At 66.8% G+C, this 56,608-nt stretch carries 54 protein-coding genes, 4 tRNA genes and 3 pseudogenes; 14 read left to right on the plus strand and 47 right to left on the minus strand.

The window, feature by feature from the left end:
• Nucleotides 1-33: 33 nt before the first annotated feature.
• The 16 genes and pseudogenes from BM417_RS45370 to rplJ form a co-directional block, all read right to left on the minus strand.
• Nucleotides 34-1,253: pseudogene (locus tag BM417_RS45370) on the minus strand (IS110 family RNA-guided transposase).
• Between the two features lie 630 nt (nt 1,254-1,883).
• The gene (locus tag BM417_RS45375; protein ID WP_093606327.1) at nt 1,884-5,780 is read right to left on the minus strand and encodes a DNA-directed RNA polymerase subunit beta'; all 3,897 of its coding nucleotides are present in this window, start codon (nt 5,778-5,780) and stop codon (nt 1,884-1,886) included.
• Between the two features lie 100 nt (nt 5,781-5,880).
• A complete protein-coding gene (gene rpoB / locus BM417_RS45380) occupies nt 5,881-9,366 on the minus strand; it encodes a DNA-directed RNA polymerase subunit beta (RefSeq protein WP_093606328.1) in 3,486 nt (1,161 codons plus the stop codon).
• 1,053 nt (nt 9,367-10,419) lie between these two features.
• On the minus strand, nt 10,420-11,334 hold the full coding sequence (locus tag BM417_RS45385; protein WP_143139104.1) for a hypothetical protein: 915 nt from the start codon (nt 11,332-11,334) through the stop codon (nt 10,420-10,422).
• A gap of 30 nt (nt 11,335-11,364) precedes the next feature.
• Nucleotides 11,365-11,865 (minus strand): hypothetical protein, encoded by a 501-nt coding sequence (locus BM417_RS45390; RefSeq protein ID WP_093606330.1) that lies wholly within the window; start codon nt 11,863-11,865, stop codon nt 11,365-11,367.
• A complete protein-coding gene (locus BM417_RS45395; RefSeq protein ID WP_093606331.1) occupies nt 11,865-13,091 on the minus strand; it encodes an MCE family protein in 1,227 nt (408 codons plus the stop codon). The genes BM417_RS45390 and BM417_RS45395 overlap by 1 nt, the downstream gene beginning before the upstream one ends.
• Nucleotides 13,088-14,227 carry an MCE family protein gene (locus tag BM417_RS45400; RefSeq protein ID WP_093606332.1) on the minus strand — a complete coding sequence of 380 codons (1,140 nt, stop codon included), beginning with the start codon at nt 14,225-14,227 and terminating at the stop codon, nt 13,088-13,090. Before BM417_RS45400 ends, BM417_RS45395 begins: the two co-directional genes overlap by 4 nt.
• On the minus strand, nt 14,224-15,390 hold the full coding sequence (locus BM417_RS45405) for an MCE family protein (protein ID WP_093606333.1): 1,167 nt from the start codon (nt 15,388-15,390) through the stop codon (nt 14,224-14,226). Before BM417_RS45405 ends, BM417_RS45400 begins: the two co-directional genes overlap by 4 nt.
• Complete coding sequence (locus tag BM417_RS45410) at nt 15,387-16,388, minus strand: MCE family protein (protein WP_093606376.1); 1,002 nt, start codon at nt 16,386-16,388, stop codon at nt 15,387-15,389. The genes BM417_RS45405 and BM417_RS45410 overlap by 4 nt, the downstream gene beginning before the upstream one ends.
• Nucleotides 16,385-17,416: an MCE family protein gene (locus BM417_RS45415; protein ID WP_093606334.1), complete on the minus strand. Its 1,032-nt coding sequence runs from the start codon at nt 17,414-17,416 to the stop codon at nt 16,385-16,387. The genes BM417_RS45410 and BM417_RS45415 overlap by 4 nt, the downstream gene beginning before the upstream one ends.
• Nucleotides 17,413-18,729 carry an MCE family protein gene (locus tag BM417_RS45420; RefSeq protein ID WP_093606335.1) on the minus strand — a complete coding sequence of 439 codons (1,317 nt, stop codon included), beginning with the start codon at nt 18,727-18,729 and terminating at the stop codon, nt 17,413-17,415. The genes BM417_RS45415 and BM417_RS45420 overlap by 4 nt, the downstream gene beginning before the upstream one ends.
• Nucleotides 18,726-19,535 carry an MlaE family ABC transporter permease gene (locus BM417_RS45425; protein WP_093606336.1) on the minus strand — a complete coding sequence of 270 codons (810 nt, stop codon included), beginning with the start codon at nt 19,533-19,535 and terminating at the stop codon, nt 18,726-18,728. Before BM417_RS45425 ends, BM417_RS45420 begins: the two co-directional genes overlap by 4 nt.
• Nucleotides 19,535-20,320 carry an MlaE family ABC transporter permease gene (locus tag BM417_RS45430; RefSeq protein WP_093606337.1) on the minus strand — a complete coding sequence of 262 codons (786 nt, stop codon included), beginning with the start codon at nt 20,318-20,320 and terminating at the stop codon, nt 19,535-19,537. Before BM417_RS45430 ends, BM417_RS45425 begins: the two co-directional genes overlap by 1 nt.
• Nucleotides 20,317-21,384, minus strand: a complete 1,068-nt coding sequence (locus tag BM417_RS45435; RefSeq protein WP_093606338.1) for an ABC transporter ATP-binding protein — start codon at nt 21,382-21,384, stop codon at nt 20,317-20,319. The genes BM417_RS45430 and BM417_RS45435 overlap by 4 nt, the downstream gene beginning before the upstream one ends.
• A 665-nt stretch (nt 21,385-22,049) precedes the next feature.
• Nucleotides 22,050-22,436 (minus strand): 50S ribosomal protein L7/L12, encoded by a 387-nt coding sequence (gene rplL / locus BM417_RS45440; RefSeq protein ID WP_093606339.1) that lies wholly within the window; start codon nt 22,434-22,436, stop codon nt 22,050-22,052.
• Nucleotides 22,437-22,492: 56 nt separating this feature from the next.
• Nucleotides 22,493-23,047, minus strand: coding sequence for a 50S ribosomal protein L10 (rplJ, locus tag BM417_RS45445; RefSeq protein ID WP_093606340.1), 555 nt, complete (start codon nt 23,045-23,047; stop codon nt 22,493-22,495).
• Between the two features lie 244 nt (nt 23,048-23,291).
• On the opposite strand from rplJ, the gene BM417_RS45450 reads away from it, so the two are divergent.
• Both BM417_RS45450 and BM417_RS45455 read left to right on the plus strand, forming a co-directional pair.
• A complete protein-coding gene (locus tag BM417_RS45450; RefSeq protein WP_093606341.1) occupies nt 23,292-23,996 on the plus strand; it encodes a hypothetical protein in 705 nt (234 codons plus the stop codon).
• A 9-nt stretch (nt 23,997-24,005) separates the two neighbouring features.
• The gene (locus tag BM417_RS45455) at nt 24,006-24,776 is read left to right on the plus strand and encodes a methyltransferase domain-containing protein (RefSeq protein WP_093606342.1); all 771 of its coding nucleotides are present in this window, start codon (nt 24,006-24,008) and stop codon (nt 24,774-24,776) included.
• Here the strand turns inward: BM417_RS45455 and BM417_RS45460 are convergent.
• Nucleotides 24,756-25,625 carry an NAD(P)-dependent oxidoreductase gene (locus BM417_RS45460; RefSeq protein ID WP_093606343.1) on the minus strand — a complete coding sequence of 290 codons (870 nt, stop codon included), beginning with the start codon at nt 25,623-25,625 and terminating at the stop codon, nt 24,756-24,758. The genes BM417_RS45455 and BM417_RS45460 overlap by 21 nt on opposite strands.
• An 84-nt stretch (nt 25,626-25,709) precedes the next feature.
• On the opposite strand from BM417_RS45460, the gene BM417_RS45465 reads away from it, so the two are divergent.
• Nucleotides 25,710-26,681 (plus strand): GlxA family transcriptional regulator, encoded by a 972-nt coding sequence (locus BM417_RS45465; RefSeq protein WP_093606344.1) that lies wholly within the window; start codon nt 25,710-25,712, stop codon nt 26,679-26,681.
• Between the two features lie 63 nt (nt 26,682-26,744).
• Here the strand turns inward: BM417_RS45465 and rplA are convergent, their stop codons facing one another.
• The 12 genes from rplA to BM417_RS45525 form a co-directional block, all read right to left on the minus strand.
• Nucleotides 26,745-27,455 carry a 50S ribosomal protein L1 gene (rplA, locus tag BM417_RS45470; protein WP_093606345.1) on the minus strand — a complete coding sequence of 237 codons (711 nt, stop codon included), beginning with the start codon at nt 27,453-27,455 and terminating at the stop codon, nt 26,745-26,747.
• A gap of 79 nt (nt 27,456-27,534) precedes the next feature.
• Nucleotides 27,535-27,969 carry a 50S ribosomal protein L11 gene (gene rplK / locus BM417_RS45475; protein ID WP_030478269.1) on the minus strand — a complete coding sequence of 145 codons (435 nt, stop codon included), beginning with the start codon at nt 27,967-27,969 and terminating at the stop codon, nt 27,535-27,537.
• An 87-nt stretch (nt 27,970-28,056) separates the two neighbouring features.
• Nucleotides 28,057-28,878 (minus strand): transcription termination/antitermination protein NusG, encoded by an 822-nt coding sequence (gene nusG, locus BM417_RS45480; protein ID WP_093606346.1) that lies wholly within the window; start codon nt 28,876-28,878, stop codon nt 28,057-28,059.
• A 40-nt stretch (nt 28,879-28,918) separates the two neighbouring features.
• Nucleotides 28,919-29,332, minus strand: coding sequence for a preprotein translocase subunit SecE (gene secE / locus BM417_RS45485; protein WP_093606347.1), 414 nt, complete (start codon nt 29,330-29,332; stop codon nt 28,919-28,921).
• 37 nt (nt 29,333-29,369) lie between these two features.
• Nucleotides 29,370-29,442, minus strand: a tRNA-Trp gene (locus tag BM417_RS45490).
• A 236-nt stretch (nt 29,443-29,678) separates the two neighbouring features.
• Complete coding sequence (locus BM417_RS45495; RefSeq protein ID WP_093606348.1) at nt 29,679-30,086, minus strand: MaoC/PaaZ C-terminal domain-containing protein; 408 nt, start codon at nt 30,084-30,086, stop codon at nt 29,679-29,681.
• The gene (locus BM417_RS45500) at nt 30,083-30,532 is read right to left on the minus strand and encodes a MaoC family dehydratase N-terminal domain-containing protein (RefSeq protein WP_093606349.1); all 450 of its coding nucleotides are present in this window, start codon (nt 30,530-30,532) and stop codon (nt 30,083-30,085) included. Before BM417_RS45500 ends, BM417_RS45495 begins: the two co-directional genes overlap by 4 nt.
• A gap of 71 nt (nt 30,533-30,603) precedes the next feature.
• Nucleotides 30,604-30,768, minus strand: coding sequence for a 50S ribosomal protein L33 (gene rpmG, locus BM417_RS45505; RefSeq protein WP_015105301.1), 165 nt, complete (start codon nt 30,766-30,768; stop codon nt 30,604-30,606).
• 205 nt (nt 30,769-30,973) lie between these two features.
• A tRNA-Met gene (locus BM417_RS45510) sits at nt 30,974-31,046 on the minus strand.
• Nucleotides 31,047-31,089: 43 nt separating this feature from the next.
• A tRNA-Thr gene (locus BM417_RS45515) sits at nt 31,090-31,165 on the minus strand.
• Nucleotides 31,166-31,239: 74 nt separating this feature from the next.
• On the minus strand, nt 31,240-33,846 hold the full coding sequence (locus tag BM417_RS45520; RefSeq protein ID WP_093606350.1) for a putative bifunctional diguanylate cyclase/phosphodiesterase: 2,607 nt from the start codon (nt 33,844-33,846) through the stop codon (nt 31,240-31,242).
• 158 nt (nt 33,847-34,004) lie between these two features.
• Nucleotides 34,005-34,757, minus strand: a complete 753-nt coding sequence (locus BM417_RS45525) for a PhzF family phenazine biosynthesis protein (protein WP_093606351.1) — start codon at nt 34,755-34,757, stop codon at nt 34,005-34,007.
• Nucleotides 34,758-34,786: 29 nt separating this feature from the next.
• Here BM417_RS45525 and BM417_RS45530 point away from each other — a divergent pair, with 29 nt between their 5' ends.
• The gene (locus BM417_RS45530) at nt 34,787-35,605 is read left to right on the plus strand and encodes a GNAT family N-acetyltransferase (RefSeq protein WP_177320987.1); all 819 of its coding nucleotides are present in this window, start codon (nt 34,787-34,789) and stop codon (nt 35,603-35,605) included.
• 458 nt (nt 35,606-36,063) lie between these two features.
• Here BM417_RS45530 and BM417_RS45540 read toward each other — a convergent pair whose 3' ends face one another.
• The 3 genes from BM417_RS45540 to BM417_RS45550 form a co-directional block, all read right to left on the minus strand.
• Complete coding sequence (locus BM417_RS45540; protein ID WP_093606354.1) at nt 36,064-36,489, minus strand: carboxymuconolactone decarboxylase family protein; 426 nt, start codon at nt 36,487-36,489, stop codon at nt 36,064-36,066.
• Between the two features lie 77 nt (nt 36,490-36,566).
• Nucleotides 36,567-37,301 (minus strand): SDR family NAD(P)-dependent oxidoreductase, encoded by a 735-nt coding sequence (locus BM417_RS45545; RefSeq protein ID WP_093606355.1) that lies wholly within the window; start codon nt 37,299-37,301, stop codon nt 36,567-36,569.
• Complete coding sequence (locus BM417_RS45550) at nt 37,298-38,122, minus strand: NAD(P)-dependent oxidoreductase (RefSeq protein ID WP_245822861.1); 825 nt, start codon at nt 38,120-38,122, stop codon at nt 37,298-37,300. Before BM417_RS45550 ends, BM417_RS45545 begins: the two co-directional genes overlap by 4 nt.
• Before the next feature lie 83 nt (nt 38,123-38,205).
• Here BM417_RS45550 and BM417_RS45555 point away from each other — a divergent pair, with 83 nt between their 5' ends.
• Nucleotides 38,206-38,559, plus strand: a complete 354-nt coding sequence (locus tag BM417_RS45555) for a winged helix-turn-helix transcriptional regulator (protein ID WP_093606356.1) — start codon at nt 38,206-38,208, stop codon at nt 38,557-38,559.
• Here the strand turns inward: BM417_RS45555 and BM417_RS45560 are convergent.
• The 3 genes from BM417_RS45560 to BM417_RS45570 all read right to left on the minus strand — a co-directional run bounded on the left by BM417_RS45560 (nt 38,549) and on the right by BM417_RS45570 (nt 40,200).
• Nucleotides 38,549-39,367: a hypothetical protein gene (locus BM417_RS45560; RefSeq protein ID WP_093606357.1), complete on the minus strand. Its 819-nt coding sequence runs from the start codon at nt 39,365-39,367 to the stop codon at nt 38,549-38,551. The two genes, BM417_RS45555 and BM417_RS45560, sit on opposite strands and share 11 nt — an antisense overlap.
• Nucleotides 39,364-40,041: a protein phosphatase 2C domain-containing protein gene (locus BM417_RS45565; protein WP_143139105.1), complete on the minus strand. Its 678-nt coding sequence runs from the start codon at nt 40,039-40,041 to the stop codon at nt 39,364-39,366. The genes BM417_RS45560 and BM417_RS45565 overlap by 4 nt, the downstream gene beginning before the upstream one ends.
• Nucleotides 40,042-40,119: 78 nt before the next feature.
• Nucleotides 40,120-40,200, minus strand: a tRNA-Tyr gene (locus BM417_RS45570).
• Between the two features lie 119 nt (nt 40,201-40,319).
• On the opposite strand from BM417_RS45570, the gene BM417_RS45575 reads away from it, so the two are divergent.
• Both BM417_RS45575 and rfbA read left to right on the plus strand, forming a co-directional pair.
• Nucleotides 40,320-40,811: a YajQ family cyclic di-GMP-binding protein gene (locus BM417_RS45575; protein ID WP_093606359.1), complete on the plus strand. Its 492-nt coding sequence runs from the start codon at nt 40,320-40,322 to the stop codon at nt 40,809-40,811.
• On the plus strand, nt 40,808-41,680 hold the full coding sequence (rfbA, locus tag BM417_RS45580; protein WP_093606360.1) for a glucose-1-phosphate thymidylyltransferase RfbA: 873 nt from the start codon (nt 40,808-40,810) through the stop codon (nt 41,678-41,680). Before BM417_RS45575 ends, rfbA begins: the two co-directional genes overlap by 4 nt.
• Here rfbA and htpX read toward each other — a convergent pair.
• Genes htpX through BM417_RS45600 form a run of 4 tightly spaced genes read right to left on the minus strand, consistent with a single transcriptional unit; the run spans nt 41,677 to nt 43,945 of the window.
• Nucleotides 41,677-42,540 (minus strand): zinc metalloprotease HtpX, encoded by an 864-nt coding sequence (gene htpX, locus BM417_RS45585; RefSeq protein ID WP_093606361.1) that lies wholly within the window; start codon nt 42,538-42,540, stop codon nt 41,677-41,679. The genes rfbA and htpX overlap by 4 nt on opposite strands.
• Before the next feature lie 18 nt (nt 42,541-42,558).
• Complete coding sequence (locus BM417_RS45590) at nt 42,559-43,011, minus strand: 4Fe-4S binding protein (protein ID WP_093606362.1); 453 nt, start codon at nt 43,009-43,011, stop codon at nt 42,559-42,561.
• Entirely contained in the window at nt 43,008-43,538 is a 531-nt protein-coding gene (locus tag BM417_RS45595) for an NADH-quinone oxidoreductase subunit C (RefSeq protein WP_093606363.1), read from the minus strand. The genes BM417_RS45590 and BM417_RS45595 overlap by 4 nt, the downstream gene beginning before the upstream one ends.
• A complete protein-coding gene (locus tag BM417_RS45600; protein ID WP_218164782.1) occupies nt 43,535-43,945 on the minus strand; it encodes an NADH-quinone oxidoreductase subunit B in 411 nt (136 codons plus the stop codon). The genes BM417_RS45595 and BM417_RS45600 overlap by 4 nt, the downstream gene beginning before the upstream one ends.
• A 312-nt stretch (nt 43,946-44,257) precedes the next feature.
• Between BM417_RS45600 and BM417_RS45605 the strand changes: the two genes are divergently transcribed.
• Nucleotides 44,258-45,202: a LysR family transcriptional regulator gene (locus tag BM417_RS45605; RefSeq protein ID WP_322789062.1), complete on the plus strand. Its 945-nt coding sequence runs from the start codon at nt 44,258-44,260 to the stop codon at nt 45,200-45,202.
• A gap of 25 nt (nt 45,203-45,227) precedes the next feature.
• Here the strand turns inward: BM417_RS45605 and BM417_RS48365 are convergent, their stop codons facing one another.
• The 4 genes and pseudogenes from BM417_RS48365 to BM417_RS45620 all read right to left on the minus strand — a co-directional run bounded on the left by BM417_RS48365 (nt 45,228) and on the right by BM417_RS45620 (nt 48,031).
• Nucleotides 45,228-45,377 carry a hypothetical protein gene (locus BM417_RS48365; protein WP_177320988.1) on the minus strand — a complete coding sequence of 50 codons (150 nt, stop codon included), beginning with the start codon at nt 45,375-45,377 and terminating at the stop codon, nt 45,228-45,230.
• Nucleotides 45,378-45,525: 148 nt separating this feature from the next.
• Nucleotides 45,526-45,876 (minus strand): annotated as a pseudogene (locus BM417_RS45610) (transglycosylase SLT domain-containing protein); the annotation flags it as partial.
• A gap of 930 nt (nt 45,877-46,806) precedes the next feature.
• The gene (locus tag BM417_RS45615; RefSeq protein ID WP_093606366.1) at nt 46,807-47,184 is read right to left on the minus strand and encodes a beta/alpha barrel domain-containing protein; all 378 of its coding nucleotides are present in this window, start codon (nt 47,182-47,184) and stop codon (nt 46,807-46,809) included.
• Nucleotides 47,185-47,194: 10 nt separating this feature from the next.
• The gene (locus BM417_RS45620; RefSeq protein ID WP_093606367.1) at nt 47,195-48,031 is read right to left on the minus strand and encodes a phosphotransferase family protein; all 837 of its coding nucleotides are present in this window, start codon (nt 48,029-48,031) and stop codon (nt 47,195-47,197) included.
• Between the two features lie 842 nt (nt 48,032-48,873).
• Between BM417_RS45620 and BM417_RS45625 the strand changes: the two genes are divergently transcribed.
• The gene (locus BM417_RS45625) at nt 48,874-49,251 is read left to right on the plus strand and encodes a helix-turn-helix domain-containing protein (RefSeq protein WP_093606368.1); all 378 of its coding nucleotides are present in this window, start codon (nt 48,874-48,876) and stop codon (nt 49,249-49,251) included.
• Between the two features lie 192 nt (nt 49,252-49,443).
• Here BM417_RS45625 and BM417_RS45630 read toward each other — a convergent pair whose 3' ends face one another.
• Genes BM417_RS45630 through BM417_RS45640 form a run of 3 tightly spaced genes read right to left on the minus strand, consistent with a single transcriptional unit; the run spans nt 49,444 to nt 51,435 of the window.
• The gene (locus BM417_RS45630; RefSeq protein ID WP_093606369.1) at nt 49,444-50,301 is read right to left on the minus strand and encodes a hypothetical protein; all 858 of its coding nucleotides are present in this window, start codon (nt 50,299-50,301) and stop codon (nt 49,444-49,446) included.
• Nucleotides 50,298-50,606: a WXG100 family type VII secretion target gene (locus BM417_RS45635; protein ID WP_093606370.1), complete on the minus strand. Its 309-nt coding sequence runs from the start codon at nt 50,604-50,606 to the stop codon at nt 50,298-50,300. The genes BM417_RS45630 and BM417_RS45635 overlap by 4 nt, the downstream gene beginning before the upstream one ends.
• 1 nt (nt 50,607) lies before the next feature.
• The gene (locus BM417_RS45640) at nt 50,608-51,435 is read right to left on the minus strand and encodes a hypothetical protein (RefSeq protein WP_143139106.1); all 828 of its coding nucleotides are present in this window, start codon (nt 51,433-51,435) and stop codon (nt 50,608-50,610) included.
• 381 nt (nt 51,436-51,816) lie between these two features.
• Here BM417_RS45640 and BM417_RS45645 point away from each other — a divergent pair, with 381 nt between their 5' ends.
• The gene (locus BM417_RS45645; protein WP_093606372.1) at nt 51,817-52,017 is read left to right on the plus strand and encodes a hypothetical protein; all 201 of its coding nucleotides are present in this window, start codon (nt 51,817-51,819) and stop codon (nt 52,015-52,017) included.
• A 234-nt stretch (nt 52,018-52,251) separates the two neighbouring features.
• Here BM417_RS45645 and ddaH read toward each other — a convergent pair whose 3' ends face one another.
• The gene (gene ddaH / locus BM417_RS45650; RefSeq protein WP_177320989.1) at nt 52,252-53,064 is read right to left on the minus strand and encodes a dimethylargininase; all 813 of its coding nucleotides are present in this window, start codon (nt 53,062-53,064) and stop codon (nt 52,252-52,254) included.
• Nucleotides 53,065-53,211: 147 nt separating this feature from the next.
• Here ddaH and BM417_RS45655 point away from each other — a divergent pair, with 147 nt between their 5' ends.
• The 4 genes and pseudogenes from BM417_RS45655 to BM417_RS49710 form a co-directional block, all read left to right on the plus strand.
• On the plus strand, nt 53,212-53,652 hold the full coding sequence (locus BM417_RS45655) for an Lrp/AsnC family transcriptional regulator (RefSeq protein ID WP_035913697.1): 441 nt from the start codon (nt 53,212-53,214) through the stop codon (nt 53,650-53,652).
• A gap of 10 nt (nt 53,653-53,662) precedes the next feature.
• A complete protein-coding gene (locus tag BM417_RS45660; protein ID WP_093606374.1) occupies nt 53,663-54,403 on the plus strand; it encodes an enoyl-CoA hydratase in 741 nt (246 codons plus the stop codon).
• Between the two features lie 211 nt (nt 54,404-54,614).
• Nucleotides 54,615-56,453 carry a 2-oxoacid:acceptor oxidoreductase subunit alpha gene (locus BM417_RS45665; RefSeq protein ID WP_093606375.1) on the plus strand — a complete coding sequence of 613 codons (1,839 nt, stop codon included), beginning with the start codon at nt 54,615-54,617 and terminating at the stop codon, nt 56,451-56,453.
• Nucleotides 56,450-56,608, plus strand: a pseudogene (locus tag BM417_RS49710) (2-oxoacid:ferredoxin oxidoreductase subunit beta); the annotation flags it as partial. The gene BM417_RS45665 and the pseudogene BM417_RS49710, both read left to right, overlap by 4 nt.

Genomic DNA, 56,608 nt, shown 5'->3' on the forward strand with positions numbered 1-56,608 from the left:
GCGAAGCCGAAGACATCCCAGTTGCTGGGGCTGTCAAGCGGCTGCGGTGGTGTGGTGTGCCCAGGCGGTGGTCTCGTCGTAGGTGGTGCGGGTTTTGAGGCAGCCGTGCAGGATGCCGACGAGGCGGTTGGCGAGTTGGCGCAGGGCGGCGTTGTGGCTGCTGCCGCGGGCGCGTTGCTGCTGGTAGTAGGCGCGGGCGCCAGGGCTGACCCGCATGGCGACGAACGCCTGGGCGATCAGGGCGTCGAGGAGCCGGTCGTTGTGGACGTGCCGGGCCCGGACGGTGCGTCTGCGGCCGGAAGCGACGGTGAGCGGGCTGGTGCCGGCGTAGTTCTTGCGGGCTTTCGCGCTGACATAGCGGTCAGGGTCGTCCCCGAACTCGGCGAGCACCCGAGCACCCAGAACCGCGCCCATCCCAGGTTGGGACAGCACGATCTCAGCGTCCGGGTGCCGGCCAAAATGGGCCTCGACCTCGCCCTGCAGGCCGGTGATCTGCTCGGCCAACGCGGCCAGGATCGCGATCGTGGCACGAGTGGTGGCCGCGTAAGCGGCGGTCACCACCGGCGGCCGGCCCAGGTGCTCGGTGCGCAACGCGGCTTGGATCCCGGCGGCCCTGGTGTCGACGTCACGACGCCGGGCCCGCGCCAGCGCGCCGCGGATCTGGTTGAACGACAACCTCTTCGCGGTGTCCGGATCAGCCGCCCGGCCCAGCAGCTCCAGCGTGTCCGGCGCGTCCAGATCAGCAAAGGCTTCCAGCGCGGCCGGGAAGTACTCACGCAAAGAATGCCGCAGCCGCAGCGTGTGGCGGGTGTTGTCCCAGATCAATGTCTTGTGCACCCGCGCGACCACCTTGATGCCCTCGACCTCGGCCGAATCGCCCGCGACCGGCCTCAGCCGGTGGGCATCAGTGCGGACCATGTCGGCCAGCACATGCGCGTCCCCGCATCACTCTTCGCACCCGACACCACATGCCGGTCCCGGAAACGGGCCACCGACAACGGATTCACCGCGAACACCGTATATCCGGCCGCGACCAGCGCGGCCACCCACGGACCCCGATCCGTCTCGATCCCGACCCGCACCTCCACGTCCTCGACATCGGCATCACCCGAATGCTCGGCGATCAACGCGTGCAACCGGGCCATTCCCGCCACGCCTTCGGGCAACCGGGCCTTCACCAGACGACGCCCGCCGACATCCATCACCTCGACATCATGGTGATCCTCGGCCCAGTCATCACCGATCAGCAACAGCATCTCGCCCTCCCCGCTCGCACCTCACCAGCACCGGCAGCAGCAGCGGGAGAACCATCAGCGACCTAATGAACAGTGCTCACACCCCTGAGAATGGGCACGACATCCCAGCAGCGATCACGTTCTCCCGGCACCAGCGAGGGCACGATCTTCGGCAAGGACTCAACAGTCCAGGCGAGCAGAGTGCTCACCCACCAGCACTACCAGAAACGAGCCTGCCAGACGACCGGCCCACCACTCATTAGGCGAGCCGTCCTTACCAAACGGGCCGGGCGGTGGGGTCCCGTCACGAGTCGCACCACAGCTCTTGCTGCATGCAGGTAGGGGTGTCAACTCGACACGCTGTTCGTCGAGTTGACACCCCTACCTGCATGTGGCCCGCTCCTGGTGCGGCTCGTGACGGGACCCCACCGCCAACGCACCCCTCAAAGCAACGCGCAGCCGCCCAACCCAACAGGCGTGCCATCAACCCACCCGTGGCGCCCTCCCCCGATCAGATTGCCGGGGGTCTGGGGGCAGAGCCCCCAGGGGAAGCACGCAACGCAACAGGCCGCAAGCAAGCCAACGCACCAAACAAAACGGCCCCCAGAGCAAAAGCTCCAGGGGCCGTTCCGCACTACAAGCTACGAACTACCGGTAGTCACGACCGAAGTCGTAGTCATCCAGCGGCACCGCGGCACCAGTCCCAGTACCGAAGACGTCAGGCGTGTAGTACCCGTCGTCGTAAGAAGGAATCGCGTAAGCCGCAGCCCGCGCCTCCTCAGTCGGCTGAACCTGGATGTTGCGGTAGCGGTTGATACCGGTACCAGCCGGGATCAACTTACCGATGATCACGTTCTCCTTGAGACCGATCAGCTTGTCCGAACGCCCGTTGATGGCAGCGTCGGTAAGCACACGAGTGGTTTCCTGGAAGGAAGCCGCCGACAGCCACGAGTCCGTAGCCAAAGACGCCTTCGTGATACCCATCAGCACCGGACGACCAGCGGCCGGCTCGCCACCCTCGGCGACCACAGCGCGGTTACCCGACTCGAAGTCCGCACGCTCGACCAGCGAACCGGGCAGGAACTCGGTCGCACCGGAGTCGATGATCGTGACCCGGCGGAGCATCTGCCGGACGATGACCTCGATGTGCTTGTCGTGGATCGCCACACCCTGGGCGCGGTACACCTTCTGCACTTCCTGAACGAGGTGCAGCTGGGCCTCGCGCGGGCCCATGACACGCAGGACCTCGTGCGGGTCAGGAGTACCTTCCAGCAGCTGCTGGCCGACGGACACGTGGTCGCCGTCCTGCAGCGGGCCGGTGGCCGTGTTGGCGAGACGCTGACGCTTGGACAGCTTCTCGAACACGATCTCCTCGGAGCCGTCGTCCGGGATGAGCGTGATCTTCCAGAAGCGGTCGCCGTCCTCGATGCGGACGCGGCCGTCGACGTCGGCGATCGGCGCCTTGCCCTTCGGGACGCGGGCCTCGAAGAGCTCCTGGACACGGGGCAGACCGGTCGTGATGTCGTCACCGGCCACACCGCCCTGGTGGAACGTACGCATCGTCAGCTGCGTGCCGGGCTCACCGATCGACTGGGCGGCGACGATGCCGACGGCCTCGCCGACGTCGACCAGCTGGCCGGTGGCCATCGAGCGGCCGTAGCAGGACGCGCACACGCCGACCGCGGACTCACAGGTCAGCACGGAGCGGACCTTGACGCGGACCACGCCGGCCTCGACCAGCGACGCGAGCGCCGGGTCGCCGAGGTCGTCGCCGCGGTTCAGCACCAGGTTGCCCTGGGCGTCGGTGATGTCGTCCGCGACGGTGCGGGCGTAGACCGAGGTCTGCGCGAACTCGTGCAGGCCGACCTTGTCGCCCAGCTGCTCGCCGACGGTCATCTGCACACCACGGGTGGTGCCGCAGTCGACCTCGCGGATGATGACGTCCTGCGAGACGTCCACCAGACGACGGGTCAGGTAACCCGAGTCGGCGGTACGCAGCGCGGTGTCGGCCAGACCCTTACGGGCACCGTGCGTCGCGATGAAGTACTCGAGCACCGACAAGCCCTCGCGGAACGAGTTCTTGATCGGGCGCGGGATGTACTCACCCTTCGGGTTGGTGACGAGACCACGCATACCCGCGAGCGAACGGACCTGCGTCATGTTGCCGGCGGCGCCGGACTGCACGATGACGCGGATCGAGTTGTCCTCGGGGAAGTTGTCTTCCATGATCTCGTGGACCTGCTCGGTGGCCTTGGTCCACACCTTGACCAGCTCGGAGTTGCGCTCCTCGTGGGAGAGCTGACCGCGCTGGTAGCGCTTCTCGACGGCGTCCGCGAGGCGCTCGTGCTCCTCGAGGATGTCCTGCTTCGCAGCCGGCACGAGGACGTCCGAGATCGCGACCGTCACACCGGAGCGGGTGGCCCAGTGGAAACCGGCGTCCTTCAGCTTGTCCAGCGTCCGGGCGACGGTGACCATCGGGTACCGCTCGGCGAGGTCGTTGATGATCACGGCCTGCCGCTTCTTGGGCATGACCTCGTTGATGAAGGCGTAGTCCTGCGGCAGGATCTCGTTGAACAGCACGCGACCCAGCGTGGTCTCCGCGAGCCACGGCTGACCGGGCTCCCAGCCTTCGGGCTCCTGGCCCTTGGGCGGGTTCTTGTCGGAGACGCGGATCTTCACCATCGACTGCAGGCCCAGGACCTTGCGGTCGAACGCCATCAGGGCCTCGGCGGGCGACGAGTACGAGTGACCCTCGCCCAGGTCGCCGACCTTGTGCCGGGTCAGGTGGTACAGACCCGTCACCATGTCCAGACGCGGCATGGCCAGCGGCTTGCCGGACGCCGGGGACAGGATGTTGTTCGACGACAGCATCAGGACGCGGGCCTCGGCCTGCGCCTCGGCGGACAGCGGCAGGTGGACTGCCATCTGGTCACCGTCGAAGTCGGCGTTGAACGCTTCACAGACCAGCGGGTGCAGCTGGATGGCCTTGCCCTCGACCAGCTGGGGCTCGAAGGCCTGGATGCCGAGGCGGTGCAGCGTGGGTGCGCGGTTGAGCAGCACCGGGTGCTCGGTGATGACCTCTTCCAGCACGTCCCACACGGCCGGGCGCGCACGCTCGACCATCCGCTTGGCGGACTTGATGTTCTGCGCGTGGTTGAGGTCCACGAGCCGCTTCATCACGAACGGCTTGAAGAGCTCGAGCGCCATCTGCTTGGGCAGACCGCACTGGTGCAGCTTGAGCTGCGGGCCGACCACGATGACCGAACGGCCGGAGTAGTCGACGCGCTTGCCGAGCAGGTTCTGACGGAACCGGCCCTGCTTGCCCTTGAGCAGGTCGGACAGCGACTTCAGCGGGCGGTTACCGGGACCGGTGACCGGGCGGCCGCGGCGGCCGTTGTCGAACAGCGCGTCGACGGCCTCCTGCAGCATCCGCTTCTCGTTGTTGACGATGATCTCGGGCGCGCCGAGGTCGATCAGTCGCTTCAACCGGTTGTTGCGGTTGATGACGCGGCGGTACAGGTCGTTCAGGTCGGACGTCGCGAAACGGCCACCGTCGAGCTGCACCATCGGGCGCAGGTCCGGCGGGATGACCGGGACGCAGTCCAGGACCATGCCCTGCGGGTTGTTGCGGGTCGCCTGGAAGGCGGCAACGACCTTGAGGCGCTTGAGCGCACGCAGCTTCTTCTGGCCCTTACCGCTGCGGATGGTCTCGCGCAGGATCTCGGACTCGGCGTCGACGTCGTAGTCACCCAGGAGCTTCTGGATGGCCTCCGCGCCCATGGCACCGGTGAAGTAGTCGCCGTAGCGGTCGTACAGCTCGCGGTAGAGCAGCTCGTCCGCGATCAGCTGAGCGCGCTCGAGCTTGGTGAACGTGGACCAGATCTCGTCGAGGCGGTCCAGCTCGCGCTGGGCGCGGTCACGGAGCTGGCGCATCTCACGTTCGCCACCCTCCTTGACCTTGCGGCGCACGTCGGACTTGGCACCCTCGGCCTCGAGCTCGGCCAGGTCGGCCTCGAGCTTCTGGGCGCGGGCCTCCACGTCGGCGTCGCGACGGTTCTCGACGCGCTTGCGCTCGACCTGCATCTCGCTCTCGAGCGTCGGCAGGTCGTTGTGACGCAGCTCCGCGTTCACGCCCACGATGACGTAGGCGGCGAAGTAGATGATCTTCTCGAGGTCCTTGGGGGCCAGGTCGAGCAAGTAGCCCAACCGGCTGGGGACGCCCTTGAAGTACCAGATGTGCGTGACGGGAGCGGCGAGCTCGATGTGGCCCATGCGCTCACGACGCACCTTCGCACGGGTCACCTCGACGCCGCAGCGCTCACAGATGATGCCCTTGAAGCGAACGCGCTTGTACTTGCCGCAGTAGCACTCCCAGTCCCGGGTGGGACCGAAGATCTTCTCGCAGAACAAGCCGTCCTTCTCAGGCTTGAGCGTGCGGTAGTTGATGGTCTCGGGCTTCTTGACCTCGCCAAAAGACCACTGGCGGATGTCGTCCGCGGTCGCGAGACCGATGCGGAGCTCATCGAAGAAGTTGACGTCGAGCACGTCTACTCTCTTCCCCTTTTTAGATCGGTGGCAAAGGAGCTGGTCGGAGGGCTGGTGAAGGGGACGCGGGAGGCATCCCCTTCACCAGCCGGCGAGGTGACTAGTTGACGACGTCGTCCACGGAGGGCGACTCGGACCTCGACAGGTTGATGCCGAGGTTCGCGGCCGCGCGCTCCAGGTCTTCGTCGTCGCCGTCGCGCATCTCGATCGCGGCACCGTCCGAAGACAGGACCTCGACGTTGAGGCAGAGCGACTGCAGCTCCTTGAGCAGCACCTTGAAGGACTCCGGGATACCGGGTTCCGGGATGTTCTCGCCCTTGACGATGGCCTCGTAGACCTTCACGCGGCCGAGCACGTCGTCGGACTTGATGGTGAGAAGTTCCTGCAGGGTGTATGCGGCGCCGTACGCCTGCATCGCCCAGCACTCCATCTCACCGAAACGCTGACCACCGAACTGCGCCTTACCACCCAGCGGCTGCTGCGTGATCATCGAGTACGGGCCGGTCGAACGCGCGTGGATCTTGTCGTCCACCAGGTGCAGCAGCTTCAGGATGTACATGTAGCCGACCGACACGGGGAACGGGTACGGCTCGCCGGAGCGGCCGTCGAAGAGCTGTGCCTTCCCGTTCTCCTTGACCATGCGCTCGCCGTCGCGGTTCGGGATCGTCGAGCCGAGCAGGCCCGTGATCTCCTCTTCCTTCGCGCCGTCGAACACGGGGGTCGCGGTCTTGGTGCCGGGCTCGACATCCATCAGGTCCTCGGACAGGTTCTTCGCCCAGTCCGGGTCCCCGTTGATGCTCCAGCCCTGCTTGGCGATCCACCCGAGGTGGGTCTCCAGCACCTGGCCGATGTTCATACGCCGCGGCACACCGTGCGTGTTCAGGATGATGTCGACCGGCGTGCCGTCCTCGAGGAACGGCATGTCCTCCGCGGGGAGGATCTTGCCGATGACGCCCTTGTTGCCGTGGCGGCCGGCGAGCTTGTCGCCGTCCTGGATCTTGCGCTTCTGGGCCACGTAGACGCGGACGAGCTCGTTCACGCCCGGAGGCAGCTCGTCGTCGTCCTCACGCGAGAAGACGCGGATGCCGATGACCTTGCCGTACTCACCGTGCGGCACCTTGAGCGACGTGTCGCGAACCTCGCGCGCCTTCTCACCGAAGATCGCGCGGAGCAGGCGCTCCTCCGGCGTCAGCTCGGTCTCGCCCTTGGGCGTGACCTTGCCGACGAGGATGTCGCCCGGCTGGACCTCGGCACCGATGCGGATGATGCCGCGCTCGTCCAGGTCGGCCAGGACCTCTTCGGAGACGTTCGGGATGTCCCGGGTGATCTCCTCGGCGCCGAGCTTCGTGTCGCGGGCGTCGATCTCGTGCTCCTCGATGTGGATCGAGGTGAGAACGTCGTCCTGCACGAGGCGCTGCGACAGGATGATCGCGTCCTCGTAGTTGTGGCCTTCCCACGGCATGATCGCCACGAGCAGGTTCTTGCCGAGCGCCATTTCGGCGTTCTCGGTGCAAGGACCGTCGGCCAGGACCTGACCCGCCTCGATCCGGTCGCCCTCGTTGACGATGGGCTTCTGGTTGATGCAGGTGCCCTGGTTCGAGCGACGGAACTTGTGCAGCGCGTAGGTGTTGCGCGCACCGTCGTCGGCCATGACGGTGATGTAGTCGGCGGAGACCTCCTCGACCACACCCGTCTTCTTCGCGACGACGACGTCACCGGCGTCGACGGCGGCACGCAGCTCCATGCCGGTGCCGACGAGCGGCGACTCGGAGCGGAGCAGCGGCACGGCCTGACGCTGCATGTTCGCACCCATCAGGGCGCGGTTCGCGTCGTCGTGCTCGAGGAACGGGATCATGGCGGTCGCGGCCGACACCATCTGGCGCGGCGAGACGTCCATGTAGTCGACGTCGGTCGGGTCGATGAACTCGACCTCGCCGCCCTTCTTGCGGACCAGGACGCGGTCGTCGGTGAAGTTGCCGTCCTCGTCGGTCGGCGAGTTCGCCTGCGCCTTGACGAAGCGGTCTTCCTCGTCCGCGGTCAGGTAGTCGATCTGCTCGGTGACCCGGCCGTCGGTGACCTTGCGGTACGGCGTCTCGATGAAACCGAACGGGTTGACCCGCGCGTAGCTCGAGAGCGAACCGATCAGGCCGATGTTCGGGCCTTCCGGCGTCTCGATCGGGCACATGCGGCCGTAGTGCGACGGGTGGACGTCGCGGACCTCCATGCCGGCGCGCTCACGGGACAGACCACCGGGACCCAGCGCCGACAGGCGGCGCTTGTGGGTCAGACCCGCGAGCGGGTTGGTCTGGTCCATGAACTGCGACAGCTGCGAGGTGCCGAAGAACTCCTTGATCGCCGCCACGACGGGACGGATGTTGATCAGGGTCTGCGGCGTGATGGCCTCGACGTCCTGCGTGGTCATGCGCTCGCGGACGACGCGCTCCATGCGGGACAGACCGACGCGGATCTGGTTCTGGATCAGCTCGCCGACCGTGCGGAGGCGACGGTTGCCGAAGTGGTCGATGTCGTCGACCTCGACGGGCACGTCACCGCCGGCGGCGGCGTCCATCATCGTCTCGCCGGCGTGCAGGCGAACGAGGTACTCGATCGTCGTGACGATGTCGTCCTCGGTCAGGACACCGGTGTTGATCTCGGTGTCCAGGCCCAGCTTCTTGTTGACCTTGTACCGGCCAACCTTCGCCAGGTCGTAGCGCTTGTCCTTGAAGAACAGGTTCTCCAACAGAGCCTGCGCCGACTCCTTCGTCGGGGGCTCGCCCGGACGCAGCTTGCGGTAGATGTCGAGCAACGCCTCGTCGGTACCCGCGGTGTGGTCCTTCTCGAGCGTGGTCAGCAACGTCTCGCTGAACGCGAACCGCTCGCGAATCTGCTCCGTGCTCCAGCCCAGAGCCTTCAACAGCACCGTCACCGGCTGGCGACGCTTCCGGTCGATGCGGACACCGACGGTGTCGCGCTTGTCGACGTCGAACTCCAGCCAAGCACCCCGGGACGGGATGATCTTGACGCTGAAGACGTCCTTGTCGGTCGTCTTGTCGACCGCGGTGTCGTAGTACACACCGGGGGAACGCACGAGCTGAGAGACCACCACGCGCTCAGTGCCGTTGATGATGAACGTGCCCTTGTTCGTCATCATCGGGAAGTCACCCATGAACACCGTCTGGCTCTTGATCTCGCCAGTGGTGTGGTTGGTGAACTCCGCCGTGACGAACAACGGTGCCGCGTACGTCATGTCCTTGTCCTTGCACTCTTCGGTCGAGGCCTTGACCTCGTCGAAGCGCGGGTCGGAGAAGGACAGTGACATGGAGCCGGAGAAGTCCTCGATCGGCGAGATCTCGTTGAGGACCTCTTCGAGGCCGCCCGTCGGAGTCTCGTCGCCGGCGTCGACGCGGCGCTGGAACCACGCCTCATCGCCGGTGAGCCATTCAAAGGACTGGATCTGCAGGTCAAGCAGGTTGGGCGTCGAAAGCGGCTCGTGAATCTTCGCGAACGAGACCCGCTTCGGCGCTCCAGGGATCCCCGACGTGGAGTTGGTCGCAGCAGTGGCCTTGGTCGCGCGAGAGATCGCCAAGATGCGTCCTTCCAGGGACAGGTAGCTGGCTAGAGCGAACTAGCACGGCTGTCAAGGGTGCGGCGATGCCCGCATAATCCACGCTCTCGGCGAAGGGCAAGCGGAAAATGGGCAGCGCAAAGGGGCAGTCTAGCCACGCGCACGGCGACTGTCGAGAGGCACCTGGAAGGACCCTCCTCTTGCTCACCGACAGAGTGACCCTGCATGAGCGCGCAGTCAAGATGTTGCGGGCCGATCCACCCTCTGGATGGAGCGCTGTTTACTTGAAGTCACCCATTTGACCTGCACAAACACGTGTACGGCCGATTTGGTGGGAAGTTGGCGGCTTCAAGTGAACTTACAGAGCGCCACAGGATTTGCTGTGACTGAGATCACGCGTGTCGGGGCTGGCGGAGGGGGTCTCAGCGGTGCTTCTGGGGCTGATTCGACGACCTCACGGCGGAGTTGATCTTAGGGGACGGAGATCAGGTACCCGTCACCGGCCTGTCCCAAACGACTGGGCGCGGCAGGGGTGGCCAAGGGCTCGCTGCTGGCTGGCGGCGGTGGCTGGCTCGCTGGCGACTGGCTAGCTGGCGGTGGCTGGCTGGCTGGCGACTGGCTAGCTGGCGGTGGCTGGCTGGCTGGCTGGCGGCTGGCTGACTGGCGGCGGTGGCCTGGCTCGCTGGCGACTGGCGGCCAGTTGTCGGCTGGCGGGGAGGCTGCGGATGGCGGGGATGGGACGACGTACGGCATGAGGGACGACGCTGGCCTGTGCGGTACGGGGTGCGCGTGCGGTACGCACGATGTGTGGGGTGCGCGTGCGGTACGCACGACGTGTGGGGTGCGCGTGCGGGGTGAGGCGCGCACGCGCGAGGTGAGGCGTGTGCGCACGGTGCAGCCGAGCAGGCGACGGCCACGGTCACCTGGCCGGGCGATTCGCGGCCGAGTTGTCCACAGATCGCCGGACAGCCGGTTGACCTGGCGTTTTCGCGGTTACGCTCGTCGTATCGGCGGAGAGTCCCCCTGGGAGGGCGGGGGCCTGCCCTGGGCGCGCGAAACTTCGCGGCCGACCGGTCAGCAGCCCTGCATCTGGCGGTTCTGCTCCGCCGTCGCCCCGAACATCTCCATGTTGTCGATCTTCCAGCGGCCGCCTTCGTCGATCGCGCTCACGCGGAGCATGGCGGTGCCGCCGCCCGACTGGTTGTCGGTGGTGCGGGTGGTGACCTGGTCGGCGAAGACCAGGACGGTGGCCCGGCCGTCCTTGAGGGACGACACGGCCGAGGACACCACGCGGACCGTCACGACGAGCTTCTGCTGCGGTGCCACTTCCTTCACCGGGCCGAACACGGCGTTGTACTGGCACAGGGCCTTGCCGGTGAGCAGCTCCTTGGCGGCCTTCTCGGTGGACTCCACGTCGGCGAAGTTGTACGAGAACGACTTCTCCACGGCCTCGCGGATCTGGCCGTTCACCGCCGAGGTGGTGGCGGAGTCGACCAGGGCGGCGTCGTAGGACACCGACTGCGACTTCACCAGGAAGAACGTGCCCAGGCCGCCCAGCAGGAGTCCCACGAGCACCAGCGCCACCGGCAGCACCCAGGCGACCTTGCCGGTGGGCTTCGGGGCGTCCTCGACGGCGACCGGCTCGGCGGCGGCAGACTTCTCAGCGGCGACAGACTTCTCAGCGGCGACAGGCTTCTCAGCGGCGGCAGGCTTCTCAGCGGCGGCAGGCTTCTCAGCGGCGGCGGCCTTCTTCTTCGGAGCGGCCGGCGGCGTCCAGTCGAGGGCTTCCGGGGCCTTGAGGTCTGCCTCTTCGGCCACCGGCTCCGGCACGACCTCCGACGGCACGGCCTCCTGCGTCACGTCCTCGACCACCGGCTCCGCGGCCGGCTCGACCACGGGGTCGGCGGACGCGCGCCGGTTCAGGCCGGCCACCTTCGGGCGGCCTCCTGCGGGCGGGGTGGGGATCGGGCGGCGGCGGGATGGAGGCACGTGCACTCGTTCCAATCAGCTCTGGCGGAATCAGACGCCTGCCCGCAGCGGACCCAGCTGGCTGAGCTTCCAGCCGTCCTCGGTGCGGGTGAGCTTGGTCAGGTACCGGTTGATCTTGGTGACCTTCTGTCCCTCGGCGGGAGTCACGGTGCTCTCGACGACGGCGATCATCGAGGCGCTGCCGGCGCGGTCGTCCAGCTCGGTGATCGCGGCGTCCAGGACCTTCGACGTCGTCACCGACTTGGCGTCGACCAGCTGCTTCTTGCGCGAGTCCTTGTCCTTGTCGATCTCCGCGCGCAGGTCGCCGGTGGACGAGCTGAGCCAGCGCTGGAGGTCCTCGTCGACCTTCTTGTAGTCCAGGGTCAGGAAGTTCGTGATGCCGACCTGGCCGGACCGCAGGGCGTCGTCGCGCGTGGCGGCGTACGAGGACTCCGACGAACTGGCCGCGGAGTACCAGATGAAGCCGCTGAACACCGCGAACACGAACGCCACCACCGCGAAGACCGCGGCGACCACCGTGAAGACCCGCACTACTTCTTCTCCTCTGGCAGACCGAGCAGCTGGCCCAGTGACGTCAGCAACGGCACCTCCGGCGTGGTCTGGCCGGTCGGTTCCTGGCCCGGCTGCGTCGTCGCGTTGCCGACCGGCGTGGTCGGCGTTCCACCGTACGGCGCATTCTGCGAGCCTCGCACCGAGGTCGCCGACCCGCGCGCGAGAGCGCAGTACGCCTGCGTGTTCAGCGGTGCGGCCGAGGTGTCCCCACCGGGACGGATGTTCGTGCCCTCGTATCCGACCGTGCACGGCATCGGGTCGAACACGTTCAACGCGAGCCCGAAGTGCGCCGACCCGTCACCGGGAGCCACGGAGAACCCGCCACCGACGGCGATGGGGTACGTCACCGCGATCTGTTCCAAACCATCACGCCTGGTCACGAGGATGTTCGACGTCGTCAGCAGGTTCGCGAAGACCACCCCGAGGTTCGGCCCGCTCTCCTTGAGCAACGCCGACACCTGCTCCGACGCCGGCGGCACGGCCACGATCAACCGCCGCAGGTCGCCGTCGGAGGCCTTGAGCTGCTCGGCGAGCAACCGCAGGTCACCGCTGAACGACCGGATGGCGCCACCGGACGCGGCCTGCGTGGCCAGCACGATCCGCCCGTCCTTCAGCAGCTGCGTCGTCTGCGGCAGGTGCTCCTTCGCCGCCGCCGTGAACGCCGCGGTGTTGTCGATCAGCACCTGCAGGTCGCCACCGGTCCCGCTGAACGCCGTGTGCAGCTCGTCGACGACCGTCCGCAGGGAGTCCGTCGGCACCGACGACGCGAAAGCGTCCAAATTGGACAGCAGCCCGTCGACGGGCGGCGGCGTCTTGGTGGCCGAGCGCGGAATGACCGACCCCGCCTCCAGGTACGGCGCGCCGTCGCTCTTCGGCCGCAGGTCCACGTACTGCTCACCGACCGCCGACCGGTTCGCGACGACGGCCTCGGTCTCGGCGGGCACGCGCGGCGCGTCCGAGTCGAGTTCCAGGTCGACCTCGATGCCATCGGACGTCAGCCGCAACTGCCCGACCCGGCCGATCGTCACGCCGCGATAGGTCACCTCGGCGTTGGTGAAGATGCCGCCCGAGTCCGCGAGCTGCATCGTCACGACCGTGGACGCCGACTTGAACAGCCCGACGTAGGTCGCGCTGACGTACGAGATGCCCAGCAACGCGACCAGCACGAACGCGCCGATCTTGAGCTTGGTGCCCCGTGTGATCACTTGCGACCACCTCCCAGCAGCCCGCCGAGCAGGTCGCCCAGCCCGGACCCGGTGCCCTGCCCGAGGTTCGGCAGCGGGATGTTCGGCATCGGCAACGGCGTGCCCTGCGACGGGATCAGCGAGTCGATCGGCGACTGCCGCGACCGGCTGAGGTTGTCGAGCACGGTGCCGAGGTTCAGGTCGAGGTCGATGAACGCGTTGGTGTAGTCGCCCTTGATGCCGTCGACCGCCTCGTCCGGGAACGGGTAGGTCAGCAGCAGTTCCAGCGACTTCGGCAGGTTCTGCCCCGACTCGGCGAGCTTGGTCAGCGTCGGCTGCAACGCCTTCAGGCTCGCCACGATGTCGTCACGGCTCTTGTTGACCGTGTCCGTCGCGACGTCGGAGAGCTTGTCCAACGACTGCAACAGGGTCACGAGCTGCGTGCGCTGCTCCGCCAGCACCTTCAGACCGGGCTCCAGGTCCGTCAACGCCACCGCGATCTTCTCGCGCTGCTGCGCCAGCGTGCCTGCCAGCCTGTTCATCGAGTCGAGCGCGCGGACGATCTCCGCCTTGTGCTTGTCGAGCTCCCCGACGAACGTGTTGAGGTTGCCCAGCAACGAGCGGATCTCCTTCTCGTTGCCCTGCATCGCCGCGTTGAGCTCCTTGGTGATGTTCTGGAGCTGCGCGACACCACCGCCGTTGAGCAGCATCGACAACGCTCCGAAGACCTCTTCGACCTCGGGGTTCCGGTTGGTCCTGTCCAACGGGATCGTGGCGTTGTCGGCAAGCTTTCCGCTGGCGTCCTTCGGCTTCCCGAGCTCCACGAACTTCTCACCGAGCAACGCCGACTGGCGCAGCTTCGCGAACGCGTTGGCAGGCAGCTGCACGTCGCCGTTGACCAGCATGGTCACCTCGGCGGTCCAGCCGTCACCGGCCAGGTCGATCTTCTCGACCCGCCCGACCGGCACGTCGTTGACCTTCACGCCCGCCTGCGGCACCAGGTCCAGCACGTCCTTGAACTGCGCCTTGACCCGGTACGGGTGATCACCGACGTCGGCGCCACCGGGCAACGGCAGGTTGTAGACGCCGTCGAACCCGCCGGACCCACAGCCCGACACGAGCAACAACGCCGTCAGCCCTACGACCAGCTTCCTCACTGGGGCACCCCCGCGAGCGGCAGGGGCAACGGCAGCTTGCCCGCGTTCAGGTCGCTGATGATCTCGGCCGGCGGCTTCAGCGGAATCGCGCCGGTCAGGATCGGCTCCAGCTGCTTGCAGGTGTTCGTCAGCACCGGCGGCACGTTGTTCGGCGTCGCCTGCTGGATCAGCTTGCAGATCAGCACGATCGGCGGCTGGTTCAGCTCGTTGATGTTCGCGCGGGTGTCGAGCGTGCCGGACGCCGCGTTGTAGGAGTTCTGCAGGTTGCCCAGCGCCAGCGGGGCGACGTCGAGGGTCTCCGCCAGCGCGGCCCGCTGGTTCACCAGCACCTGCGTGATCGAGGCGAGCTTGTCCACATTGGACTTGAGCACCTCGCGGTTGTCCTTGATGAACCCCTGCACGAGTCCCAGCGCGGTCGCGAGCTCCGACAGCGCCGCTCCCAGATCCCCGCGTTCGTCCGCGAGCATCTTCGACACGTCCGCGAGCTGCTTGTTGAAGTCGCGCACCTGGCTGTCGTTGGCCGCCAGCATCGCGGTGAACTTCTGCAGGTTGTCGACCGTGGCGAAGAGGTCCTCTTTGGACCCCGACAGCGTGCGGGTGGCCTGACCGAGGTTCTTCAACGTGTCGTTGAGCGCCTGGCCGTTGCCTTCGAGGTTCGCGGCCGCCGAGTTCAGCAGGTCCGCCAGTGCTCCGTCGGCATTCGCGCCGTTCGGGCCCAGCGCGGTCGTGAGCTTGTCGAGCGACGAGTACAGCTCGTCCAGCTCGACCGGCGTCGCGGTGCGCTCGCGCGGGATCACGGCGTTGTCGGCCAGCGTCGGCCCGCCGGTGTAGGCGGGCGCGAGCTGCACGTACCGGTCGCTGACCACGCTCGGCGAGACGACGACGGCCTGCGCGTTCTCCGGCACCCGCACGTCGCGGTCGACGGTGAACACGACCTTCACGGTCTTGCCCTCGGGCGTGACCTCGTCGATCGTGCCGACCTTCACGCCCAGGATCCGCACGTCACCGCCGGGGTAGACGCCGACGGCCGCCGCGAAGTGCGCGGTGACCTTGCGCCCGTTCATCCCGTTGAAGACCCACCAGAGCCCGGCCGTGACGACCAGCGCGAGAACGCACGCGATCGCGATGAACCGGCCGACCTTCGAGTTCGCCACTTCAGTCATCGCTGCACCCCCGGAGGCAGGCAGCCTTCCTCGTTGAACCCGACGACGCCGAGGTTCACCGAAGGCGGCAGCAGACCGCAGATGTAGGTGTCGAACCAACGGCCGTTGCCCAGGGTGTTCGCGAACACCCGGTAGAACGGCGCCATCAGTGCGAGGCTGCGGTCGAGGTTCTCCTGGTTGCGCTCCAGGATCGTGGTGACCCGGCCGAGCTGCTCCAGCGCCGGCTTGAGCTGGTTCTGGTTGTCGTTCACCAGACCGCTGAGCTCACGGGCCAGGTCGCGCGTGCCGGTCAGCAGCGCGCTGATCGCCTCCCGGCGCTTGCGCAGCTCGCCGAGCAGCAGGTTGCCGTCCGACAGGAGCTTCTCGAACTCCGCGTTGCGGTCGGCGAGCGTCTTGGTCAGCTGCCTGGTGTTGTCCAGGAGCTTCGCGAGCTGCTCGTCGCGCGAGGAGATCGTCTTCGACAACGCGGACAGGCCGTCCAGCGCGCCCCGGACGTGCTCCGGCGAGTTCTTGAAGGTGTCGGACAGGACCGTGAAGCTGTCCGCGAGCTGCTTGGTGTCGATCTGCCCGACCGTCGTCGCGAGCCCGTTGAACGCCTCGTTCACGTCGTACGGCGCGAGCGTGCGTTCCTTCGGGATCGGGTTGCCGGGCGAGAGCGGCTGGGTGCCCTGCGGGTCCAGCGCCACGAACTTCTGGCCCAGCAACGTCTTGATGCGGATCATCGCGGTCGTCCGGTCGCCCACCCAGGCGTCCTTGACCTTGAACGTCACCCGCACCTTGTCGCCGTTGAGCTTGACCTTGGTGACCTTGCCGACCTTCACGCCGGCGACGCGGACCTCGTTGCCCGGCACCAGTCCCGCGGCCTCGCTGAAGTCCGCGGCGTAGCTCGTGCCACCGCCCACGATCGGCAGGTCGTCGGAGTAGAACGCGGCCAGCAGCAACAGGGCGATCAGTGTCAGGCTGATCGCGCCGGTCCGGATCGGGTTGGGAGTCTTCATCGGCGGCACCTCTGCTGTGTCACCGGCAACGCCGTGATCGGGATCGGGTTGTTGATGACCGGCGGCACGGCGACCTGGCCGCTGGCCTCGCACAGGTAGAAGTTGAACCACGACCCGTAGGTCGCGGTCCGCGTGATCGTCTCCAGCTTGTTGGGCAGGCGCTGCAACATGCGGTCGACGAGCACCTCGTTGTCGCCCAGCGTCTTCGAGACGATGCCGAGCTGCGCGATGTCGTTGCGCAACGGCTCGCGGCCCTGCTCCAGCAGCCCGGAGGTGGCCTGCGTCAGGTCGCCGAGCGCGGTGATCGCGTCACCGATCGGCTGGCGGTCCTGGGCGAGCCCGGACACCAGCGTCTGCAACGTGATCACGAGGTTGTTGAAGTCCTCGTCGCGCGAGTTCACGGTCTCCAGCGCGGTGTTGAGGTTGTCGACGACGTCGCCGATCACCTTGTCCTTGCTGGCCAAAGTGCTGGTCAGCGAGGCCGTGTGCTGGAGCAGGCTGTCGATGGTGCTGCCTTCTCCCTGCAACACCTGGATGATCTCGAACGACAGCTTGTTCACGTCGTCCGGCGACAGCGCCTGGAACAACGGCTTGAAGCCGTTGAACAGCACGGTCAGGTCCAGCGCGGCCTTGGTGCGCTCCAACGGGATCGTGCCGCCCTCGGCCAGCACGGCCTTGGTGTCACCGGTGCCGGACTCCAGCGCGATGTACCGCTGTCCCACCAGGTTGCGGTACTTGATCGTCGCGGTCACCGCCTCCGGCAGCTTGCGGTCGCCGTCGATCGAGAACGCCACCTCGGCGGTCTTGCGATCGACGACCTTGATCCCGTCGACCTGCCCGACGCGGACGCCGGCGATGCGGATGTCGTCGCCCTCGTTCAGCGCGGTGACGTCGGTGAACTGGGCCTTGTACTCGGTGGCACTGGCCAGGTTCACGTTGGCGATGGTGACCGCGAGCAGCGACGTGGCGAGGATCGTGACCACCGCGAAGGCGATCAGCTTGAGCAGCGGAGCGAGCACACCCTTCACTTGACGGTCACCTCCGTTCCGCGCACCAGTGGTCCGAGCAGCAGGCTCGACCAGCCGGGCATGTCCCGCGGGTCGACGCCGACGCGCGGTCCGAAGAGCGCCGCGATCAACCTGGCCTCCTCCGGCGAGTTGGCGAGCCGCAGCACGTCAGCGGACTGCGGCACCGTCACGTTGCCGGCGTTGGCCGGCGGCAGGATCCCGTCGTTCGCGACGCGGGCGGGCGGCGGCGAGCTCGACCCGTCCTGCACCGGGCCCTCCGGCGGGTACTGCGGGAACGGGTTCGGCCGCGGGATCAGGTCGTAGCAACGAGGTCCGCGCTTGTCCCGGTACTCGGGCTCGTCGAGGTTCGGCTTGTACTTGCCGCGGTTCTGCGTGATCTCCAGCGTGATGTGCAGACCGGGCTCGTTGGTGCCCTCACCGAACGCCTTGCTGATCACCGGCTCGAACTCCGCGAGCCCCTTGAGCAGGCACGGGTACTCGGGCGCGTACTTCGCGAGCAGCTCCAGCGTCGGACGGCCGGTGTCGGCGAGCGCGATGATGTTGTTCTTGTTGACCGTGACGAAGCTGGTGACGTCCTGCGACGTCGTGGTCAGCGACCCGTAGAGCGCCAGCAGGTTCTCCCGCTGGTCGACGACGGTCTTGGTCGTCGTGGTCATGTCGTTGAGCGCCTGCAACAGGTCCGGCGCGGCGTCCGCGTAGACGTTCGAGACGTCCGCGAGCCGGGAGATGTTCTCCTTCAACGCGGGCAGCTGCGGGTTGAGCTCGCCGAGGTAGGAGTCCAGCGACACCAGCGTCTCGCCGAGCGGCTTGCCGCGGCCGTCGAGCGCCTGCGACAACGCGGTCAGCGTGGTCGCGAGCTTCTCCGGCTGGATCGCCTGCAGCACCGGCATCAGGTTGTCCAGCACGCGTTCGAGCTCGATCGCGCTGCTCGTCCGGTCCTGCTCGATGACGGCGCCCTGCGTGATGGCCGCGCTCTTCTGCTGCGGCAGCACGAGATTCACGTACCGCTCACCGAACAACGTCTTGGGCAGCAGTCGCGCACTGACGTTGCCGGGGATCTGCTCGACCTTGTCCGGCAGCAGCGCCAGCTCCAGTTCGGCGCCGTCCCCGCTGGTGCGGACGGCCTTCACCGAGCCGACGATCAGCCCGCGCACCTTGACGTCGCTCGCGGTCTGCAGCTGGTTGCCGATGTGGTCGGTCTTGAGCGTGACCTTCACGTAGTCGCTGAAGGCGTCCTTGTAGAGCGCCACCGTGAGCGACAGGAACATGGCGATCGCGAGAAGAAAGGCGATGCCCAGCACGCGTTTCTTCATCCGGCGATCCTCACCGTCGTCGTCGCGCCCCAGATCGCGAGGCTCAGGAAGAAGTCGAGCAGCGCCGTCGTGACGATCGCGGTCCGCACCGCGCGCCCGACCGCCACACCGACACCGGCCGGACCACCGGAAGCGCGGTAGCCGTAGTAGCAGTGGGTCATGATGATCACGACCGCGAAGACCAGCACCTTGCCGAACGACCAGAGCACGTCGATCGGCGGTAGGAACAGGTTGAAGTAGTGGTCATAGGTACCCGCCGACTGCCCGTAGAACTCCACGGTGATCGTGCGAGCGGCCAGGTAACTCGTCAACAGCCCGATCACGTACAGCGGGATGATCGCGACGAACCCGGCGATGATCCGCGTCGTCACCAGGAACGGCAGGCTGGGGATGCCCATGACCTCGAGCGCGTCGATCTCCTCGGAGATCCGCATCGCACCCAACTGAGCCGTGAACCCAGACCCGACCGTGGCAGACAACGCCAACCCAGCGACCAACGGCGCAATCTCACGAGTGTTGAAGTACGCGGAAACGAACCCGGCAAAGGCCGACGTACCGATCTGGTTGAGCGCAGTGAACCCCTGCAACCCGACCACCGTGCCCGTGAACACGGACAGCCCGACCATGACGCCGATCGTGCCGCCGATGACCGCGAGCGCCCCCGACCCGAAGCTGACCTCGGCCAGCAGCCGCATCGTCTCCTTGGAGTACCGCTTCAACGCACGGGGCGTCCAGGCCAGCGCCTTGATGTAGAAGGACAGCTGGTCGCCGAACCCGTCCAGGGTGGACAGCACCTTGTTCGCCATCAGCTCCCCTTCGCGGGCACGACCTGCAGGTAGATCGTGGTGAGGACGAAGTTGACGAAGAACAGCAGCAGGAACGTGATGACCACGGCCTGGTTCACCGCGTCACCCACGCCCTTGGGCCCACCGGCGGGGTTGAGCCCCCGGTAGGCGGCGACGATGCCCGCGATGAACCCGAAGATCAGCGCCTTGAGCTCACTGATCCACAGGTCCGGCAGCTGCGCCAACGCGCTGAAGCTGGCGAGGTACGCGCCCGGCGTCCCGTCCTGCATGATCACGTTGAAGAAGTAGCCACCGAGCACGCCGACGACGCTGACCATGCCGTTGAGCAGCACGGACACCAACATCGCGGCAAGAACCCGAGGCACCACGAGCCGATGGATCGGCGACACACCGAGCACTTCCATCGCGTCGATCTCTTCCCGGATCTTCCGAGAACCAAGATCCGCACAGATGGCCGAGCCACCCGCTCCCGCGATCAGCAGCGCCGTCACGATCGGACTGGCCTGCTGGATGATCGCGAGCACGCTGGCCGCACCCGTGAACGACTGCGCGCCGATCTGCCGCGTCAGCGACCCGAGCTGCAACGCGATGACCGCGCCAAAGGGAATGGACACGAGCGCCGTGGGCAGCACCGTCACGCTGACGATGAACCAACTCTGCTGAATGAACTCGCGAAGCTGGAACGGCCGCCGGAACGTGGTCCGCACGACGTCGATCCCGAGCTGGCACAACTTCCCGGTCTCCCGCAGCGCACCGGCACCGGGGAACGAGGTCTGCGTGGTCACAGAACACCACCCTGCCGAGGCCACGGGCTGGGCGCGGGTGCCGCCGCCGGCGCACCGACGTGCACGCCGTACCGCACCTGCTCCTCGGTCGTGAGGCTCTCGATGATCCCCTGCTGAGCCTGGTAGGGCAGCTGATGGATGATCGACATGACCCGGTCCTTGCGCCGCCGGACAGCGTCCCGGAACGGCAGCCCGGGCGTCGGCTCGATCTGCGGGATGATCCCCCGGACGTCCTCCGAGGTAGACCCGTCCGAGTGCCCGGCGTCCGCGTGCGCCTGCTCGGCCGCCATCGTGGCCGTGTCCTTCTCCTCGGACATGCCGATGGGCCCGAGCCGCCGCCCGTTGAGGAACTGCTCGACAACGGGCTCGTCGCTGGTCAGCAACACTTCACGCGGCCCGAACATGACAAGCTCGCGCCGGAACAACATCCCCAGGTTGTCCGGCACGGTACGAGCAATGTTGATGTTGTGCGTGACGATCAGGATGGTCGCGTCGATCTGGGCGTTCAGGTCGATCAGCAACTGACTGAGGTACGCCGTGCGAACGGGATCAAGCCCGGAGTCGGGTTCGTCGCACAAAATGATCTCGGGGTCGAGCACCAGCGCACGGGCAAGACCAGCCCGCTTGCGCATACCGCCGGAGATCTCACCGGGCAGCTTCTTCTCCGCCCCGACGAGACCGACCATCTCCATCTTCTCGAGGACGATCCGCCGAACCTCGGCCTCCGTCTTGCGAGTGTGCTCCCGCAACGGAAACGCGATGTTGTCGTACAGGTTCATCGACCCGAACAACGCACCGTCCTGGAACAGCACGCCGAACATCTTCCGAATCTCGTACAACCGGTGCTCAGAACACCGAACCAGATCCGTCCCATTGATGACGATCTTGCCCTGCTCCGGCTTGAGCAGCCCCACCAGCGACTTCAGGAACACGCTCTTGCCGGTACCGGAAGGCCCGAGCATCACGCTGACCTCACCCGGCGGCAACGTGAGCGTGACGTCCTGCCAGATGGTCTGCTTGCCGAAGGACTTGGTCAGACCCTCGACGACCACCTCGACGCCCATCCGCACCTCCGCACACGCCCGAGGACGCCGCAGCGATCGGCGTCACACCTGGGCAACGAGTTCGTTCGCGGCAGGTTACTCACCAGTTGGCCTAATGGCGGTTGCGTTCAGATAACACCACACAGGGTGACCTCGCAAAACGGGCACAAGCCCGTAGACCACCGCCCGACAACCGGGAATTACGAGACCAATGTGACCCCAAACACACACACCGCCCGCACGCAAAGCCGAAGGCGAGCCGTCCTACCGAACGGGCCGGGCGGTGGGGTCCCGTCACGAGTCGCGCCATAGCTCTTGCTGCATGCAGGTAGGGGTGTCAACTCGACACGCTTTTCGTCGAGTTGACACCCCTACCTGCATGTGGCCCGCTCTTGGTGCGACTCGTGACGGGACCCCACCGCCAACGCAACCCTCTAAGCAACGCGCAGCCGCCCAAATCAACAGGCGTGCCATCAACCCGCAGGCGGCGCCACCCCCCGATCAGATTGCCGGGGGTCTGGGGGCAGAGCCCCCAGGGGAAAGCACGCAACCGCAAGGTCGCCGCCCCCAAGGCGACCACCCGCAAGGTCGCGGAAACACAAAAAACGGGCGTGCACCCCCGTTGAAAAGGTGCACGCCCGTTCAAGCACTACAAGGCAAAACGCCAGCCCCCGAGGGGGCAGGGATCACTTGACGGTGATCTTGGCGCCGGCAGCCTCGAGCTTCTCCTTGGCGGCGTCGGCGACGTCCTTGGCCACGCCCTCGAGGATCGCCTTCGGAGCGGACTCGACGAGCTCCTTGGCCTCCTTCAGGCCCAGGCCCGAGACGACCTCGCGGACGACCTTGATGACCTGGATCTTCTTGTCGCCGGCGGACTCGAGGACGACGTTGAAGTCCGTCTGCTCCTCGGCCTCTTCGGCAGCGGCGGCCGGGCCACCGACAGCGGCAACGGCGACGGGCGCCGCGGCGGTGACCTCGAAGGTCGTCTCGAACTGCTTCACGAACTCGGACAGCTCGAGGAGGGTCATCTCCTTGAACGCGTCGAGCAGCTCTTCGGTGCTGAGCTTCGCCATGATCGGCGGTCCTTTCTAATCTCCCGCGCGAAAGCGTCGGGCGTGTCTTTGGGTGATCAGCTTTCGGCGGGAGCGTCGGCTTCGGCGGCGGGAGCCGCGGCGGCCTTCTTCTCCTGCAGGGCAGCAGCCAGGCGAGCGACCTGGGAAGCCGGGGCGTTGAACAGACCCGCGGCCTTGGCCAGGTTGCCCTTCATCGCGCCCGCGAGCTTCGCGAGCAGCACCTCACGGGTTTCGAGGTCCGCGATAGCGGTGACCTCGTCGACCGAGAGCGGGCGGCCATCCATGTAGCCGCCCTTGATGATCAGGGCCTTGTTGTCCTTCGCGAAGTCGCGGATCGCCTTGGCGGCGTCGACGGGCTCGCCCTCGACGAACGCGATGGCGGTCGGACCGGACAGAAGAGCCTCGAGGCCCTCCACACCGGCGTCCGCAGCAGCGAGCTTGACGAGCGTGTTCTTCGCGACGGTGTACTTGGTGCCCGCGCCGAGAGCGCGACGCAGCGTGGTGAGCTGCGCCATGGAGAGGCCACGGTACTCAGTGACAACCGCTGCCGAGCTGGTGCGGAACGAATCCGCGAGCTCAGCGACCGCCGTAACCTTCGTGGGCTTCGCCATGATCGCCTCCTCTCTGGGCTGGGGTTAGACCGCCGATGAGAAGGCTCCGAAACAACAAAAACGCCCTCGCGCACAAGCAGCACGGGGCGTCACAAAGAGCTGGGCCTCGTCCTCCCTGCGCGGGCCGCCCGTGTTGCAACGGGGCCTTCGCTCTCCCGGAGGAGAACACCTGCGGTCTTCGGTAGAACCAGGGAAAACAGTACTCGACTGTGTACCGCCGTTCCAAATCGGCATGATGTGACCTGTGACCGACGAGCCCGGCAAGGACCTCGCGCCCCGCCAGCCGCAGCCGCCCACCCCACCAGTGGATCCGGAGCAACTGCGGCAGTTCCAGGAGTTCCAACGCTTCCAGGAGTTCCAGCGCTACCAGGAGGCGACGGGCCAGGCTCCTCAACCACCCAAGCGATCACACCACCGGCTGCGGTGGGTGCTGATCGTGCTGGGCAGCACCCTCTTCTGGCGTGTGTTCACCGCGGTCGCCGCCCTCGTGACGGTCATGTGGGTCTACAACCACTTCTTCGTCACGGACGACCCCGGCGACATCGCCAGCAACAGCGGCGGCGTGACGGGCGCGGCGCAGGGCCTGTCCGCGCCGGCCGGCCTCCAAGGCACCGTCGGCATGTTCTACAAGCACGTGTCGTTCGCCGACACGACCCGCGCCTGCACGCTCTTCCTGCGCGACGACACCCGGCAGAAGTTCGCGAACGCTTACGGCTCAAGCGATTGCGCCGCCGCGGTCAAGGACCTGAAGACCAAGGTCACCAGTGTCGACAAGTACCAGCAGGTGATGTTCCCGCCGGACATGCTCAAGACCCCGACCACCACCAAGGTCACCATCGACTCCTGCGCCCTGACCGTCGAGGGCGGCCCGCGCCTCGGCACGTTCGTCGTGGAGAAGATCAACGCGGGCTGGGTCATCACCGACTGGAACCCCAGCACCTGTGGTTGATTGGGGTGCATGGCAAACGCACTGGGGGTGCCCAGCCCCGACAAGGCCGAGTACATGGCGCACGCCGCCGAACTGGGCCGTGACTACAAGCACCAGCTCCTCACCTCGCTCGACCTGAGGCACGGCGACACGGTGCTCGACGTCGGCTGCGGCCCCGGCATGGACCTGCCGGTGATGGCCGACGCGGTCACGGCGTCCGGCCGTGTCATCGGCGTCGACGTGGACCCGGCGATGGCGGCGGCCGCGAGAAGCCTCCTCAACTACTACCCGCAGGTGGAGATCCGCCAGGGCGACGCCCACGCGCTCCCCGTGGACGACGGCACCGCCGACCGGGCCCGCATGGACCGCGCGTTGCAGCACGTCGAGAACCCGTCCGGCGTCCTCGCCGAGCTCCACCGGGCCCTGAAGCCGGGCGGCCTGCTGCGCATCGCCGAACCCGACTGGGACGCCCTGATCGTCGACGGCGACCTGGAGGTGAACAGGGCGTTCAACCGGTTCGTCTGCTCGACCATGGTCCGCAACGCGACCATCGGCCGCCGGCTCGGCCGTCTCGCGCGAGAAGCGGGTTTCGAGGTCGAGGACGTCCGCGCGGCGACGACGGTGCTGCGCGACTTCGCCAGGGCGGACTACATCCTCGCCCTCACCCGCAACACGGAACGGGCGATCCGTGCGGGCGCCATCGACCGTGCGGACGGTGAGCGCTGGCTGGCCGAACTGCGCGAAGGCGGTTTCCAGGCCTCGGTGACGATCTTCCTGCTGTCAGCCCGCAAACCGTTGTGACGCAACGCCCAGCGACTCGACGGCGCGGGCGAGGCTCTCCTCCCCGCGCCCGGCGTCGACCTGCTGGTCGACGAGCGCCTTGAGCGAGTCGAGCGCGGCGAACGGAACACCCTGCGCTCCTGCGGCCCGGATGAGCGTGGCGAGTCCCGACTGGTTCATGGCCAGGCTCGACTCGCCGCCGGAATAGCTCTCGCCGTCGATCTCCTCGGCGAACGTGGTCAGCGCGGGCTGGAGATCCGTGAGCCAGGACAACAACTTTGGCGTGAGCTCACCGGCTTTGATCCCGTTGGCCCGTGCCAGCGCCGCCGCGTGCAGGAAGCCGCCGAGCAACCCGTACATCCCGGAGAGGATCGCCACGTCGTACCCGGAGGCGCGGCCGGCGTCGACGCCCAGGAACGTGACCTTTCCCAGCAGTGCCAACTGCTTCTGCCAACGCTCGTGCACCGCCGACGAACCGCTGTAGATGATGGCCGACGCGTCGGTGCCGATCGTCTGGGGCACCGCGTACACGGCGCCGTGCAGGTACTCGGCTCCGTTCGCCGCTGCCCACCGAGCCAACTCACGAGCGTCATCGGGAGTGCCGGAGGTGAGGTTCACCAACGCCCGCCCACACACGTCCACACCACTCAGAACCTGTTGTGCCGCTTGATGATCGAGCACGGCGACAACCACGAGCTCACTCGCCGCCACCGCGCCCGCCGCAGTGCTCGCGACGGTCGCCGCAAGTCCCTCGGCCTTCGCTGCAGAACGGTTCCAGACGGTGACGGGGTGGTCCGCCCGCTGGAACGTCTCCGCCAGCGCGCGTCCAAGATTGCCCAGCCCCAGCACGGTGATCGCTTCAGAAGTCATGTGCCCAGCTTCGCCGCGCGTGATCAACTCAACCAGTGACCGGAATGACCCCTATCACCAAATTCCTGCCATAGGCTGGATCCCATGAGTGCCGGCTCCGTCGCCCTGATCGTGCCCAGTGACTTCGGTGTGCCCGACCTCTACGAGCTGGGCATCCCCGCCGCCGTCTTCGGCACACCACAACCCGACCTCGCCGACCCCTGGTACGAGTTGTGGTTGTGCGGAACCGGGTCCAGCACGCGAGGCACCAGCCCCGGATTCACCCTGCACACCACCCACAGCCTCGATGACGTCGTGCACGCGGACACCGTCTTCGTGTCATGGGTGCCGGAAGAGGTGATCGAGGACAACGCACCCGTGCCACCGGAACTGGTCTCCGCACTGCGCAAGGCTCACGACAACGGCGCCCGGATCGTCTCCCAGTGCGTGGGGGCGTACGCGCTGGCCGCAGCCGGCCTGCTCGACGGCCGCAGGGCGACCGCGCACTGGATGCACACCGCTCTGCTGGCCGAGCGCCATCCGAAGATCGAGGTCGACGACTCGGTGCTCTACGTCGACGAGGGAGACGTTCTGACCAGCGCGGGAATGACCGCCGGGCTCGACCTCTGCCTGCACCTGGTGCGCCGCGACCTGGGCGCCCACGTCGCCGACCAACTGGCTCGCCGGATGATCGTGCCGGGACACCGCCCAGGAAGCCGAAGCCAGGTCATCGACCTGTCGGTCGCGCCGGACAACAGCGAAAGCCTGGAATCGGCACTCGACTGGGCACGCACCCGTCTCGACGAACCGCTGACCATCGACGACCTGGCACGCCGGGCCGCGATGAGCCCGCGGACCTTCTACCGCAAACTCCAGGCCTCGACCGGCACGACACCGTTGCAGTGGCTGCTCAACGAGCGCGTCGCGCGGGCGCAGGCGTTGCTGGAGTCCACCGGCCTGTCCGTGGAGAAGATCGCGGGCCTGAGCGGCATCGGCACGGCCAACAACCTCCGCCACCACTTCCTGAAGCTGGTGGGGAAGTCCCCGAGCGACTACCGGCAGACGTTCCAGCGCTGAGACAGCAGAAAGGCCCCCGGCGAACCGGGGGCCTTTCTCAGTTCAAGCTAGAACCGGGGAGGCTCAGGCCTCGTCCACCAGCATGTTGCGGGTGCGGTTCGGGTCGACCGGGATGCCGGGGCCCATCGTCGTCGAGACGACGACCTTCTTGACGTACCGGCCCTTGGCCGCGGACGGCTTCGCACGGAGGATCTCGTCCAGCGCGGCCGCGTAGTTCTCGACCAGCTTCTCGGAGTCGAACGACACCTTGCCGATGACGAAGTGCAGGTTGGCCTGCTTGTCAACGCGGAAGTTGATCTTTCCGCCCTTGATCTCGTTGACGGCCTTCGCGACCTCGGGGGTCACGGTGCCGGTCTTCGGGTTCGGCATCAGGCCACGCGGGCCCAGGATGCGGGCGATGCGGCCGACCTTCGCCATCTGGTCGGGGGTCGCGATCGCGGCGTCGAAGTCGAGCCAGCCACCCTGGATGCGCTCGATCAGGTCCTCGGAGCCAACGGCGTCCGCACCGGCGGCCTCGGCCTCAGCGGCCTTGTCACCGGTTGCGAAGACGATCACGCGGGCGGTCTTGCCCGTACCGTGCGGCAGATTCACGGTGCCGCGGACCATCTGGTCGGCCTTGCGAGGGTCGACGCCGAGGCAGATCGCAACCTCGACGGTCGCGTCCAGCTTCACCTTGGACGTTTCCTTGGCGAGCTTGGCGGCCTCGAGCGGCGAGTACAGCCGCTCCCGGTCCACCAGCTCTGCTGCGGCCTTGTAGGCCTTGCTGCGCTTCATAACTCTGTCCTTCGTGGATCAGTTCGTGGTGAATGAGCCGCGCTCGGCTCTCCCACGCTTGCTAGAAAAGAGGGTGTGGTCAGCCTTCGACCGTGATGCCCATGGAACGGGCGGTGCCGGCGATGATCTTCGCGGCCTGGTCGATGTCGTTCGCGTTCAGGTCGACCATCTTGACCTGGGCGATGCTGCGCACCTGCTCCATGGTCACCTTGGCGACCTTGACGCGGTGGGGCTCGCCCGATCCCTTGTCGACACCAGCGGCGGCGAGGATGAGTCGCGCGGCCGGCGGGGTCTTCAGCTTGAAGTCGAACGAGCGGTCTTCGTACACGGAGATCTCAACCGGCACGACCTGACCGCGCTGCGACTCGGTCGCGGCGTTGTAGGCCTTGCAGAACTCCATGATGTTGACGCCGTGCTGACCCAGCGCGGGACCAACGGGAGGCGCCGGGTTGGCGGCACCAGCCTTGATCTGCAGCTTGATGATCGCTGACAGCTTCTTCTTCTTGGGAGGCATTGTCCGTACTTCCTGTTATTGCAGTGTCCGCGCGCGGCTCTGCCAGCCGCAGCGTGGCCGATCGGTCTTCCGGTGAAGGAAAACCGCTCAGATCTTGGAGACCTGGCTGAACGACAGCTCGACCGGCGTCTCCCGGCCGAAGATCGACACCAGGACCTTCAGCTTCTGGCCGTCCGCGTTGACCTCGCTGATGGTGGCGGGCAGCGTGGCGAACGGGCCGTCCATGACGGTGACCGACTCGCCGACCTCGAAGTCGACCTCGATGGTCGGCTTCGACACGGTGGTGGAGGCGGTCTTCTTGCCCTCGGCCGGCTTCTGCTCCTGCTGCGGGAGCAGGAACTTCAGCACCTCGTCGATCGTGAGGGGCGAGGGCTTCGAGGTGGCTCCGACGAACCCGGTCACGCCCGGCGTGTTGCGGACGGCGCTCCAGGACGCGTCGGTGAGCTCCATGCGGACCAGGATGTAGCCGGGCAGCACCTTGCGCTGCACCAGCTTGCGCTGGCCGTTCTTGATCTCGGTGACCTCTTCGGTCGGCACCTCGACCTGGAAGATGTAGTCCTCCATGTCGAGCGTGTGGATACGAGTCTCGAGGTTCGCCTTGACCTTGTTCTCGTAGCCCGCGTACGAGTGCACGACGTACCAGTCGCCGGGCGCGCGGCGCAGGGCCTGGCGCAGCTCTTCGGCGGGGTCCTCGGGCTCTTCGTCGATCGGCGTCTCGTCGATCGCGAGAACGTCGCCGTCCTCGGAGGCGACAGCCTCGTCGGACTCGTCGGTCTCGTCCGCGGTGTCAGTGGCCTCGGAGTCCACAGCCTCCGACTCGACCGTCTCGTCGGCAGCGGTGTCCTCGGACACCTCGTCGTCGATGAGGTCGGTCTTCTCCTGGGCGTCGACGCCGTTATCGGAGGTCACTGTGGATCTCGCTTCCTGATTGCAGCGGCAGCTGTGCGGCTTAGCCGAACAACTCGAAAACAGCCGCGCCGAAGCCGAGGTCGAGAGCCCACACCAGCGCAACCATGAAGACCACGAACACCAGCACGACGCCGGTGTAGGTGACGAGCTGCTTGCGCGTCGGCCAGATCACCTTGCGGAGTTCGCCGATGACCTCGCGGATGTAGCGGAAGCCCCGCCCGATCAGCGAGGGACGCTTCTCCTGTCCTTCACGGGTCTTGGTCGGGCGACCCTTCTTCGCGTCCTCGTCCGACTCGTCGGACTTGGCGACGCTCTTCTTCGACTCAGCGCTGCTGCCGTCCTTGCGGGCGGCCGGGCGGGAGGAGGCACGACGTTCACGTCGCGCCGCAGCAGTGGACGGCCGGACAGCGCCTTCGCGCTCCTCCGGCTGGTCCTGCTCGCGGCCCTCGCTCATGCCGTGCCTCCACTCCACCCATGACGCGCTTCGACAGCAGGGGCGACAGGACTTGAACCTGCAACCTGCGGTTTTGGAGACCGCTGCTCTGCCAGTTGAGCTACACCCCTTTGAGATCCCACGAGAGATCCCCTGGCCAAGCAGGAAGTGTACGGGAGCCTGTCCCGTCCATTCCAACCAGACCGCTCAAGCACTTGCCGAGCGGCCTGTCGCACAGCCTACCCACACGGTGGCGGAGAAGACGAATCAGGGTCGTGCAACTGAGCTGCCCGCAGGACCCGAATCTCCCTTGAGCACCGCAAACACCACCGGACCGGATCGCCCGGTGGTGTTCTTGATCACAAGATCAACCGACGCGCACGCGGGCGAAAGCGCCTGTCAACACCGACTTGCCCTCGAAAGCCGCGGTGATGTTGACCTTCACAGTTCCGTCCTCGAAGTCCTTGGTGACCTTCGCGGTGACCTCGACCAGCGCACCCTCGTCGTCGTTGGGCACCACGACGGGCCGGCCGAACCGGCAGCCGTACTCGACGATCGCACCGGGGTCGCCGATCCACTCCTCGACGATCCGCGAGGCCACGGCCATGGTCAGCATGCCGTGCGCGATCACGTCCGGCAGGCCGACGTCCTTCGCGGTCTTCTCGTTCCAGTGGATCGGGTTGAAGTCCAGCGAGGCGCCCGCGTAGCGCACCAGGTCGCCGCGCTTGAGGCGCACGGACAGCGCCGGCAGTTCGGTTCCGACTTCGACGGTCACGCGTCTTCTCCCCTCACGACGAGCATCGACCTGGCGGTGGTGACGGGCTCGCCGTCGACCGTGCTGATCTCGGTCCGCACGGTCACCATGTCGTTGCCCATGCGGGACGTGATGGCGTCGATGTGCGCCACGCACACGAGCCGGTCGCCCGCGGTGATCGGGCGGTGGTGCGTGAAGTTCTGGTCGCCGTGCACGACGCGGCTGTAGTCGAGCTTCAGCTCCGGGTCGAACATCACGGTCTCGTTCGTCTTCATCGACACAACGATCGCGAACGTCGGCGGCGCGATGACGTCCTTGTGCCCCAACGCCTTCGCGGCTTCCGCGTCGAGGTAGGCCGGGCTGGTCGCGCCGATCGCCTCGGCGAACTCGCGGATCTTCTCGCGGCTCACGTCGTACGGCTGCGACGGCGGATAACTACGTCCGATGAAAACGGGGTCGAGAGGCACCGAAGCAGCGTATATGCGACGAGGCCCGCCCCACGGTGTGGGACGGGCCTCGTCGAAGAGTGGCTACGCGCTCAGCGGGTTTCCTTGTGCGCGCGGTGCGTCTTGCAGTTCGGGCAGAACTTCTTGATCTCCAGGCGGTCCGGGTCGTTGCGCCGGTTCTTCCTGGTGATGTAGTTCCGGTGCTTGCACTCCTCGCACGCGAGGGTGATCTTCGGGCGTACGTCGGTTGCAGCCACGGTCCTTGCCTTCCTGAGAGCACACGTACCCCGACCTCAGAAGAGGCGACCGGTGCGGGCTTACCGCCCGGCGGGGGCGAGCCACGAAGTTGCGGCCCTGGTTCCCGGTTGACCTACGTACCGGGGGCTTGGGGGCTTGGCCCCCAAAATTATGGCGGAGTGAGGAAGGTCCGCGCTCTCCGCGGACACGACCCACCCAATCACGTAGCGGTGGCCGGACTTGAACCGGCGACACAGCGATTATGAGCCGCTTGCTCTACCAACTGAGCTACACCGCTTTACACAACTACAAGCCGCAGCGCTCAGCACTGCGGCCAGTAGTGGAGCCCCTTTACGGAATCGAACCGTAGACCTTCTCCTTACCATGGAGACGCTCTGCCGACTGAGCTAAAGGGGCTTGCTCTTTCGTTCTTGCCGAGCGAGGACAACTCTACAACACGCCTCAACCAAGAACGAAATCCGGGGGTCCCCTTAGTGGACCAAGGTGAGCACCGTCTCATCGCGAGCACCCCTGACCTGCACCGTTCGGGCGCGCAGCCAGGCCTCGAAGCGATCTTCGGACAGCGGCCGCGAGATCAGGTAGCCCTGGGCCACGTCGCAGCCCATCCCGACCAGCTGGTCGCGCGCGGCGTCGTCCTCGACGCCCTCCGCCACGACCACGAGACCGAGCGAGTGCCCGAGCTCCACGATCGACCGCACCACGGCCATGTCGCCAAGATCCGTGCCCATCCCGAGCACGAACGACTTGTCGATCTTCACCTCGTCGACCGGCAGCTGCCTCAGGTAGGCCAGGGACGAGTAGCCCGTGCCGAAGTCGTCGACCGCCAGCACGACACCGATCGCGTGCAGGCGCCGCAGCACCGGCAGAGCGCGCTCAGGATCGGCCATGACGCCGGACTCGGTGAGCTCGAAGGTCAACAGCCCCGACGGCACGTCGTGGCGCTGCAGCGCGGCCTCGACGCGGTTCGGGAAGTCCTCGTCGCCCAAAGTGCGAACCGAGAGGTTGACCGCGATGGACATCCGCAGCCCGCGGTCGAGCCAGCGGCGCACGCGTTCGAGCGCACGGTCCATCACGAAGTCCGTCAACACGTCCACGAGACCGGTGGCCTCGACGGCGGGCACGAACTCGTCCGGGTCGACGCGGCCGAACTCCGGATGTGTCCAGCGCACCAACGCTTCCGCGCCCACGACCTGACGGGACGGCAGGGCGACCTTCGGCTGGTAGTGCACCGAGATCTGCCCGGTCTCGACGGCCTGGCGGAACTGCGTGACGAGCTGGAAGCGGCGCAGGAACAGGTGGCCCATCGAAGGCGCGTAGGCCTTCACCGGCGTGCCCTCGGACGTCGCGCGCACGGCGACATCAGCGCGTTGCAGCAACGCGTCGGGGTCCGGGTCCTCGGTCTCGGAGTCCGCTTTGGACGCGTAGCCCACGACCGCGGAGGCCTCGACGGTCAGCCGGTCGACGGGATACGGCACGGAAAGCCCGGCACGCAACCGTTCCGCGGTCTCGTGGGCGGTGGCCGCACGCTCGTCGTCGAGGTACGCGGCGAACGCGCCACCTTCCAGGCGAGCCAGCGGTACGTCTGCTCCGAGAGCGTCGCGCAGCCGGCGTCCGGCGGCGACGACCATCCGGTTTCCCCAGGCCTGGCCCAGCGCGTCGGAGACGGTCGACAGGATGTCGAGGTCGATGCGCAGCACCACGCCACTCTGGGACTCGCGCAACGGCTCTGCGCACGCCTCGCGGAAGCCGGGCCGGTTCAGCAGACCCGTCAGTGGGTCGTGGTAGGCGTCGTGGCGCAGTCGGGCCAGCAGACGCCGGTTGTCGACAGCCGTCGCGAGGTGCGAGGCCAGGGTCCTGAGCAGCTGGATGTCCGCCTTGCCGAAACCACGCCAGCGAGACAGCCGGTCGTGCGCCTCGACGGCGCCGAGGAGCTGGGTCGCGCCGCGCAACGGGACGACGAGCGCTTCCTGCGCGTCACGGCGCAGCAGGGCCTCGGTGACGTCCTCGGTCGCGTCGGCCACGCGGTAGTAACGGACGTGCGTGCCGGGCAGCTGAAGAACGGGGTCTTCGCGGACGGCACGCGGGTCCGTCGCGGTCATCTCCTCGGGCAGCGGTTCGCCGGCGACGAGGGTGATCATGGCTTCCTGCGGGTCAGTGCGCAGGCGCAGCACGACCCTGTTGGCGTTGAGCTGCTCGCGGATGCGTTCCGCGATGAGCTGCCACTCGTCCTCTTCGACGCCCGTGGTGAGGTCGTCGTCAGGCTGGCGCGGACCGGTGCCGTGCTGTCCCGACCTCGCGACACGGAGGCTGACCTCGCTCAGCGCCTCCAGGTCGCGCTGTTCGCGCAGCAGCCCGGAGTAGGCGAGGTAGGTGGCCACGATGCCCGCGAGCACCAGGATGATCAGGACGCCGCCCCACTCGGTGGTGGCGACGATCTGGTAGCCGACGAGGCCGATCGAGGTGTTCAGCAGGGCCACGACCAGCGTCTGCAACACGAGACGGACGCTGTTGCCGACGCGCATCGACTTGCCCATGAGGCGCAACGCGCAGAGGCCCAGCACGCTCGCGAGGAGCGGCACGGTGATGGTTCCGACGAACGCGCCCGCCCAGAACGGACCGCCGGCGCCGATCATCCGGTTCACGGCCTCCGCTGCGGCGAACGCCACGGAGATCTCCATGAACATGAGGCCCGCGTTGTAGACGGCCCTGTCCAGGATCCGCCTGCCGAGCAACGTGCCCACGCCGGCGACCACGTGCGCGGCGAGCACGATCTCGAACGGGGCTACCAGCAGGCCCAGTACCAGCGGGATCTCGGTGAAGGAGATCGTCCAGGCGACGCCGCTGCGGACGTCGACGTTGATCGCGAGCTGTTCCGCCAGCAGAAAGCCGACGACGAGGAGAGGGCCGATCCAGAAGAGGGAGGTGGTCTCCTTCTCCGGAAGCCAGACTGCGACCATGCCCGCGCATACGACGCCGGCCACCAGGAGGGTGACGGCGAACGCGCTGAACGCGCGGTTGGTCGACTTGGCCGACCAGGCGGCCGAGTCCGACACGGGGGCCGACGCTCGGTCGGACATCCAGCCTCCTCGTCGGCCTGGGTGGGGGAACCTCTAGGCGTGACTGAGGGGTCCCGCACTTGGCGATCAGGACCCCTCCAGGGGCACCAATGTACCCCGCTCGGGGGACGAAATGGCAGGTCGAGCACGTCTAGTGACATCGATTCACCCAGACGTGGCTACACGGCGAGGTGTCCCCGGAGCACCGTCACGGCCTGCCCCGAGAGCAGTACGCGATCTTGCGCGAGGGTCGTCCTGACGACCCCTCCGCGCGGCGACGCCTGCTCCGCCAGCAGGTCAGCCCGCTTGAGCCGAGGCACCCAATAGGACGCAAGGGTGCAGTGGGCCGATCCGGTGACGGGGTCCTCCGGGATGCCGAAGGCCGGATAGAAACACCGGCTGACGATGTCCGCGTCGCCGTCGCCGACGGCCGTCACGATTACTCCGCGTGACGGGATTTGGCCCAGTCCTTGGACATCAGGTCGCAAGGAACGGACTTCCGCGGCGCTCTCCAACTCGATCAGGTAGTCGAAGCGCCCGCGCGACACGGACTTGATCGTCGCATGTGGCAGCGCTTCCGCTAGACCGATTGGCGGGTCAGTCAACTCTGGAGGGTCCGCGGGGAAGTCCATCCGGATCCATCCATCGTCATTTGCGCATGTGAGCACCCCACTACGCGTGGTGAACGCCTGCTCTCCGCCCAGGACGTGCGCGGTGGCGAGGGTGGCGTGCCCGCAGAGGTCCACCTCGACCTCGGGCGTGAACCAGCGGAGGTGGTTGTCCGGGGTGACGAAGGCCGTCTCGGCGTGCTTCATCTCGGCGGCGACGTGCTGCATCCACGCGTCGTCGCGCGGTTCGGTGAGGAGCACGACTCCGGCAGGGTTGCCCGCGAAGGGCCGGTTGGTGAACGAATCCACGACGAAGATCTCCACAGCCCGACCCTGCCATGCTCAGATGGGGCGTGACCGAGACTTTCTCTTACCGCGAGACAGATCCGGACTCCCTCCTTCTCACCTGGGGCGCCCGGCGCACGCACAGCCTGCTCTGGCAGCCCGGCTGCGACCTGCCGGCGTTGCTCGACGAGTGGGAGACCCGTCTCACCGGCCTGGACGACCTGGAGACCGTGGCGATCGTGACCGTGCCGAGCCACGAGACCGCCGACGCGCTGCCGTTGGTCCACCACGGCTTCGCGCCGCTCACGGTGATCGCCGAACGCCTCGCCGGCCGCTCCCCCGCCGCGCGGCCGTCCGGCGTGGACATCCGCCCCGCGACGTCCGCTGACCTGGACGTCGCCGTCGAACTGAACATGCACACCGTCCGGTACGACACGGCGTTCGGTCTGGTCACCGAACGCCCGAACACCGCGGAACACCTGCGGACCGCGCTGGCCGAGGTGATCGATCGCGACCACGAGGCGATGTGGCTCGCCGTCCTGGACGACACGCCCGTCGGCATGATCTACGTCGACATGCCGCAGGACGCGGGGTGGATGGAGCGGTTCGCCACGGCGCGCCCGTTCGCGTACCTCGGGCATCTCGGCGTCCGGCCGGACGTGCGGGGCAGTGGAGCGGGCAGTGCTCTCGCGGCACACGCGCACTCCGTCCTGGACGAGGCCGGTGTGGCGTCGACGCTGCTCCACCACGCTCTGCCGAACCCGCGCTCGACGCCGTTCTGGTACTCGAACGGCTACCGGCCGCGCTGGACGGTCTGGGCTCGCCGCCCCGCGTTGCGCTCTTCTTCCGGCGTGTCTTCGCAACCCGATCGGCCTAGTGAGACATGATCTACCCGTTCACACAAGCGAAGAACCCAAACGAGCCCGTACTTGTGGAACGAATCCGGCCTCTATATCGACAAAGGGGTTAGCGGATTCGAACACTCCTGGGGGTCGACATGGAACTCAGCGGAAGAGCAAGAGCGATGCTGCGGGCTGTCGCCGCGGGACGCGCCGAGGTCACAGGCGGGGTAGAGCCCGATCTGTACGTCGACGGACTGCCCTGCTGTGACCAGACGGCGACGCATGACCTCGTGCACGCGGGACTGCTGCGCCCTTCGCAGCCAACGAGCTTCGGCCTTCGCGTCTGTGCGGAACTGACCGACGACGGCCGGGCGGCACTCGCCGCAATCTGATCGGCGTGTTGATCGCCCAGTGATCGAACATCTGTTCGACATGGGGTATGCTCCGCGCTGAAGCCGGCACGCAAGAGAGAGGAAGCTCTTGCGCGCCGGCTTCAACTTTCCTCAGGCGACCTTCTGCTGCGTGGCGACGTTCATGCGGTTCCACAGGTTGATCGCGCCGATGGCGATCACGAGGCCCGCGAGCTCCTTCTCGCTGTAGTGCTTCGCGGCCTCGTCCCACACGTCGTCGCTCACGTGCACGTGGGTGATCTGCTCGGCGAGCGCGAACCCGGCCTTCTCGGCGTCGCTGTAGTACGGCACGTCCCGCCACCCCGCGACGGCGTAGACCTTCTCGTCCGCCACGTGCGCCTGGCGCAGCAGCTTGGTGTGGTAGTCGATGCACATGCCGCAGCCGTTCATGATGCTGACCCGCAGGCAGATCAACTCGACGTAGTCCTTGTCCAGGCCCGTCTTCGCCGCTGCTTCCGACAGATCCAGCAGCGCCTTCATCGCGCCTGGCACGGACATCATCGGGTTGGCGATCCTCATCTTCGTTCTCCTTCGTCGTCTTCTGTCTGGTCGACCCGGCAGCGGACGAAGGTGTGACAGGTTGCCCGAAGATTTTTCTAGGCGCTGATCCCCTGGCCGAGCCCACCGTCGACGGACAGGTCGGCGCCGGTGGTGAAGGTCGCGTCGAACGCGAGGAAGAGCACGGCGTCGGCGACCTCGTCGGCGGTGCCGTGCCGCTTGAGCGGCGTGATCCGGTCGCCTTCCTCCTTGAACTGCTGGAGGGTCTCCTCCGGCAGGCCCGTGACGCCCATCGACGGGGTGTCGATGAAGCCGGGGCTGACGACGTTGACCCTGATGTTCCTGGGCGCGAGCTCGGCGGCGAACGACCTGCCGAACGACCGCACCGCCGCCTTCGCCCCGGAGTAGGCGCTCATCCCCACGGCGCCGCCCGTCTGCGCGACCGACGTGGTGAAGACGATCGAGCCGCCTTCCTTGATCAGCGGCGCGAGCCTCTGGGCGGTGAAGAACGCGCCCTTGGTGTTCACGTCGAACGTGCGGTCGTAGTCGTCCTCGGTGACGTCCGGGATCTCGAACAGCGTCGCGTAGCCGACGTTGATGAAGAGCAGGTCGATGTCGCCCAGCCGTTCCTGGGTCTCGTTCTTGAGCGCGGTGACGTCGTCGAGGTTCGCCGCGTCCGACGCGATGGCGTGCGCCTTGATGCCCTCGGCCTTCTCCGTGCTCCGCCCTGTCAGCAGCACCTCGGCGCCGCCGTCGATCAGCTTGTCCACCACCGCGCGTCCCATGCCGTGCGTGCCGCCCGTGACGACGGCCTTCTTGCCCAGGTACTTCACTTCCGGATCTCCTCGATGACGCTCGCGATGCTGTGCGCGCCGTGGCCGCTGCGCTGGGCGCGTTCGAACAGGTCGTGCAGGGCCTGCGGAATGGTGGTGTCGAGGCCTTGTTCGCTGTTGGCCTCGGTGAGCAGGCGCAGTCCGGACACGTTGATGTCCAGCGCGGACACGTCGGTCTCGTAGTTCCGGCTCTGGGTCACCGCGCCCATCTCGGGCAACATGGCGCCGAGCTCGTTCAGCCAGCCCGCGGCCATCGGCGTGAACAGCGCCGGCGCGATGCCGTAGGTGCCCATCAACGCGACCGCCTGCAGATAGCCGCCGAAGGTCGCCCACATGATGCCGAGCAGGGCCAGGTCGTAGGACGCGGCGAGCCCGGCGTCCTCACCGACGTGCACCGGCTCACCGAACGCGTCGAGCACGTAGTGGTTCTCGTTGCCGCTGAACAGGATCCGTGCGCTTTCCGTACCGATCTGCTGCGGCACGGCCATGATCACGCCGTCGACGTACTCGACCCCGTTGGTCTTCGCCCACTGCGCGGTGGCACGAGCCTGCTCCGGCGTACCGGACGTCAGGTTGACCAGTGTCTTGATCTCGTTGGTGAGCAACGGTTGCTGAACGTCGTAAGTGGACAGACAGGTGACGACGACGTCGCTCTTGAACGCTTCTGCTGTTGTCTTGACTCGCTTCGTGTTCGCTGGCGTCGGCTTGCCCTCGGACCTGTTCCACACGGTCACTTCGTAGCCCTCTTCGACGAGGGCCTTCGCCAGCGCGCTGCCCATCAGCCCGAGGCCGAGCACGCTCACGGTTTTCTTGATCCCCATGGCCTGAATGCTCGTTCCAGCACACACCGAACGACAAGTACCTACTATTTTGTCAGGTACCCACTTTTCGGTAAGGATCCTGGATGAAGCCACGGCAGTACGCGTGCGGCCTCGACGCGGCGATCGACGTGATCGGCGGCCGCTGGAAAGCGCTGATCCTCTGGGCACTGCACCACGGCCCGATGCGCACGGGCGAACTACGCCGGTCCGTGTCGGGCATCAGCGAGAAAATGCTCATCCAGGTGCTGCGCGAGATGGAAGCGGACGAGATCGTGCACCGCGAGGTGTTCCACGAGGTACCGCCACGCGTCGAGTACTCACTGACCCCGCTGGGCGTGCGCCTGAACGAGGCGCTGCTCCCGTTGGGAGGCTGGGGTGAGGACAACATGAAGGCGATCGCGCACCGCCGAGGCGTCGAGCCGGCACCTAGGCATTGAGCAGCAGGCGCTCAGCCCACTGCGGCAGCTCATAACCACGGGCCGCGGCAGCCTCCCGCACACGGACCCGAAGCGGTCCGGGCAGTCGGGCGACGTCCATCCGTTGCTTGATGCGGCTCTTGTCCACCAACAGGATTCGTGCCGCACCCACGTCGTGGCGTTCGTCGGCCTGAGCGCTGTGCAGAGCGGCGACGATCTCCGCGATCGGCACGTCGCGCAGGACCAGTCCGGGAACGTCCTCGTACGGCGGGGACTTCGTCTGGTTGCCCATCCCGGCCGCACACCACGCCAGCAACTGCAGCACGCCGGTCACGGAGTCGACGCTCCGCATCCGTTCGCGCGCCTCGACCACGTGCTTGGAGTCGGCGGCCATCGGCCAGTGGCCGACGAGATCCCCGGCCATCTCCTCCAGCGCAGGCGGTATCGCCGCCTTCCACGCCTGCCACTCCGGCCGTTCGTCGCTGCTCAGCAACGGCCCGGGCAAGCCGTGCTCTCCAAGCCAGCGCAACAACTCCGCGCCGTCCGCGAGATCCGCGTGACCGCTCTCCCACTGCCAGGCGAGCATGATCCCGTGGTGCAGAACGACAACAGTGAGACGTTCACCGTGCGCATCGAAGAACTCGAACCGCACCTGCCCGCGACACGCGCACACGACGCCCGGCAACGACTCGACCGCCATAGCGGCGCGCAGGCCGTCGAGCACACCTGGACGCGTCAGGTCGACGACGATCTCGCCGTACCACTCGATCTCGGAGACCCGGACGCTCGACGCGGTGCGCAGCACGTCGTCCAGTGCCGAGAGCGTCACCGATCGAGATAGACGACAGTGGCGTCGTCGGAAATCTTCTTGCGCGGCCAATCGACGGCCTTGGCGTCTTCCTTTTCGACCGCGCGCATTCTCCGGATCAAGTCATCCGGCCCGTTCGCCGCCATCAGTTCGAGCGCCTGACGCCAATCGAAGAGATTGAACAGGTCGACCGCACGAGCGGCACCATCAGAGAGCACAGCAACGCGCCGCACGTCCTGCACCGGCACCTCACCAGTGAGCGCGTGCTCGACGTCAACGACCTTCGCACCGGCCGTGCGCTTCGTCTGCGTATCGCTCACCACGAGCAACTCGTTCTTGGTGTCGACCACGACCGTGGCGTCCCCGAGCACCAGGTATCGCAGCACGTCGCCCTTGGTCTGCACCATCGCGATCGCCACGCTGGGCGAGTCCGGATGATCGAGGTCGCACGTACCGGAGTGCAGCTCAGCGGCCTGCGCGATCGCTTCCTTCAGCGCCACGGCCGGCTCGAGATGCGCAAAGCGCAAGATCTCCGCGGAGAGCTGGTCGGCGAACCAGCCGACCCCGTGCTCACACCCGGTCTCGGGCTTCGCCGTCACGCCGTCGAGCACGGCGAGCAGGTTCGGGCCGACGAGCGCGCGGTCCTCGCTCGGTGCCGTTGTCCGGCCGGCTTCGGTAGCCATCTGCGTACGCACTGAGATCCCCCTCGGTCCGATACGACGGTACGACGATGGGCCCCTGACCAGTCCGGTCAGAGGCCCATCAGTCCTGCGTGGCGGGTAGAGGATTCGAACCTCTGTAGCTTTCGCGACGGATTTACAGTCCGCTCCCATTGGCCGCTCGGGCAACCCGCCCCACACCGCCGTAACGGTGCGGGCAGAACAATACATAACCCCTTCGGGACGCCCCAAATCGGGGTACCCCAGTAGCATCGACGCTGGCTGTGAACCCGAGATCGTTGAGGAGTGAAGTCGTGGCGGACCCGTCGTTCGACGTGGTGAGCAAGGTGGACCGACAGGAGGTCGACAACGCGCTCAACCAGGCCTCCAAGGAGCTGAGCACGCGCTTCGACTTCCGCGGGACCAACACCACAGTGGCCTGGGCCGGCGAGGAGGCGATCACCTTCACCTCCGAGACCGAGGAGCGCTGCAAGGCGGCGGTCGACGTCTTCCAGGAGAAGCTGGTGAAACGCAACATCTCGATGAAGGCGTTCGAGGTGGGCGAGCCCGCGGTGTCCGGAAAGGTGTTCAAGGTCACGGGAAACCTCGTGCAGGGCATCACGTCCGAGAAGGCCAAGGAGATCGCCAAGAAGATCCGCGACGAGGCGCCCAAGGGCGTTCAGGCGCAGATCCAGGGCGACCAGTTGCGGGTGTCCGGCAAGAAGAAGGACCACCTGCAGGACGTCATCACCCTGCTGAAGGGCTCTGACTTCGGCATCGCCATCCAGTTCACCAACTACCGGTGAAGGGCATCGTCCTCGCCGGCGGCAGTGGGACGCGCCTGCATCCGATCACGCAGGCCGTCTCCAAGCAGTTGCTGCCGGTGTACGACAAGCCGATGATCTACTACCCGTTGTCGGTGCTCATGCTGGCCGGCATCCGGGAGGTGCTGATCATCAGCACGCCCACCGACCTGCCGCAGTTCCGGCGGCTGCTCGGCGACGGTTCCCAGTGGGGCATGGCCTTCTCCTACGCGGAGCAGGCCGCGCCGAACGGGCTCGCGGAGGCGTTCATCATCGGCGCTGACTTCGTCGGTGGCGACGACGTGGCGCTGGTGCTGGGCGACAACATCTTCTACGGCCAGGGTTTCTCCACCACGCTGCAGCAGCACGCGTCCTCTTTGGACGGCTGCGTGCTGTTCGGGTACCAGGTGAAGGACCCCGAGCGGTACGGCGTGGGCGAGGTCGACGCGACGGGCAGGCTGTTGTCCATCGAGGAGAAGCCCGCCAAGCCGAAGTCGAACCGGGCGATCACCGGGCTCTACTTCTACGACAACGGCGTGGTCGACATCTCGCGGAACCTCAAGCCGTCGCCGCGTGGCGAGCTGGAGATCACCGACGTCAACCTCGCGTACCTGAACGAGGGCCGCGCGCAGCTCGTGGACCTGAGCCGCGGGTTCGCGTGGCTCGACACCGGCACGCACGACTCGCTGCTCGAAGCCGGGCAGTTCGTGCAGGTGCTGGAGCACCGGACCGGCGTGCGCATCGCGTGTCCCGAGGAAATCGCGCTGCGCATGGGCTTCATCTCCGCGCAGGAGTGCTACGCGCTCGGCGAGAAGCTCGGCAAGTCCGGATACGGCGAGTACCTCATGGCCGTGGCGAAGGCCGGGCGTTAGCGCCGGGCCATCTCCTCGAGCCTGCGGATGCGGTCGGCGATCGGCGGGTGGGTCGAGAACCACTTCGCGAACTGCTCCCCCGAGCGGAACGGGTTCGCGATCATCAGGTGGCTCTGCGACACCACCTCCGGCTCCGGTGCGAGCGGCGCCGCCCGCGTCCCCAGCTCGATCTTGCGCAACGCGTTCGCGAGCGACAGCGGGTCGCCGGTGAGTTCCGAGCCCGCCTGGTCGGCCTGGAACTCGCGTGAGCGGCTCACGGCCAGGCGCACGACGGTGGCCGCGATCGGGCCGAGCAGCGCGATCAGGAGCAGGCCGAGCGGGCCCGGTCCGTCGTCGTCGCTGTCACCGCCGCCGAAGATGCTCGCGAACAGGGCCAGGTTCGCGAGCATCGTGATCACGCCGGCCAGCGCGCCCGCCACGCAGCTGATCAGGATGTCGCGGTTGTAGACGTGCGCGAGCTCGTGGCCGAGCACGGCGCGCAGTTCGCGTTCGTCGAGCAGGTCCAGGATGCCCGTGGTGCAGCACACGGCGGCGTTGCGCGGGTTGCGGCCCGTCGCGAACGCGTTCGGTGCGGCGGTCGGGCTCAGGAAGAGCCTGGGCATGGGCTGGCGCGCCTTCTGCGACAGCTCCCGCACGATCGCGTAGAGCACTGGTTGCTCCACCTGCGACACAGGTACCGCCCGCATCGCGCGCAGCGCGAGCTTGTCCGAGTTGAAGTACGCGTAGGCGTTCACGCCCAAGGCCAACAGCAGGCCGATGACCAGTGCGGTCCGGCCGAACAGGCTGCTGATCAGCACGATCAGCGCGCTCATCCCGCCGAGCAGCACGGCCGTCTTCAACCCGTTGAAGTGCTTGTGCACGGTTTTCGCCTCCGGGTTTTACGTCCTACCTCTCAACGAACCAGGCCGTCGTCCGGTTCCGGTGGCGGTTTCGGGCGCGGCCTCCGCGGCCGGGTCGAGCTGGGGCGGCGGTGGCACCTTCTCGACCCAGGTGGACAGCACGTCCCGTTCGTGGACGAGCTCCGCGACGGCACCCTCGCCGTCGATCGACCCCGTTCCCGGATAACCGAACTCCGGCGCCCAGTGCAGGGCGTCGAACGGGCAGACCTCGACGCAGATGCCGCAGTACAGACACTGGCCGTAGTCGATCGCGAACCGGTCGAGCACGTTGCGGCTGCGCGGGCGGGCGCTGCCGGGCTGCTCCTCGACCTCGGTGTGCGACGTGATGTGGATGCACCAGTCAGGACACTCGCGCGCGCAGATCATGCAGACCGTGCAGTTGGCCTCCAACAGCGCGATGACGCCCCTCGTGCGCGGCGGAAGGTTCGTCACGACGTGCTCTCCTCTTCGCGGCGCGGGCCCCAGGACGGGTCCGGAACGCCAGGTGGTGCGGTGCGGCGCCGGCTCGGGGCGCTCGTGTTGTCCTCGCCGGGTTCGAGGGCGCCCGGCCACGGACGCACGACGCGGGAGGCCAGCACGAAGTCCTTGCGCAGCGGGTGGCCCTGGAAGCTGTCGGGCAGCAGCAGGTGCTCGGGCTCGCCGTCGACGGTGACGCCGAACATCTCGGCAGCCTCGCGCTCGTGCCAGAGCGCGCCCTTCCAGAGGTGGGCGACGCTCGGCAACGCGTCGGTCTCCGAAATCTCGGTGCGCAGCATCACGCCTTCGCGCGTCTGCGGATTGATGACGTGCAGGAACACCGCGTGGCGTTGACCTGCGGCGCCCGGCCGGCCCGCGTCCTCGACGCCGAGCCAGTCGAACATCACGCAGCCGTTCCCGTGGTGTTCGGTCGCGGTGGCCAGCCAGCCGGCGAGCTCCACGTGGTGGATGGTCTGGCCGAACGCGGTCTTCGGGGTGGTCATGCGTTCACCAGCCCGTGCAGCGCCCTGAGGCCTTCGAGCAGCGCTTCGGGCCGCGGCGGGCAGCCGGGAACGGCGACGTGGACCGGCAGGGCCTGGTCGATCCCCTTGGTGACGCTGTAGGAATCCCAGTACGGGCCGCCGGTGTTGCTGCAGGCGCCCACGGAGATCACGTAGCGGGGTTCGGGCATGGCCTCGTAACTGCGGAGGACAGCAGGCAACATGACGTCCGTGACGGTGCCGGAGACAACGAGAACGTGCGCCTCGCCCGCGCCGTCGACCGGCGTGACGCCGAGGTCGGGAAGGCGGTCGAGAGCTGCCATCACTTCGACTCCGCAGCAGGCGAGTCCGAGTTCGAGCACGGTGACCTGGTAGGTGGTGCCCCAGTCCAGGCGAGCGGAAGCCGTCACAACGGCTGAGGGTAATACTTGGGGGCCCACCGGCTTGCGCTGGCGGACCCCCACCCCCCAATGATTCCCCCCGGAATCGGCTCCCACGCGTGGTCGCCGCGGATAGTTTTGTACACCCGCGCTATAAGTGTCCAGGGATTTGCCGACAGGATCTGCAGATAATTTGTCGGCGAAATGCGGTCAAGTTCAGTTCAACTGATCGGTAGAACATCAGAGAGGGTCTCGATGTCCGGCTCGTCCCAGTTGGTGCTCCCCACCAGCACCTCGCTGCACCGTTTGCTGAACATGCCCGGTGCTCTACTGGATACCACGATGGACCAGCTCAGGACCCTTCTCACGGTGCATGAGACCCGTTCGGCCCTACGCGCCGCGAGGGCGTTGGGACGTGAGCAGTCGAGTGTGCAGAAGCAGCTCGACACGTTGAACAGGAACTTCCTGGAACTGTGCGGCGAAGCGCTCGTGGTGAAGCAGGGACGTGGAAAGGACGTGCTGTTCACGCCGACTGGTGAGTCACTCGTCGAATTGGCGCGAGAGACGCTCGCGGAGTGGCTCGACGGAATTCACGAGTGCCGCCGCAAGCTCGGCACGACCGTCACCGTGGGCACGACGCGATACATGCTGGACACGCTCGCGAAGGCGTGGCACCACGTGTCGGACGAGTTCCGCGAACGCGACGTGGACCTCAAGGTCGTGCACATCCGCACCAAGGACATCTGGACGAAGCTGGAGACGCGGGAGGTCGACGTCGTGTGCGGCAGCGTCGTGACGCGGGCCGGCGCGGGCTGGGAACGGCCGGAGTTCGACGTGATCGAGTGGCGGCGCGGTGGCCTCGCGTTGCTGACGAACCTGCCGGAGACGGTTGTCGGCGAGCGCGTGCGGGTACCTCAGCTCAGGTCGGTCCCGTTGGTCGTGCCGGGGGCGGGGCTGATCGCGGAGTTCCTGAAGGGCTGGTTCGGGCCGGACTACCGGCAGGGGCTCGACATCGCGGCCGAGATCGACGAGATCCAGTACGGCATCTCGCTGCTGCGCTCCAACCTCGTCCAGGGAGCCATGATCGTGACGTCTGGTTTGGGCGTGGTGGCGTCGAACAACGAACTCCGGGAGGGAGGCGGCCTCCGGGTCGTCGAGCTCGCAGATGACTCAATGGAGCGGCTTGTGGGCGTTTTCGCCCGAACGGACGAACTGGCGAAGCATCCGGCGGACCATCCGCTGAACCTGCTGTGGTCGGCCTTCAAAGCAGAAGCGCCCCGGCCGTAGCCGAGGCGCTTCTGCTGTTTCCTGCCTACTTCTTCGCGGGTGTCATGGCGTCGTGCTCAGGCCTGCGTTGCTCGACGTTGGGACGCTGCTGGGCTTTGGCCATCTTGGCCAGCCAACTCGTCGCCTCCGAGCGGATCTTCTCCAGCTCGTCGTCGCGTGCCTGTTGCTCGTTCATCGGCCACTCCCTGCGTTCGGGGATCGCGTTCGATGGGAGCACTACCGGGCGTGTGCCCGCTAGGGCCGCCATGCTTGTGGGTGAACCTGATTGACAGCATCGTCCGCCGATAGGTTTTACGCACCCCGACACGGCGTGTTTGGCTTCTTTAGTACCCCCGGTACCCGCCACCGAGGCCCATGCTGACCAGACCGGGGTGGTTCTGGAAGCCGCCGTACCGCGCGTAGGTGTAGCGAACGCCCGCGATGATGTTGTCGACCGGCGCGAGGATGTTGTCGTAGCCGGCCAGCTTGTAGGCGTTGAACGTCGGGTCGATGCACTGCATCAGGCCCTTGGACGGCGTGCCGCGCATCGCGTTGGAGTCCCAGTTGTTGACGGCGTTGGGGTTGCCGTTCGACTCCTTGATGATGATCGTGTAGATCTCGTCGATGCTGTTGTTGTCGATGTTGGTGCCGTTGGCCTGCAGGACCTTGATGGCGTCCTTGATCCAGCCCTCGATCTCGCGCTGCTTGGCGGGCTTGCGCATCTCGATCTGACGCTCGGCCTCGGCCTTCGCGGCGGCCTCACGCTGGGCGTGCGCGTCCGCGGCGGCCTTCGTGGCCTGCTCGAAGGTCTGCTGCGCGTACATCTGCTGGAACTGCAGAAGGCGGCCGACCTGGTTGCCGGGGTTGACGTCGTGCACCGTCTGGATCGTCTTGACCTGCTGGTCGGGAAGAGCGCCCAGCTCGGCCGCGCCCGCGGCGAGTTCGGTCGAGGAGCCGCTGGTGGCGGCGTTGGCGATGGCTGCGGTGCCGGCGGCGACACCCGCTGCGACGACGATCGCGCTCACACGGTGAGCAAGCGGAACCTTGTCGTCCTCGACGCGATGAGCGCCGGGCTTGATTTCCTGTCTGGGCACGACCGTGTACACGGTTCGGCCATCGGCTTTGCTGTGCCGGGCCAAGGGGGAGCCTCCTGCGTCGGGGAGCTTGGTCTCCGGCAAACCCGGGCGGGGGTTTCCGGGGGACTTTGGACCCTTGGTGCTGTGGTTCCTGTGTCCTGCCGGTGACCAAACCGTTATCGGCGGGCGAGAACGTAACCTCGCGTCACGAGCGCAGGCAAGCTTGAGCGCCCGATGGGTGACTCTCGTCACGTTTCCGATGAGTTGGGCTATCCGTTGCTGACAGACAGTCAACGAGCCTTGTGAGTCCTGCGTAAGTTCATCGTTGCCTCCTGACGAACTGGCGGAGCTGTCTGTTAGTTCGCTGCTAGCCCGGCTCTCGTTATGGGTTACGTCCACGACCACGCGATCGAGTGATGCGGTCACGCTTCGTGTTCATATCGGGGTGCGGGGTGCTGACCTGCGGGGACTTGATCGCTGGACAGCGTTTTTCTGGCTCTGGAGAGGGGTACGGAGGGACAGCGTGTCCGGTTCACCCGATGTTGTGGGTTAACTCTTGCGCTTCTGCTCCAGCGCCTTGAGGACCCAGTCCGGGCTGTCGCCGGGGCTCTCGTTGAAGGCGATCGCGGCGTCCGGCTGATGCCAGTGCACGAGATTGACCACGGTCTGGAAGAGCTCCAGCAGACCCGGTCCCTTGCGGATGCCGCCGCCGATCAGGACGGCGTCGTACTGCCGGCTCTTGAGCTTCTCGACGATCTTCGCCTGGGCGCGGCCGTCCAGTTCGTCGAAGTCGATGAGCAAGAGGTCTTCGGCGAGGCCGAGCTCGGCGAACGCCTTGCTGCCTTGCTCGATGCCGGCGGCGACGGGCGCGGGGTCGAAGCCGGGGATGGTGTGGGGATCGAAGCCGATCGCGAGGATGTTGGGCACCCGTCCGAAGTTACTGCGGCCACCAGATGCCGGCCACGAGCTGTTCGAGGAGCTTCAGGACCCCGGCCGGGTCGAAGGGGAGGTCCGCGATGAGGTGCGACGCCTCGCGCGCCTCGCACTCCACGCGAAGAACGTTCAGGGGGACCTCGGTCGCATCGGAGATGACGTCGAGCACGGCGTGCATGTGCAGGCCGCTGAACCTCGCCAGGAAGAACCAGTCGTCGAGCGGATCGCCGAAGCGGGCCCACTCGAAGTCCAGCAGTGCGGTCAGCTCGGTGCCGTTCGCGAGCCAGTTGCCCCAGTGGCAGTCGGCGTGGACCGGGACGGTGTTGCGCGCGTGCTCCGGCGCCCGTGCCGCGATGGCTTTCAGGCCGTCGAGGGTGTTCGGTGGGACAACGCCTTCGAGTTTCTCCGTCCGGGCGATGAGCTCGTGCCTGCTGGTGAAGCCGCCGTGGTCCGGGACCTCGGCCAGCACCCGTCTGGCCGGTTCCGGAGGCGTCCAGGCGTGGAGGGCCTCGAGTCGTTCGATCGCCTGCCGGGCCAGATCGAGCGCGGCTCGTTCGCCTGTGTCGGGGAGTCCCATGCCTGGCGCGGCGCCGGGAACGCGGGTGTAGCAGGCGTAGCGGACGTCGCGGCGGCGCCCGCTCGCCAGCAGCGGAGCCGTGAGACCCGGCGGCAGGTGCGGCGCGAGTGCGATCTCCCGGTCCAGCCGCTCGTGATCGTTTGCGGCGATGAGCTTCACCACGACGTCGGCACCTATGTAGACGTGGTGCGAACGGCTGCTCACCGGTGCAAGCGGGCCAGGGTCACGGCCGAGGGCCGACGTGGCGATGGCGCGAGCATCCATGCGGTCAGGCTTTCACCCGGTGTGAACCCAGGCGACAGCCCGTACAGGCCTGAATGCGGTCTCCACGCCTGACGGGTCCTCCGGGGCGTTCGGGATCTTCGAGAAGGCCGGATTCGCGGCGACCATGCGGTACGTGCGGTGGGCCCTGGAGGTCTGAACGACGAAGGCCAGGTGAGCGCAGCTACGTCACCCGAACGAGGAAATCTATGGTCGTGGAGGTAGACATCCTCTTCCAGACGTGTGTAGTGTTCTCTTTGTCGGACGAGAGATAACATGACACGGGAGATGACGAACTACCCGTGAGATGAGTGCACGACGGTCAGATGTGCCGGAGCCGCAGTTCGAGGGCTCCAGGCAGGTGACCAAGGGCAGTCGGTCAGCAGTAAGCAAGAAACCGGACCGACGGCCGAGTGATCAGCAAGTGCAGGACGCAGTTGAAGTACGAGTTGCAAGTGCAGGACGGTCAGATGTGCCGGAGCCGATCAGTGGAAGGGGTTCCGGCAGGTGACCGAGGCAGTCGGTGCAGTGAAGCCGGCACGTGCATGAGGTCCGGTGCCGACAGCCACGTGAGGAAAGAAAAGTAGTAATCAGAGGAGAAGGGAAGGGTTGCACACCATCGGATCGCCCGCCTTCGGCTGAACTCGGCCGGACGGGTACCGCGGTTCCATCAGATTGGAAGGTGGTCTTCGGTTAAGCACACGCGATCCCCGCAGCGCCCGCTTCTAGTACGGGGCATGCGGACAGAGGAAGCCGATCTCACGGTCGGCTAGGTGGAAGTGAAACCCAACAACCCTGGGGCCCCGGTGCTACGGCACCGGGGCCCCTCGTGACGCGGAGGCGCGATGACCCCAGACACCAACGAATCTGCGAACAACGAACCGCAGACCACAGCCGAGAAGTTCGACGACGAGCACTACCCCGCCTACTCGATGGGCCGGGCCGCGGAACTGCTCGGCACTTCAGCGAACTTCCTGCGCAGCCTGGACGAGGCGAAGCTCATCGAGCCGCAGCGCTCGGCCGGCGGTCACCGCCGGTACAGCCGTCACCAGCTGCGTCTGGCCGCCCGTGTGCGTGCGATGGTCGACCAGGGCACGGGATTGGATGCGGCGTGCCGCATCGTCACCCTGGAAGACCAGCTTCAGGAAGCTCAGGCGCTCAACGCCAAACTCACGCCCCCGTCAACGCCCGATGAGCCGTACCCGCCGCTGCAAAGCGTGTGACTCATCCGAGAATCGGGACGTTGACGCGAGAGTTCAGCGGAACGTTCCCACGCGATCGATCTGCGCTGGCGAAAGCCTGCTTTCAGCTTTCACCGAGCGCAGATCGAGCCCAGCGAACCTGTCAGCCCCTGAGTTCCATCGTGCAGCTTGGAAGATCAGCCGATCAAAGCTGATCTGCGACTGATGCAGGCGCTAGGAGGTAGGGCGCTTCCACAGGAACCGCTCCACCCGGCGGCCGGACTGCAACAGCTCGTTGACGAGTTCGTGCTCGCGGATCCGCTCGCGCAGCACCGTGATCGGGTCGGATCTCGGCTCGTGCCGCGCCTCCTCACCGGAGTTCGTGGTGGTGGAGTCGGACTGATGGGGTTCAGGGTCGGACTGCGGATCCGGGCCAGAGTCAGAGTCGAGGTTGGGATCCGAGTCCTGGTCAGCGTCCGCGCCGGAATCCGGGTCGGCGTCAGACCTGACGTCCGGGATCGGGTCTCTGGTGGCACCTCGGTCCTGATCCGGCGCCGACTTCGGCTCTGGATCTGCCTCCGGTTCCGACGGTCTCGCCGCATGCGGTTCCTCGCGCGACGCCGGTTCCCGGGCCAGCCCGTCGAGCTTGGCAGCCTCCGCCTCCAACGCACGCGCCAGCCGCTCAGCGGCCGCGTCGTGCAGCGCGTTCAGCCGCCGAAGTTCCTCCGGGTTGCTCCGGTACGTTTCCCAGAGGTGCGGGAGCTCGTGCAGGAACGTGTTGTACCCATCGATCTGCCTGCTGACGCCGCCGTGAACGTCGAGCACGGCCAGCCACTGCACGACCAGCTCGTCCCGGCGGGCGGTGTAGCCGTCCCGCGCGGCACCCGACCAGTGCGTCGGGTCGATACCGCGGACCCGCTCAGCCCCCTCCTCCAAGGGAGTGCACTGAGCGGAGTTCGTCTCCGACAGGATCCTGAGCCAGCTCGGGTGGCCAGGCGGATGCTCCGGCGCCTCCTGCTCTTCAGCGTCATCAGCCTGATCTTGCTCGGCTGGCTTGGACGACGAGTCGTCGTCTCCCTCGTCGTGGGTCAACGCGCCTCACCCGCCCCCAGCTCTCTCAGCCGAGCGACGACGCTCTCGTCTGCGGCGCGGTACTGGTCGGCCGTGTCGCGCAACGACGACGCGATGTGTTCGGATCGGTCGCACAGCCGTTCCATCGCCGCTCGCAGGCTCGTTTGATACGTGACGACGGCGGCGCGCACCGGGTCGCCGGCGGGCCAACGTTTGGTATCGATGCCGTACTTCCACGCGACGTGGCCACGAACGTCCTCGGCCACGCGGACGAACTTGCCGGCCACCGCCTCGATCTCGTCGAGGTCCACGGAGAACTTCTCCACCTCAAGCCTCCTCGGTCTGCAGCTGGCGGCGGATCCGCGCGATGTCGATCGGGCTCAGGTTGAAGAACAGGTCTGCCGTCGGGTTCACCGCCAGGCCGATGTCACAGAACTCGGCCAGCCGTTCGATCACCTCACGTCCGGTCGCCTCCGCGAACCCACGACCGGGACCCGCGTACCCCTCGAACTGCTCAGCCGTGGTGAATGCCAGCAGCCGCTCGCATTCGTCCTTTCTCAGGGTGACCGCGTGGCCACTGTCGCTGACCTCGAAAAACACCGGCGACTGCAGCAACGCCCTCTCCGCTCTCTCCGGCCAGGCGCTGTACTGGTCGCGGAGCATGTCCTCCAGAGAAATCGACGGGATTACGGGCCAGGCGTCATCGGCACCGCCCTCCTCGTACTCCTGCTCCTCGGCAGCGATCCGATCGATCTCGTCCGCGGGTGCGGCCTTGTGCTCCCCTGATCGCCAGTAGGCGCAGATCCGCCTCGCATATCTGGAAGGCAGCTTGTTGGTCGTGTTCTCCCGAAGCCCTTTCACTCCCGGGCAGCGTTTCTCCAACAACCTCAATCTGCCACCGAGATCCAGGTGGTTGAGGTCCCGATCCTGGGGGAGGTTGTAGCTGCACTCCATCACCCTCCGGTGGGCCGGGTCATGCACCACACGCTTGACCGCTGCACCGACCTGCCACAAGAGCTTGGCCAGCACGACGAAGCGCTCGTCGTGTCGTCCGATGTGGAGCAGGCCCGCGAGCGGCGTCTCCCGGACGTCTGTGATGTCCGGCCTGCGCACGCCCAGCCCTTTATGCAGGGAAGATTCGTCAGGAAGAGGCATCGGGAACTCCTCGGCGAACGCACGAAGATCGATGGGGGAGCCGGAATCTTATCTGATCTCCGGGCCACACATCTCACGACACCTATTCCACTCGACCAGTCCCGAAAAGGTGGACAAAAAGATGAAACGGCGCCCGCAGACTTGCCGCAGACTTGCCGACCACGCTGAGATTTGCCGCACTTTTGCACCAGAACGTCCAGCAACTTCCGAACTTGCCGACGACTTGCCGATCACCACAGAAAATTGCTGAACTTTTGCCGCACAAAATCCGCAATTTCCAAACTTGCCGATCAATTGCAGAACTAATGGTGGACGCTCCCCAAAACGGCCGGTTAACTGAATACAAAGGGACGAAAGAAACATCCGCCGAGGAGAATCACGATGAAGACGCCGCAGGACCCCGGCACGTGGCCGGCCCTGGTCCACCGCCTGACGAGTTCCTGGTCCGCCCTGCTGAGGTCGCTGGTCGCCCTGGCCATCATCACGGCCGTCCTGGCGATCACGTGGTATCTGCTCGGCCTCAGCTCCGTCCACGTCGGACCGGTCGAGATCCACCAGTACCAGCAGCACCTGATCGCCTGACCAGCCGACCCGGTGCAAATACTCACGCAGTCGGACTCACGTGAAAACGCCCCGAGCAATGATCTTGCTCGGGGCGTTTCTTGTTCCGTGCATGTTCCGTGAGCCGTGGCAGACCGCCGCAGAGAGCGGCAGACGGTGACCTGTGGCGCTGACGTCGTTGGCAGCATCAGACCAGGTCAACCGGCAGATCGGGCCTTCACGCAGGAACAGCGGAACGGCACTGCGTGGGCGAGGTCAGCCGCGCAGTTCCATCGTGCAGCACTTCGGGCCACCGCCCGACTTGCGCAGCTCCGAGATGTCCACGAACACGGGCTCGAACCCGCGCCGAGCCACCTGCTCCGCCAGATGAGTCGCCTCGACCGGCATGACGACGTGCTTGCCGTCGGAGACCGCGTTCAGGCCCAGGCAGACGGCGTCGTCGTCGTTGGCGATCACGGCGTCTGGGAAGAGGCGGCGAAGCACCCGCTGGGAGCCCGGCGAGAAGGCTTCCGGGTAGTAGGCGACCAGAGGGGTCGGGGACTGGTCGTCGAGCATGAACAGGGCCACGTCGAGGTGGTAGAAGCGCGGGTCCACCAGTTGCAGGGACACGACTGGGACGCCCAACACCTCCTGGGCCTCGCCGTGCGCATGCGGGTCTGTGCGGAAGCCCGTGCCGGCGAGCAGCAGGGAGCCGGTCCAGGTGAAGTCGCCCTCGGCCTCGTTCACCGCGGTGGGCATGACGACTGAGTTGTAGCCCGACGACAGGAACCAGCGGCGGAAGTGGTCGGCCTCGGCGGAGCGCTGGTCGGCTCGGAAGCGGGAGCCCAGGACTCGGCCGTCGATCACGGTGCCGCTGTTCGCGGAGAACACCATGTCCGGCAGGCCGGGGACCGGCTCGATGACCTGTACGTCGTGGCCCAGGCGCTCGTAGGTCTCCTTGAGCGCGGTCCACTGCTCCACGGCCAGCGAAGTGCTGGTCGGCTGGGTGGGATCCATCCACGGGTTGATGGCGTACTCCACCGTGAAGTACGTCGGCGGGCACATGAGGTACCGACGGGAGGTCGGCATGCGCGTCGGCGCGAGGGGCGTGGCGATGTCGAGCGTGATCGGCTCGCCGGGCCCGGAGATGGATACGGTCATGGATCGAAATGTAAAGGGCGGCTAGACCATCGATCAACGCCGCGACATTGCGTTAACTAGGGCAGAATGTTGCGTGTGGACAGCATCGACCAGCGAATCATTTCGTGCCTCATGGCCAACGCTCGTTCCAGCTACGCGGAGATCGGCAAGGAGGTGGGTCTGAGTGCTCCAGCGGTGAAGCGGCGGGTGGACAAACTGCTGGACACGGGGGTGCTTCGGGGGTTCACGGCCGTGGTGGACCCGGAGGCGCTCGGGTGGGGTACCGAGGCCTTCGTCGAGGTGCACTGCAAGGGGAACGTCGCGCCGCACGACATCCAGCACCGGCTGGAGCCGATGGCCGAGGTCAGCGCCGCCTACACGGTGTCCGGGGCGGCGGACGCGATCGTGCACCTGCGGGCCGCGGACATCCATCACCTGGAGACGGCGCTGGAGCGGTTGAGGGCCGTCGAGATCATCGACAGGACCGTGTCGACGGTCGTGCTGTCCCGGCTCCTGGACCGGCCGCTGGCGCCCTAGGGTTCGGGGCATGGCTGAGGTTCTGCTGGAGTACGACGATTCCGTCGCCGTGATCACGATCAACGACCCGGAGCGGCGCAACGCACTGACGATCGACCTGTCGCAGGAGCTCGCGGACAAGGTCACCCAAGCGGAACGAGAAGCCAACGCGCTGATCATCACGGGTGCGCCGCCCGCGTTCTGCGCCGGCGCGGACCTCACCCAGCTCGGCAACTCCAAGGACGAAGGCCTCAAGAAGATCTACAAGGGCTTCCTCGCGGTGGCCAACGCCTCGATCCCGACGATCGCCGCGGTCAACGGCGCGGCGGTCGGTGCCGGGCTCAACCTCGCGCTGGCGGCGGACGTGCGGATCGCCGGGCCGAAAGCGAGGTTCGACGCCCGGTTCCTGCAGCTCGGCATCCACCCCGGCGGCGGTATGACGTGGATGTTGCAGCGGATCACCAACAGGCAGACCGCGACGGCCATGACGCTCTTCGGACAGATCCTGGACGCCGACCAGGCCGTCGCTCACGGGCTGGCCTACGCCAGGGCCGAAGACCCACTGGCAGTAGCCAAAGAGCTGGCCAGGGCATCCGCGGAGGCCCCGGCGGAACTCGTCCGGACCATCAAGGCGACGATGCGCCTGACCGATGTTCTCGACGACCACGCGGAAGCGGTCGAGACCGAGCTGACGCCACAGGTGACTTCGATCGACACTCCAGAGTTCGCTGCGAGGCTTGCCGCGATGAAGGCTCGGATCAGCGGGCGGTAGGTGTTACCTTGGGTAACAGGTATCGAGGGTGACGTCTGCCGCATTCGGGTATCCGCTGGTAGCGCTGTGCTTACCGTCTAGTTAAGGACCCGGTGCGGCAGATGGGACAGTTCGTCTCGCCTGGTGGTACACGGCCCGTCTCGCAGGCGGTCCTGGCGACTACCCTCGTGGTGGGGCACGGCCACCCTTGGAGAGAGGTATCGGCGTAGGAATGAGCACTGAGACTCGCAAGCTGGATCGCGTTGTGATCCGCTTCGCCGGCGACTCCGGTGACGGTATGCAGCTCACTGGAGACCGGTTCACGTCGGAAGCGGCGGCGTTCGGCAACGACCTCGCCACGCAGCCCAACTTCCCCGCCGAGATCCGCGCACCACAGGGCACGCTGCCCGGTGTGTCGTCGTTCCAGCTGCACTTCGCCGACTACGACATCCTGACGCCCGGCGACCGTCCCGACGTTCTCGTCGCGATGAACCCGGCCGCGCTCAAGGCGAACGTCGTCGACCTGCCGGACGGCGGCATCCTCATCGTCAACACCGACGAGTTCTCGAAGCGGAACCTGACGAAGGTCGGGTACGACTCGAACCCGCTGGAAGACGACTCGCTCGAAAGGTTCCAGGTCCACAAGATCGCCATGGCGACCTTGACCATCGGCGCTCTCGAAGAGACCGGCCTCGGCAAGAAGGACGCCGAACGCGCGAAGAACATGTTCGCGCTCGGCCTGCTGTCGTGGATGTACCACCGGCCGACCGAGGGCACGGAACGGTTCCTGCGCGAGAAGTTCGCGAAGAAGCCCGACATCGCCGAGGCCAACGTCCTGGCGTTCCGCGCCGGCTTCTACTACGGCGAGACGACCGAGGCCTTCGCGGTCACCTACGAGGTGGCGCCCGCGAAGCTCAACGTCGGCACGTACCGCCAGATCACCGGCAACACGGCGACGGCGTACGGCATCGTCGCGGCGGCGCAGCTGTCGGGCCTGCCGGTCGTGCTCGGCACGTACCCGATCACGCCGGCGTCGGACATCCTGCACGAACTGAGCAAGCACAAGAACTTCGACATCACCACGGTGCAGGCCGAGGACGAGATCGCGGGCATCGGCATCGCCCTCGGCGCGTCCTACGGCGGTGCGATCGGCGTGACGTCGACGTCCGGCCCCGGCATCGCGCTGAAGTCCGAGACCATCGGCCTCGGCGTGATGACCGAACTGCCGCTGCTCGTGATCGACGTGCAGCGCGGTGGCCCGTCCACCGGTCTGCCGACGAAGACCGAGCAGGCCGACCTGCTCCAGGCGATGTTCGGCCGCAACGGCGAGTCGCCGGTGCCGATCGTGGCGCCGCAGTCCCCTTCGGACTGCTTCGACGCCGTGGTCGACGCGACCAGGATCGCGCTGAAGTACCGCACGCCGGTGCTGTTCCTCTCGGACGGCGCGATCGCGAACGGCTCCGAGCCGTGGATGATCCCCGACGTCGAGACGCTGCCGGACCTGACGGTCGAGTTCGCGACGGACCCGGAGAACTTCCAGCCGTACTCCCGTGATCCGGAGACGCTGGCCCGCCCGTTGGCGGTGCCCGGCACCCCTGGTCTCCAGCACCGCATCGGCGGTCTGGAGAAGCAGGACATCACCGGCAACATCTCGTACGACCCCGACAACCACGACAAGATGGTCCGCCTGCGTCAGGCGAAGATCGACGGCATCGAGGTGCCGGACGTCGTGGTCGAGGACCCGGACGGCAACGCGAAGGTCCTGGTCGTCGGCTGGGGTTCGTCCTACGGCCCGATCGGCGCGGCGGCACGCCGGGTCCGCAAGCTCGGCCTTCCGGTCGCGCACGCGCACCTGCGGCACCTCAACCCGTTCCCCAAGAACCTGGGTGAAGTGCTCAAGTCGTACGAAAAGGTCATCGTGCCGGAAATGAACCTCGGCCAGCTGGCGTTGCTGCTGAGGGCGAAGTATCTGGTGGACGCGGTGTCGTACACCAAGGTGCAGGGCCTGCCCTTCAAGGCGGAAGAGCTGCAGGACGTGCTCGCTGACGTGATCAAGGGGGTGTCGGCGTGACTGCCATCGACATCGGGCTCCCCGGCTTGACCGGGGTTCCCACCACCGACGAGAAGCAGACGGCCAGGGACTACAAGTCCGACCAGGAAGTCCGCTGGTGCCCCGGCTGTGGCGACTACATCGTGCTCAACACCATGCAGTCGTTCCTGCCCTCG

The sequence above is a fragment of the Lentzea waywayandensis genome, from assembly GCF_900115955.1.
Lineage (GTDB): Bacteria > Actinomycetota > Actinomycetes > Mycobacteriales > Pseudonocardiaceae > Lentzea > Lentzea waywayandensis.

Bases quoted from the DNA above. Each gene is read 5' to 3' on its own strand.
- BM417_RS45460 (WP_093606343.1), bottom strand. From the start codon at position 25,625: ATGACTTCTGAAGCGATCACCGTGCTGGGGCTGGGCAATCTTGGACGC.
- BM417_RS45465 (WP_093606344.1), top strand. From the start codon at position 25,710: ATGAGTGCCGGCTCCGTCGCCCTGATCGTGCCCAGTGACTTCGGTGTG.
- BM417_RS45435 (WP_093606338.1), bottom strand. From the start codon at position 21,384: ATGGGCGTCGAGGTGGTCGTCGAGGGTCTGACCAAGTCCTTCGGCAAG.
- secE (WP_093606347.1), bottom strand. From the start codon at position 29,332: ATGAGCGAGGGCCGCGAGCAGGACCAGCCGGAGGAGCGCGAAGGCGCT.
- BM417_RS45605 (WP_322789062.1), top strand. From the start codon at position 44,258: ATGGACCAGCTCAGGACCCTTCTCACGGTGCATGAGACCCGTTCGGCC.
- rplL (WP_093606339.1), bottom strand. From the start codon at position 22,436: ATGGCGAAGCTCAGCACCGAAGAGCTGCTCGACGCGTTCAAGGAGATG.
- BM417_RS45620 (WP_093606367.1), bottom strand. From the start codon at position 48,031: ATGGATGCTCGCGCCATCGCCACGTCGGCCCTCGGCCGTGACCCTGGC.
- BM417_RS48365 (WP_177320988.1), bottom strand. From the start codon at position 45,377: ATGAACGAGCAACAGGCACGCGACGACGAGCTGGAGAAGATCCGCTCG.
- BM417_RS45455 (WP_093606342.1), top strand. From the start codon at position 24,006: ATGGCAAACGCACTGGGGGTGCCCAGCCCCGACAAGGCCGAGTACATG.
- rplK (WP_030478269.1), bottom strand. From the start codon at position 27,969: ATGCCTCCCAAGAAGAAGAAGCTGTCAGCGATCATCAAGCTGCAGATC.
- BM417_RS45425 (WP_093606336.1), bottom strand. From the start codon at position 19,535: ATGGCGAACAAGGTGCTGTCCACCCTGGACGGGTTCGGCGACCAGCTG.
- BM417_RS45645 (WP_093606372.1), top strand. From the start codon at position 51,817: ATGAAGACGCCGCAGGACCCCGGCACGTGGCCGGCCCTGGTCCACCGC.
- ddaH (WP_177320989.1), bottom strand. From the start codon at position 53,064: ATGCCGACCTCCCGTCGGTACCTCATGTGCCCGCCGACGTACTTCACG.
- BM417_RS45595 (WP_093606363.1), bottom strand. From the start codon at position 43,538: ATGACCACCCCGAAGACCGCGTTCGGCCAGACCATCCACCACGTGGAG.
- BM417_RS45550 (WP_245822861.1), bottom strand. From the start codon at position 38,122: ATGGGGATCAAGAAAACCGTGAGCGTGCTCGGCCTCGGGCTGATGGGC.
- BM417_RS45660 (WP_093606374.1), top strand. From the start codon at position 53,663: ATGGCTGAGGTTCTGCTGGAGTACGACGATTCCGTCGCCGTGATCACG.
- BM417_RS45410 (WP_093606376.1), bottom strand. From the start codon at position 16,388: ATGAAGACTCCCAACCCGATCCGGACCGGCGCGATCAGCCTGACACTG.
- rplA (WP_093606345.1), bottom strand. From the start codon at position 27,455: ATGAAGCGCAGCAAGGCCTACAAGGCCGCAGCAGAGCTGGTGGACCGG.
- BM417_RS45405 (WP_093606333.1), bottom strand. From the start codon at position 15,390: ATGACTGAAGTGGCGAACTCGAAGGTCGGCCGGTTCATCGCGATCGCG.
- BM417_RS45420 (WP_093606335.1), bottom strand. From the start codon at position 18,729: ATGAAGAAACGCGTGCTGGGCATCGCCTTTCTTCTCGCGATCGCCATG.
- rplJ (WP_093606340.1), bottom strand. From the start codon at position 23,047: ATGGCGAAGCCCACGAAGGTTACGGCGGTCGCTGAGCTCGCGGATTCG.
- BM417_RS45520 (WP_093606350.1), bottom strand. From the start codon at position 33,846: ATGTCCGACCGAGCGTCGGCCCCCGTGTCGGACTCGGCCGCCTGGTCG.
- BM417_RS45640 (WP_143139106.1), bottom strand. From the start codon at position 51,435: ATGCCTCTTCCTGACGAATCTTCCCTGCATAAAGGGCTGGGCGTGCGC.
- BM417_RS45625 (WP_093606368.1), top strand. From the start codon at position 48,874: ATGACCCCAGACACCAACGAATCTGCGAACAACGAACCGCAGACCACA.
- BM417_RS45540 (WP_093606354.1), bottom strand. From the start codon at position 36,489: ATGAGGATCGCCAACCCGATGATGTCCGTGCCAGGCGCGATGAAGGCG.
- BM417_RS45665 (WP_093606375.1), top strand. From the start codon at position 54,615: ATGAGCACTGAGACTCGCAAGCTGGATCGCGTTGTGATCCGCTTCGCC.
- BM417_RS45555 (WP_093606356.1), top strand. From the start codon at position 38,206: ATGAAGCCACGGCAGTACGCGTGCGGCCTCGACGCGGCGATCGACGTG.